Here is a 57671-nt window from a genome sequence, read left to right as displayed (position 1 = left end):
TCTTCGTAGCGTCCTGTCCAATTTTCAGGTACAAAATCCTCGTAGGAAGCTGGTTCTGAATAAAGGGAGTACAACCCTCTTTTATCGAAATTTACGAATAAAGAAGGCATAAAACTATAAAAAGTATCCTCTTTCGTTTCAGTAAGTAAATTTAACTTAAGCCTTTCTCTTAATTCTTTTGCTGAAACAGCATACTTTGCCATCCTTGGCGCAAATTCTGCATATGAATCCTCATCTAATATATCTATGCCTTTCCTTTCATCATCTTCTTCGATAAATGGACCAGTATATGCAATTCCCATTTCTTTAAATTTCTTTTTATATGCCTCTTCTAGTTTTTTTCTATCTAAAAACCAAATATCTTTTTTGGAAACATACCATTTGAAATGATTATTAATTAATACCCCTACAATAATATTCTCAAGTGCTTTAGGTACTAATAACATATGTTTCAACTCCGTGTTATTATTTTTCTTACTCAACGTTTTCGAACTGTAATCATTACTTAGAAATCACTAAAATGCCCTCGATTAATATATTTTCGTCAAACATATACATCCTCATTATCTTCAGAAAATTGGGCAATTAGTTCAACTTCATCTTTTGTCGGGGTATCTTTTATTCCGATTATGTTTCCTTGCTTATCCCATTCAGTATTTTTCAAACAAATACCAAATTTATACTCTCCCAAAAATTTAAGTTCTTCACTTTCATACCAAATTTTTCTTATACCCCTCGTTTGTCCTTTTACCATGTAATCTGAAGATTTCACTTTTCCATTATTGTGAAATTTGATATAATCCCCTTCTTTAAAGCCATTTTTATAATAACAATAATACGCAATATTACCCTTGTCATATAATTCGTAAGCCAAACCTGTAAAAGGTTTTCCGCCCTCATCTTCTGGATTGTCTAGTACTTCGTCGCCGTACGAGGTAAACCATAATTCTTCATCAAAATTTATACCATGATTTAATACATATTCTTTACTTAGTATATCTTTTTTATTTTCCACCTTTTTTCACCTCTGAACTAGATTCAAATCCTTCAGTAATACAATTTCAATGTAGGAAGGTCGGCATTATCATACCAGCTAGTTTTAATTTCTTATCCGACCTTACGATATGCTCAAAATTACAGTAATGTTTTATAAAAATAATTACAAGCCTCACTTTCCATTTTACTGGGCAGACCCACAAAAAAGAAACCTTGAAAGGCAATTGCCAATCAAGGTGCTATATTAATGAATTATATTTATATTATCATTCTTCAAAATGAACCAAATCATAAGGATAGTATGGACCTTCTCTTAATTGCGTATCATCTAATCGAAGGATTTTTGCAACTGCACCACTTTCATAGCTCCAATAGCCACTATAGATATCTTTATTGCCTTTATGCGATTCATACCATCCTGTTTCATTGTGCCCTTTATACCATTCTTTTTCCAGATAAACTTTTAACAACTCCAAAGCTGTATTTTGATTTTCCGCCTCAATAATATTTTGAACATATCCATATGGATTTGAAAACAGGTATTCCGATCCGTTATTTTCCCAGTCTAAATCAATATACTGCACTAAAAAATCGATCAATTTATCATCTAACTGTTCTTTTTTTATTAAATCTAATAAACCTTTTAACTGATCTTTAGAAATGTTAAATAAAATTGCTAAAGACACTATCTTTAATAAATTTGAATAACTGCCTTCTTTATTCCATATATCTGTAAAATACTGAATAACCTTAGGAAATAACTGCTTTATTTCTTTAACGGGGGCCCCTAGAGAATACAAAGCATTCATCTTATCGAGATAAAAATTCACTAGGGATAACTTGCCCGTTCTAACTCCCTTAAATTCTGTTCCCTTTTCATTTATTAATTGTTCTAATAAACCTTCAAATTTATCTATTCGTTGATTTTGATAATCTATATAACCATTAAAATATTCTCGATCTTTTAATTTATCTCTCATAAGTAGCTCCTTTATTTTTTCACTTTTTCAGCAGAGTCAAGGACTGATTCTAAGACATTTCGCTTCTGCAATTATAAATTGTGGCGGAGGATTTGAATCTTCATAAACACCGTCGATGCCTTTATAGCCGTTGCTTTCATAATGAACAACCATCTTCATTTCGCCGTAATTCCCTTTATGTTTGTTGGTTTTTAAAGAGCTCTTTCTGGTTTCTACCTCATCTATAATCTTTAATTGCGTCTGATTTACCTTTCCGGATTTACCGGAACCCTTCCCAACAACCTCATCCAAGTCACTCTTCATAACAACCTCACCCACGTTACTATCAACAATTTTATCAATTGCTTTAGGGATTTTCAAAACTTTTCCTATCGGGATGAAGGATGCTAACGCAATACCTTTAGCAAGGCCCGAAGCATTTTTATCAGCTAGCGTGTTCACGTCGTCCAATATTAAGAAATCCAACAAACCTTTTCCGACTTTTGTAGCGCCACTTCCCACATCTCCTAGGAAATCAAGAAAACCATTCCCCGCTTTATTTACATCATCTACTTTTGGGGCTGTAGCGGAAAGATTTTTTGCGATTTCTTTTTCTTTTTGCTTCATAAATGAAACGAAATTTGTTGAAACCATTGCACCGCTGAGCCCGAAAGTACCTAAAGGCTGTTGACCGGTTAGATAAAGACCCGAAAGTGTGTAAGGATTCGCTCCTCCGATTCCTCCAGGATTAAATAATGGATTCATATTAATCACTTGATCCAGCGATTGCGTTCGATAGGCCAGTGCAATCATTAACGGATTCTGACTAGCAAATGACTGCCATTGTTCTGCCGGGAAGTTAACATCGGTATGAATATTGAAAACATAAAAAAGCACTCGTCGCCTAATATAGACAATCAAGTGCTCATAGTTAACTCTAACCATATTTCCTGTACATTACTGCACTGGACCCATAAATTCAGTAATAATACGAATATGTTCCTTCAATTTGACTTTTTTTAGATTCTCTACTTTTTCTGCTCCACCTAAACCTAGTAAAGGAGTATAGCCAAAGCAGTCATCATACTCTGGTTCATCATATTTTTCTATTGCTTCTGGATAAGGAAGCCAATCTAAAGCCTTCTGTCTAAAAGCCTCTTCCTCTAAAAATCTTAGAAACAAGGAGTATTTTGAAGCTACAACTTTTGTTTTACCTTTTCGGTAGTTTATTGTTACAATATAGGATTCTTGATTTTCATCCTTTTCAAAAAGTATTAGATCACCCATGGATGTACTGAAAATAGGTATTGTCCCTTTACTTCTTAAATAAGACTCATTTACTAAAGAGCTGAATTCATCAGGGTTTATTATTTTTAAGTATCCATTCATAATTGTACCATACCCATATGATTTCCATACTTCAATTAAAGCTTCTGGGACCATATTCTTATATTTATTAATTGTATATTCCTCAACTTCACTTACTTTTTTAAAATCTTTAAATAAGCTCAAATTGTTAACCTCCTCTAATGTGTCAGCTTAACATTTAAATAAGTATTCTTTCGCTGATCAGATGTCAATGATTTAGTTAGTTCACCTATTTGTTCATCGACAATATCAATTCTATACTTCCATTGTGATCCAATTGATGAATTTATTCTTTTATCTCCCATACCACCAATATTTAGCGGTTTACCTCCAGCAATTTGGTCAGGATTATGGAGGGCTGCTTGCGATTTCAACCAACTATTTGCATTTTTCTCCGCTTCTTCCCATGACATACCATTTTCGAACAATTCTTCTATCTTTTTATTTAATGCTTTTTCTCGAGCTGCTTGTTGGGCAGCGTTACCTTCAATTGCACGCCCTTGTTCAATATACTTCTCACGATTTTTCAAATACTCATCAACTGTAAGTTCATTCATACCTTTTTCTTGGTCTTTCAATTGTCTTGCAAATTCTTCGGAGTCATGTTTATCATTTCTTTTAAAATTAACTTCAACTTCTTTTATTCTTGGTAAATGCTTTATATTCCCCTTACCAACAACCTCATCTACATCACTCTTCTTAACAACCGCACCCACATTACTATCTACAATTTTATCAATCGCTTTCGGGATTTTCAAAACTTTTCCTACTGGAATGAAGGATGCTAACGCAATTCCTTTATCTAGTAATGATGCATCTTTGTCAGCGAGCGTGTTCACATCGTCCAATATTAAGAAATCCAACAAACCTTTTCCGACTTTTGTAGCACCACTTCCGACATCTCCTAGGAAATTAAGAAAACCATTCCCCTCATCTTTCACATTATCTACTGTTGTGGCTGTAGTGGAAAGCTCTTTTACGATTTCTTTTTCTTGTTGCTTCATAAATGATACAAAATTCGTTGAAACCATTGCACCGCTGAGACCGAAAGTACCTAAAGGCTGCTGACCATTTTGATAAAGACCAGGGAGGGTATACGGATTCGCTCCTCCGATTCCTCCAGGATTAAATAGTGGGTTCATATTAATCACTTGATCCAGCGATTGCGTTCGATAGGCCAGTGCAATCATTAACGGATTCTGACTAGCGAATGACTGCCATTGTTCTGCCGGGAAGTTAACATCTGTTACCCCTTCTGTCATCATCGTTTCTATGTTGGTAATCCATGTTTTCATATGCATCAGGTCTGTTTGAATTGTCGTTAATGCATCTGTTTGGGATACGTCAAATTCAATGAGTTTTTCAACGGTTTCGTCCCGATGTCGTTTCGCGTCATGTACACCCAGATGGACTTCACTATCATCCAATTTTGGCAAGCTCACGATATCTGACACTTGGTCCATGATATTATTGGCTTCATCTGTCAGCTCTTCTGTCACTTGTTTGGCACGATTAAGGCCTTGCTCGATTTCACCTTCCAATGCTGCTTGGCGAATAAAGCCCGACTAATTCGGTTCGAGAAATGAAAGTGCTATTTCTCCTGTAGTTAATCGATGTACTTTACGAAAATAAGAGCACGATTTTTACAACGAATGTAAACTTCAAGGCTTGGAAAGGGATACAGGGGTTATCTACATTTTAAAAATAATAGCGCTTTATTCGGCGCTAGGTATTCACCTAAAAAAGAAACCTTGAAAGGCATATAGCCAATCAAGGTCTTGTTTTACTAATTATTTCCCTTCACTTCTTCAAACCATAAATCAAAAATATCATCTGGTAATAGTTTGTCATCATTCGAATAAACTAACTCATATCTATATTTTCCTTTTAAGCTATTTTGTTTTACATTATAATAAAGTTTCATTTCTGTCGGCATATCTTTTTTGAACTCTTCACATTTTTTATGAATATGCTTTAAATTTTGATTACCAATTCTTAGTGCAGCCTTTTGTCTTTCTTTAGAAACATCATAAACCTGATTTTGTGGACTATTCGATCCTTTTACAGTCTCGTTGAGTGGATGGTTATGAACAACCTTACCATTAATTTTATAGAAAAAATCAAAAACATACATTTTGGGTTCATATGAACAATAAATAAAGATCTCATCTGCTTTATTATCGACGTACTCTAAACAAATAGCCACCATGTCTGTTTGTAATTCTGAAAAATAATCCTCAAATACCTTCACATAAACACCCCTAATTCTCTATACTTGTAAACCTCATACGACCATGTCCTCCTAACTTTGTTTTACTTTTCTATTATTTTTGACTGCTCTTCCCGTGTTCAGATAACCGTTTATATCAAAGTTGAAGCTTTTAAATCGGATTTTACAATAGAGTATGACTAGCTGCTCCGGCAATACGAAAATGAGTGTATAAAAAATACCGAATGGTAAAAAGACAAGCATGATTGTTTCAAATAAATCGGACGAACCTGTTTTCATGACAAATTGGATAAGAAAAACAAGCGCTGTACTGCCGATGATTGCAATCGGAATATACGATTTCGTTTCAAATTTACCACGTATTTCTTCACTTCTTGATCCTGTCCGGTAATGCCCTTTTTTAAGAAGTAAATAAAAGCGGATCCATGTAGCGATAAACAACAGGCCTGTGATGGAAAGTGTAATCCAAGTTAAGTTTAGTAGCGATTCAACTGTTGCACCGTCCTGTTCCCCTAAAAGAAATAATGGGGACAGGAAGAAAAATACGGAAAAGTTTTGTGTCATGATAATCGACAGGAAGTACTGCAGCTTCTCCATCTTTTTAAAAACGACAGGAATAGCGAATAGAAGGGACAATAAAATAATGATTCCTGTAAGCCACATATGAATTGTTTTAATGCTTTCGAAATTTGGATAGATTGTGTATTTACCTGCAATATTATAAGTTAGATAGAAAAACAGTGCCTGCAGGAAAATCCCTAATACAAGCACAGATGCCAACGAATTCGGACTTTGTCTACCAGACTCCAGTGGTCCTCGTAATACTGCGAAATCTTGTTCGGATAGTTTTTTTAGCATGCGGTGAATACCTCCATTTCATCTCAATACTATATAACCTTAATTAATCAGGTCAATAAGGATCCAATAAAAGAGGGAGTTTATACTAAGTATTAAATTTTAAATAAGTAAACTATCTCATTTTATGTATCTTCATTTTGAAAATATTAATAACCTATGTCCTTTCATTTTCCAATGAAATCAAAGTAAGTTCTTAACCATAAATTATTTAATAGCAAATTCAGAACTCACTTTGACATCTTGATATTAAAAAGCCGACTAATATACTTCAGGTCTTTCTGACAATCTTGCGGCTACTAAGGAGTCTTCGGCATTCAACTCACCTTCCGACCACTCGATTTGAATAATGCTGAAATCATGATAAAAAGAATCAGAACTATTCCTAAATACCCCATGATGACATACAACTTACTGATCAAAGTTGTAAAACCGACTAAGCTAATCGCAAAGCCAACAATACACAGGAGATTGATAACGACCTTAAATGCAAAACGGTCCTGTTTTACTATTCGAACAGCCAGTATATAAAGAGTTCCTACAGCGGTACTGTAAATCATGGCTAACAGCACAAAGGACATGATGATTCCAACTGTAGGATGAATTTGTTTAGCAAGTTCCAGTGTCGGCATTTCGACTCCGGCCACAATATCCATTTTGGCAAATAAAGCTACATTAATTAGTAAAATGAGTAACCCTAGTATGATGCCTCCTAACGCGCCGCCTCTTCTAGCAATATTTCTATTTGTTGCCGTTCCCCCCATTACAATAAGCATTGCCGCACCTGCCGCAATATTATAAGAAACATATATAACGGCGCTGGAAAACCAATGTGGTGATGCAGAAGGCTGGCTTTTCGCGATTACATTCAGCTCGCTCACTGAATATTCCATCGTAAACAATGAATAAATTAATAGAATAAATATGATTCCGAGTAAATATGGCATAAGAGCCGCCAGCATTTTAATGATACTTTCTGCATTAAGCATCAGTGTAATTACAACAAGTATTGCCATAAACAAGCTTCCTATTGAAGCATCCACACTGTACATTTGATTAAAAGTAGAGCCTGCTCCAGCCAGCATAACAACCGCAATGCCGAACAGCACAAAGGAAATCATCTGGTCCAGTACCGGACCAAAAAAGCGTCCACCGATAAAATGAATACCTTCCTTATGGGAAGTCGTCTGCAAATCTGAACCAATCTGTGCAAGCGTCATCCCCAACATCGTAAAAATAATTGTTGCTACAATACAGCCAAAAACACTCATTAACCCAAAACTTGTAAAGTACTGCATTATTTCCTGTCCTGAAGCAAATCCTGCACCGACAACTAAACTGACAAACGCCCCTGCAATTTGAATACTCTTTTTCAATTCGCACCTTCTTTATATTTCTATTTATCATAGATACTTTATGTACAGGCATATAGAAAACATGCTTGAATATAAAAAGAAGAGAATTTGAATGAATATCGCCGCAATAAAAAAATACCTTAACCGCTATTTTTCTAGACGGTTAAAGTATTATAGAATGTAATATAAATTTTCTAATAACTAAACTTTACACGAACTGATGCGCTTACTGTCATTGTGCCAGGTTCTATCGGTGTCACTACCTGTTGGCTGCTTAACTGCATCGCTTTATACGGAATTGGAGCAATCGTTTGCTCTTCGATTATTTCCACCGGCACCATGTGTAATGTAACGCCCATCGTTTTAGCCATAGCTGTTGCTTTCCCCACGGCATCAATCAGGGCAAACTGAAGTGCCTGCCTGTAGTAAACATCTGTATCCGTTATTTTAAACTCGATAGCAGATACATGGTTTGCTCCGTTTCGAATTGCCGTATCAATTACCGAACCTACTTGACCAATATCGGCTATTTTCACTGTTATGGCGTTTTGTACTTCGTAGCCCCTTAACACCTGTCTTCCATCTATGAAATCGTAGGTTGGAAAGATATTATAAGCAGCCGTCTGAATCGATTCTTTTGGAATCTTTAAAGCGATTAGTGAGTCTATTACACGATTCATAATGACCGCATTTTCCCGCTGAATCGTGCTGACATCTTCCCCTTGCGTCCGAACTTCGATTTGCACTTGCGCATAATCAGGCTGAGCAATAATTTCACCATTCCCAGTAACAGTCAATTCCCGTATACTGGCGACTGGTTGAAACATCATTTGTGGGTGATACAAGAGCTTCCACCTTTCTTATAGCCGGTTTCTGTTATACTATGCACTTCATTCCTTGGAGTTGTGTAAAGATGTGTGTGAGTTGCAACAACCAAACAGTCCCTCAACCTACATCAACATTTTATTGTTCAATAGAAAAGTTCAAAGCATAAAGCTCGATTAACTGATAGCGTTTCCTTTGCACTGAATTTAGTCATAAAAAAATACACCTCCAATTGAGATGTTTCTGACAATTGGGGTGCAGTTCATTAAGCTTCAAAAAATTTATAAGTGTTCTTACCCGCATTTTTTGCTTGATATAGAGCTTTGTCCGCATGTTTTAGGATCGTTTCCAGAGCAGATGTATCTTCTGCCGTATAATGGACTATGCCAAGACTTGCTGAAAGTTGATATTCGTTATCCCATGTATTGAGATACTCAAGAAGTATTTCAGCCTGTTTGGCAGTTTCTTCTTTAGAAGAAATATGAGGTAAATTTATAATAAATTCATCTCCTCCCAACCTCACTGCAAATACATTTTCGTGATGTTTTATAAATTTTTTAATTCTTGAAGATACAATTTTTAAAACTTGATCCCCTGCATCATGGCCATACAGATCATTTATCTTTTTAAACCCATCCAAATCAAGAAAGAATAAAGCCCCTCCTAATTCTGAATATTCCTTGAAAAACGCGAAAAGAAACTCTCTATTGTAAAGTCCTGTCAAAGAATCTTTATAGGCCAGTTTTTCCAACATTAAATAATATGAAAACATCTTCGCTACCTTTTGAAGCAAACTGATGCTTTTTGTATCAAAATGAGCAGCATCTTGATGTACCACACATAATGTGCCAAACTTTTCCCCATTTGTAAGGGAAATTGGGATACCCAAATAGGAATTAATATTAATTTTTTCGCTTATTTTTTTCAGCTCTTCAAAATCCGTTTCTTTACTGATATCTTCATATATTAACGGTTGATTATTTTCAAAATCAATTTGATTACAAGCCGTTTGATTAAGCTTAATTGCCATTCCTTCAGATAATAAAATATGTGAATCTGCATTTGAAAGCCGAAGAATAACTTGCTCATTTTCGGTGAATGAACTTAAATAAATCAGTTTGTCAGGCATAATTTCTTTTGCTAGTTCTAATACATCACTGGCGAGTTCATTAAAATTTTGATACATCTGTAATTCCTGCATTGGTATCACCATGAAATTACCTCCATTCCAGAATATCCGTTTGAAGTTATAGATTATGGAAACATTCAAAGTTTTTATAGTAAAGATTTATCATCTTCCATTAATAGTAACATAAATAAATATGTCTTTATCTATAATTAGATTTCTACTGCTTTACCCAGTTTTTCTATAAATACAGAAATAAAAAAGAAGCAGTCAATTGTAACTGCTCCCTAATTTATCTTTTATTTTTTTGGCGGTGATAGTATAAATCTAGAATCTTTTCCATAAAAATTGACCGTTGTATAGAATTGGAATGATAACATTCTTCCAAGCATTCCTTTAACAGAATACGCTTCTGTTCTTTTGTAAATTGACCCTCTTTCACCAGATGCCGGACTTCTTTTAAAAACAATAAATACTCCGGATCCATCCCATCTACAATTGCTGCGAAGTCGTCCCGCAGATTTTTGGCAAGCATTGGGCTTATACCACTCGTCGTCACCGCGATCGTAATTTCATTTTTCTCATATATTGCCGGAAAATGAAACGAACTATTTGCCGGATCATCGACAATATTAATGAGCTGATAGGGGTGGCTGTTTTCTTTAACCAGTTGATTTACCGCTGCATCATTTGTAGCGGCAATGACGAGAAGTGCGCCTTGAACATCACTAATTTGAAAGAATCTTGCAATATACTTGATTACACCACTTTCAACAAAGGCATGCAAACGTTCCTCAAGCACTGGACTTACGACTGTAATATTCGGTTGGAAGCGTAATAACGACTCGATCCGCTTAGCCGCGATTTTTCCACCTCCAATTACAACCACTTTTTTGTCTCTTATGTTGACCATCATCGGAAACATCGTCAGCTTCGCACTTCACTTAACTCATGGAATTGTCGGCCATCCGTTACTGCTTCTACATAACCTTTACGAATCGTGAAATCACCGAAATGTTCACCTTCGATACGTTCTTTCGCATACTCAGAAAAAATTGGTGCAAGGATACTCAATATTTCTTCTTCCCCAATATTTTCTTTGTAGATTTTGTTTAAGCGCTGTCCTTTAAAATCGCCGCCCAAGTATAAATTATATTTGCCAGGTCCTTTTCCAATAAAGCCGATTTCACCCATGGCTGCACGTGAACAGCCGTTCGGGCATCCTGACATACGAATACCGATCTCGGTTTCACGCAGTCCGTTATCCGCCAGTATTTCATCAATTTTTGTAATCAATGAAGGTAAATAACGCTCCGCCTCCGCCATTGCCAAGCCGCATGTCGGTAATGATACACAGGCAATTGAATTGCGGCGCAGTGCTGAGTAATGTGTACCGTCCGTAATGTTGTAGGCTTTTAACAACTTATCAATGACCGCTTTTTTCTGTGGTGTTACATCCGCGATTAAAAGATTCTGGTTTGGTGTTAAACGGAAAACCCCTGTATGCACTTTCGCAATTTCACGCAAGCCTGTTTTTAACTGATAATCCTCAAAATCTTTAATGCGCCCGTTTTGGATAAATAATGTAAAATGCCATTTTCCATTTTTACCTTTTATCCAACCGTACTCATCTCCTGTACGATTGAATGTGTACGGTCTTACTTCTTCTAGCTCCCACCCTAAACGGTGTTGCAGCTCTTGTTTAATAAAATCCAATCCTTTTGTATCTACTGTATATTTAAAGCGGGCTTTTTTACGTTCCGCTCGATTTCCGTAGTCGCGTTGGATTGTTAAAATTTTCTCGGCTGTTTCAAGCAGTCGTTCTTTTGGAATATAACCGATTAAACGTCCTAATTGCGGATATGTTTCTTTATCACCATGTGTCATACCCATCCCGCCGCCTACCGCGACATTAAAGCCTAGCAGCTCGTCATTTTCGACAATGGCAATAAAACCAATATCCTGTGAAAATACATCAATATCATTGCTCGGTGGAACGGCAATACCAATTTTAAATTTACGTGGTAAATACAGGGCACCGTAAATCGGCTCTATTTCTGTATCTTGTGTTCCATCGTAAACTTTTTCCCCATCGAGCCATAGTTCATGATATGCACGTGTACGAGGCAGTAAATGTTCACTTAATCTCGCCGACCAATTATACACTTCTTCATGAAATGCCGATTGATTCGGGTTAACATTACACATCACATTCCGGTTTACGTCACCGCAAGCTGCGATACAGTCAAGAAGTGCTTCATGGATTTCTGACATATACTTTTTGACATTCCATTTTAAAATGCCATGCACCTGGAATGCCTGACGAGTCGTTAGCTTCAGTGACCCATTCCCGTACTTTTCCGCCATTTCATCCATTACAAGCCACTGTTCCGGTGTTGCCGCGCCTCCTGGTGTTCGGACACGTGCCATAAATTGGTAGGCCGGCTCCAGCTTTTGCCGTTCACGTTCTGTACGCAGATCCCGGTCATCCTGCAAATAGCTGCCATGAAATTTCATGAGACGATTATCATCATCCGGAATTCCAGAACTAATTGGATACTGCATTGTTTTTTCTAAAGTCCCCCGCAAATAATTACTTTCGTCTTTAATACGTTCAACATCATTCGGTTTACCCGGCTGTTGGGGAAGTACGATTTTCTGACTCATATGCCTATCTCCTATCTCTGTTAAAATTAACGGTCAATAACTGCTAAATTGTTTAATAAACGTCTCGCTGATAACGTTTTTGACTTTTAAGCTCATAAAAAAATAATGAAACTTCTTCATCTGTTTTGCCGCCTTGTTCCGCAACAATTTGGCGCAATGTTTGATCCACATCATGTGCCATATATTTCTCATCACCACATACATAGATAACCGCACCATTGTTGATCCATCTATATACTTCTGCAGCATTTTCGAGCAGGCGATGCTGTACATATACTTTCTGTTCTGTATCACGTGAAAAGGCTACAGATAAATTCGTTAATGTCCCATCTTTGAGCCAGCGCTGCAGTTCAGTTTGATACAGGAAATCTGTAACAAAATGCTGGTCACCAAAAAACAGCCATGCATTGCTTTCGATTCCTCCCTCAGCACGTTCTTCCAAAAATGAACGGTACGGCGCAATGCCTGTGCCGGCACCAATCATAATAATTGGTGTTGTTGTATCTTCAGGCAGACGGAAATTCGGGTTTTTATGAATATAAACCGGAACCTTATCCCCGATTTCAATTCGCTCTGCCACTTGTCCCGATACAACCCCTATGCGATCACGTTCATCTACTTCATAAAAAACTTTACCGATTGTTAAATGCACTTCTTCTTCATTCGCCTTTTGGCTGCTTGCAATTGAATAGAGACGTACCGGATTTTTACGTAGTTGATCAACAAATTGTTGGGCAGTCCAGTTGAACGGTCCAAATGTTTGCACAACATCCAGCAGGTCGCGTCCATAAATATATTCTTTCAACTTCACATCATCTTCCAACAACTTCTTAAGCTTTTCATCCGTTGAAAAGACAGCAAGCTTTTGTAGTAATGGTTTTGTCAGTACAGTAATTTCGAAATGGGAAATGAGCGCTTCACTTAATGTATTAGACTGGTTTTTCACAGATACTATTTCCGAACCTTCAAACCCAAGTGATAATAGTAATGCTGTTACTAAGTTTGCATCATTTTCCGGTAGAATGCCGACACTGTCACCCGGTTCATAAGTTAAACCGGATCCTTCCAATGAAAGCTCCAAATGCTGCGTTTGCTTATTCGATCCGCGGCCATTTAAATTGATGCTTTCCAGAACTTCCGCATAAAAGGGATTATTTTTGTTGTATACGGATTCTTCAGATGCACTTACCGCAACCGGAGACTTTTGTAATTCCGGCAGTTTGTTCGGTGTATTTTGTGCCAGTGCTTCTACGACGCTCTCGATCCACTCTGATGCAAGATCGTCAAAATCCAAATCACAATCAAAGCGGGGAACTAAACGCTTTCCGCCCAATTTTTCTAATTGTTCATCAAAATCAATTCCTGTTTTACAGAAAAATTCATACGAGCTATCGCCTAACGATAATACAGAGAAAGATACATCCTCCAGTTTCGGCGCACGTTTACCATATAGGAAACTATGGAAAGAGATGGCATTATCTGGTGGATCGCCCTCACCATGTGTACTTGTAATGATGAAAATATTTTTCTGTTTTTTCAGACTATTCACCTTAAAATCGGACATTGCAGACAGAGAGACTTCGACTCCCTGTAATTCTAAAGCCGTTTTCAATTTTTTTGCGACACTTTGTGCATTGCCTGTTTGGGAACCGTATAAAATGGTTGCCTCCTGTTTGACTGCTTCCAGTACTGCAACGGTTTGCCCTTGTTCAGTAACCGTTACTTCAAGCGGCTGACTGGAATCTCCAATTGTTTGTATTGCGCTTAAATAACCGTTCAACCAAACTTTTTGATAGTCCGTTAATGTCGGATAAAGCTCATTGATTAATTTTGTCTGTGCCTCGGAAAATGGGCTATTATGCAGATTTAACGTCAAAACTTCCACCTCGCGAATCTTGTTTTATTTCAATCTTATTTTTTCGTTTTTTTCAATTTGTACAACATGACCGTCCTGAATAACTAAAGTAACTGTTCCATATTTAACGGATGCAACCGTATCTTTAATTTTCTCAATTGTTTGGGTAAGATCATTTGATTTTGTCATTATTAAATGCCTCCTAATTTTCAGATAACCTCTTTCACTCTTTCCAGTAAAACATTCCGTACTTTTTCGTTATAGCCTAAATGGTTGCATAAAATAACGGAAGCTGGATCAAGGTCAAGCGCCAGTATTTTCTTTTCGATTCCTACACTTAAAAGTCCTGAAAACAATAAATAAGGTACAATAAAAACTTGCTTTATCTGCTTGGTTTTCAGTTCAACTAATGTCTGTTCAAAAGAAGGACCTGCACCATACAAAAAACAAGATTTCACTTCCCGGAAGCCATAAGTTGCCTTTAGCTGTTCACTGATTATCGCCATATCTCTTACAACGGCATTGTCGCTGCTTCCTCTGCCTATCAATATAACTTCTGCATCTGCATTAATCGGCACCTGTTGTTCTTCAATTCTTTCAAAAACTGTCTCAATTAAAGATGAATGAATTCCTAAAGGACGTCCGATTGTAAACTTCAAATGCGGAAAACGTTCTTTTGCAATTTTTATTTCAGCAGGTATATCTTTATTAGCATGCTGGGCAGTTAATAATAAAATCGGGACAACCGATATATGTGTTGCACCTTGATTGACACAATTTGCAATGCCTTCAACAATATTCGGCTCGACCAGTTCCAAAAAGGCGGTTTCCTGTATTTCAGCTTCTACAAAAGACTTTGTTATTTCAATAAACCGTATCGCTTCATCAACACCTTTTTTCAAGCGTGTGCCGTGCCCAACATACAAAATTGCCTTCATTAGAATCACCTGCTTCCTGCTTTACACAATTTTTTCCTTCAATCTTTTATCCTGTTGTACGGTTTGCTCATACCATGCTATTTTTTCCCGTAATGCTACGACTTCACCCACGATAATAATGCTTGGGTTTTTTACGTCGTTTGCTCTGGCAATATCAACAATCGTACCAAGTGTGCCAGTTATCGTCTGCTGTTGTTCAAAAGTTCCCATATGTACTAATGCAACGGGTGTTGATGCGTCACGTCCATACGTTAAAAGTTGCCGGCAAATATAAGGTAAATTACCTACCCCCATATAAATAGCAAGAGTATCAATACCCTTCGCCAAACTTTCCCATTGGATGGAATCGTCCTTTCCTTCACGCATATGTCCTGTGACAATCGCAAAACTGGAGCCCAATTCACGATGCGTAACCGGGATACCTGCATAGGCGGGTGCCGCAATGCCAGATGTAATTCCCGGCACGATTTCAAAAGGTATGCCATTTTCCGCTAATACTTCCGCTTCTTCAGCACCACGACCAAAAACAAATGGATCGCCGCCTTTTAATCGGGTCACTGTTTTACCTTGCAAAGCATGATGAACTAATGAAAGATTAATATTTTCCTGAATCATTGCATGACGGTTCGGCAATTTGCCGCAAAAGATTAACTGTGCCCCACGCTTTGCATAAGAAAGCAGCTCATTGTTAATTAATCGGTCATACAAAATTACGTCTGCTTCCTGTATACAACGCAAACCTTTTACGGTGATTAAATCGACATCACCAGGTCCTGCACCAACAATATATACTTTCCCCATTAAGTTACTCTCCTTTATAAAAACAAAAGTCCAAATATTTGTATAATAAACCATATGATACATGGAAATTTTCTACAAATCAATAATACCAAGTAAAAAAATATGAATAATTAGATTAATAGTACAAACTTATTATTTTTGAATTGCACTAATAGTCTCTCATAAAAATAAGCTAAACAAATTCGTTTAGCCCATTTTTATGTTACACAACTTTATAGCGACCAAGCAGCTTGCGTCCGGCATATGCGAAAATCCGGTCCATAATAAAGCCCATTAACCCAAGAACGACAAGCCCTACAAAAATCCAGTCTGTTTTAAAGTACAGTCGTGCATTCCAGATCATAAAACCAATCCCTTCATTTGCAGCGACCATTTCCGCACCGACAATCGCCATGAACGATGAACCCATTGCAAGCTTTGCACCTGTGAAGATGTACGGGATTGTTGCCGGAATAACGACATAAATAAGCGTTTGCAATTTCGAAGCCCCCATACTTTTAGCAGATAATAATTTATCATTCGAAATAGATAGGACCCCTGTTAATGTATTTATCGTAATGACAAAAAATGTTGCATAAACAATTAAAAATACTTTTGACTGTTCGCCAATCCCAAACCACAGCATAAATAGTGTAATGAATGCAAGCGGCGGGATGAAACGTACAAAGTTAATAACCGGTTCAAATAGTGCCCGCACAAACTTGTTCGTTCCTATAAGCAAGCCAAATGGTACAGCAATTAAGAGTCCGAGTGTCCATCCTGCCAGCACCCGTAAAAAACTGTATCCCATATAGAGAAACAACGTCCCATCACTGGCAATTTCAATTGCCCCGATTAAAGTTAAATATGGGCTTGGCAAAAACATCGGTTCAGAAAACATTGAAGCAATTTGCCATACGAGCAGAATAAATAACCAGCCGATCATACCGGACTGTAAAATCAATTTACCGATTCGGCTTTTCTTTTTTACCTTTACGACAGATGCCACTTGCTGTCCTTTTTTTAGTTCAATCGTCGTCATAAGCTGCCTCCCTTAATTCTAAACAAAAATTTTATTAAATCGTGAAGTCCTCAAAATGTGTCTGAACTTGCTTATAATGGTTGTTGAAATCGACACTTGTTATATCTCGAGGATAAGGCAGGTTTACATCATAAGTCGTTTCGATTCGTGAATTCGGACCGACAGACATAATACCAATCTTCTGACCTAAAAGAATCGCTTCCTGAATGTCATGTGTCACAAAGATAACGGTTTTATTTGTTTCTTTCCAAATTCGAATGAGCTCATTTTGCATTGTTCGTCGTGTCATCGCATCAAGTGCCCCAAACGGCTCATCCATTAATAAGATTTCCGGCTCATTTGCCAAAACACGGGCAAGCTGTACACGCTGCTTCATCCCGCCCGACAGATTATCAGGAAACTTTTTCGCATGGCCAAGTAAACCCGTTAGCTTTATGAAAGTATTGGCTACCTTTTTTCGTTCTTCTGTAGGCACCTTCTTCATTTTTAAGCCAAATGAAATATTCTCCTCAACTGTTAACCAAGGGAACAATGCTGAATCCGCTGACTGAAAAACGAAACCACGTCCATCTCGGTTTTCTTCACGAGAAGTCACAATTAGCAATTCGCCAACTGACATATCCAAAAATCCTGCAATAATATTCAGCAATGTCGATTTACCGCAGCCACTTGGTCCGAGAAGTACATAAAACTCGCCCTTCTTTATCAATAAATCTACATTTTTTAATACATATGTCGGATTTTCAATATCTGTTTGAAACGTTTTGGCACCATTTTTAATTACAATTGCTTCTTCTGTTATCGTATTCAGCATTGCCTTTTCCCCCTTAGTTAGTAAGTTACTTTGTCTTTCAATACTTGCTTCGCCGGATCTAGATACAGCTTTTCATCCAAATCAAAATCTTCATCCAAAATACCGCGCTCCAGCAAATACTCTTTCATGTTGGATAAATGTGTATAATCTTCCTTCGTAAAACCGAGCGTATAGTTCACTCGTTTTAAATCCAGCATTATGTCTTCTTTTGCGATTTTCAACTCTTTATAGCCGATGTCAGCAGTACCTTCCGGATTCCCCTTTACATATTCAACTCCTTGTTCAATGCCTTCAAGGAACTTCCCGATTTCTTCTGAATTTGCTTCTGCAAATTTACGGTCCACAATTAAATAGCTCGATACACTTAAATCAGGTACAGTACTCAATCGGTCGATTTCATGCACACCATCAATATTCTTGAATTTCTCTATTAAAGCACCCGTTCCAATAATGACATCGATATCCCCTTTTTTCATTCCGACGATAGCTTCATCAGGTGTACTGTATGGTACATATTTAATGTCGTCCTCGCTAATACTGTAGTGCTCTAAATATTTAGCCCATTGGTATTCAGATACCGTTCCTTTTGCAACGCCGATTTTTTTACCTTTAATATCCGCCGGTACTTCTATGCCCTTTACTGCCAAAATTTCCGACAGACTGACAGAGTTGAAGTGCTCATCGCTCCCTGTCAATGAAGAAACGACTACGAAATCACCTTTACCAAGTGAGTTCAGTAATGCATAATCTGCTGCCAATCCTGTATCTGCCTGCTTTGTCAAAACAGCGTTCACAGTATCGATTCCGTAGGCAAAATTGGAAAGCTCTACATTCAATTCTCTATCCGAAAAATAACTGTTATTCGCAGCTGCCCGAATTTGGAATGAACCCCCTGCTGCTGTATCAATCGCTGCCCGAATTGTTTTGCCGCCAGCATTGGCTGAACTTGCATTATTACCGCATGCCCCCAATATAAGCGCCGTTATTAATAAGAGCAGTAGATGTATTGATCCTTTTAATTTCATATTTTCACTCTTTCCATTAGCAAACTATTTTTATTTTTATACTAGGAATTATTTCAGAGAATTTATGTTGTAATTTTCTTCGCCACTGTCTCATCATAACGCGCAACGCAAAGGGCTCCTTCTCCATAAGAAAAAGCTTCTTTAATTTCAGCAACAGAATGTGCACCGCCTTCTGCCGCATTCGGCACTCGGAAATCTTTCACATCAATCGGCTTAATCTCAACTTCAACCGGTGTTTCCAATTGAGGTACCCAGTTGTATGGAACACGGTATGCGCGGTAAACCATATTTGACCCTCGTTCATTTTTATAGGCAGAAATATATTCCCATACAATTTCATGGTCTGCCGTTACTTCAAAAATACGTCCATTCGAGCCTTCTGTAATTAGCGTATTGCCATTTTCCAAACGCTGTGCCGAACTTATATAAGGACTGTAGAATTTATAGGAATCCGTTGGTACCGAAAACTTCGCTTCAAGCCCAGTATATTGCCATACAATTTCAAGTGTAATCGGATCGATTTCCAAAATGCGGGAATGATCGCGGATGGCTACTTTATTACCGTCAACCGAGTTTGGATTCGGTGCGCCGTATCCTCCCCAGCCTCCGTTGTCAAATACTAAAACATTGCCCTCACCTGGCAAACCTTTTGGGATGATATGTGCATGATGCTGTCCGATAATCCATCCTAAATGTTTTGTCTCCGGTGTGTCATAATCCGGTCCAAGTTGCCATACGATTTTCCCTGTTTCTTTGCTTGTAATCGCGATAATATTTGCCTCACGCGCATCCCATATAATATTGTCCGGATGGAAACGCTCATCACCATTATCATAATGGCGATTCGGACCAACTAATGAAATGGAATTAATGTGAAGCCAGTCGCCTGAATGATTACCGAAGAAACGTCGATTCGGTTCTTCATAAATCGCCTTTTTTGCTTCCTCACTAAAGTTAAGCTCATCGAAATGCTCATGTGCGTTCCATTCCCATACGATATTGCCTTCCCAATCGACCTCAATAAATGCATCATCCAATAATGGGTGTTTGGAGATTTTTTCGTTCGCTACATCACGGTGAACTAAAATCAATGTATTTCCACCTGTTGTTTGCGGCTCCTGACCTGGTGCCGGATAACCTACTGGGCTGCCAGTACGCTGATAGTCGTGGTGTGCACGTGCAACCCATCTTGCCTCATGACCCGGATCTTCAATAAACTGATGCTTATCAAATTTCCATACAACATTACCTTCAAAATCAATTTGTACTAAATCGCCCTCATCTTGGAAACCATACTGTGGATCACGATTAAACGTGTGCCCAAGTACAAAACCACCTGGAAATACTTTGTTCGGGAAGCCGCGTAGCCCTTTCCATAAATGAACTTCTTTACCGTTCATATCAATCAGTAATGCCCCTTCATTTGCTGCCTGAAAAATTGTATAACCACTTGCCGCCTTTTCAGGATTGTAAACTGTTGCCCCTGTCGGATGAATTGTTGGATTTCCCATATATACCGCTCCCTTTTCATTATTTTTTCAAGTTAACCGTGTATTTTATGTTTTAATAAATTACCATTCAATAGTTATCAATTGCTTGCTTTGTTTAAATTCCATTCCTCCTTCCAAGACAACCTTTTAACAAAGGTTAAAAAGAAAAGGCACTAAAAATACAGCCTCCTCCAATGTGTTTGGTGAGAGTAATGTATTTTTAGCGCCTTTAGTTGTCTAATCAGCACTTTATTAAATTATTTTTTTAAAGTAGAAGTTCACTTGCTCAATCCCTAGTAAACTACTTAACTTTAAAAGTATTAACAGTATCGTACCGATTTAATTCTTATTCGTCAAGTAGGTTTTTAAAATAATTTAAAATTTTCGGAAAACTAACAAGAAAACGCTAAACTTATATAATCGAGTTTAGCGATTTTTCTCAGTTTTCATGCTTCTGTTTTCTTGCTACAAAAACAAGCATGATAAGCATGAACATGGTCATTACAAAAAATGCAATAGCATCCCAAAACGCTGCAGGATCACCTGCTCCGAGAAGGTTCATATAAATAGTAGCGTACGTATAATAAAGCTGTGGTACAAAATACATCACTGCCAAAATTAACGTTAAAACAACTCCAACTATGTAGAATACACTATACAGGCGAATCAAATTCCATTCATTTTGAAATATTTCTTTATAATTTTCTCCATCTTTTCGTTGTTTTTTAAATAAGGAATTCAAATAGATTTTGCCGTTTTCCATCAAGTTATAACAGCCTGTTATATTTTCCATAACATAATAAACATCTGTTTTCATATAGAAGCAGCATTGATAAATAAATTTAATGAAAATATCCAACACGATGATTCCAAGAATTCCTATAATACTCACATCCGGAAAAAGAAGCATTATACCGAATGAAAGGAAAAGAATGATCTGCTCAAAAGATATTCCGGCAAGATACAGGATATTTCTCTTTTTTGGATCGAGCTTCCAAGCTTGAGTGAGATCTGTTTCAAAAACTATAAATAGGAGCCGATTTCCAATGCTTAATTTAGCCGGTAAATCATGTGATCGAATAGCAAGAATATGTCCGAATTCATGAAGTAAAATTAATACTAAAGAAACTGATAGATACATAAGAATATTCAGCATCATAGAATCGAATAGGAATATATCTTTGTAATGAGGAAAAAGTTCCGGGTTCAGTATGAGAATGATGATGTTTGCAATGAGCAGCAGCAAGTAGATCTTGTTCATTGCTCCATTAAAAAATAAACGCCCCACCGATTGCGGAATCCATAAGAAACCACCCGAACGTGATGTGGATTTAGACTGCTCTTTTTTAACGAGCACACCATCCACTTCTTGAACAAGTCCTAACTCCAACAGCTGTTCAACAAAATCAACAATATCCACTTCTTCATCTGGATATGAATTTTTTAATGCATGTTCAATAGAAACGAGCTCCTCACCTTGTTCCAAACGTTTGATAGCATCAACACCAATCTCAGGCAATTCAAAGAAATCACCGGAAATCGGCTCTTCTACGATATAATGTTTTTTATCTTTCCGAATGGATAACGGATATAACGTTATTACGGATTGTAAGGATACCTTCAATATATAGCCTCCTCTTTAAATTAAAATAGGATGCTATAATTATAGCATCCTAAGTAAGTACTTACTTATCTTGGAATAAGGAAACACCAAAAGCAAGTAACTTTAATTTTATTAAGTTTACGAATTTTCATACTTCTTACCCCCTCTCAAGTTTGCTCCCTTACAGTAGGTTTTAGAAATGTTTACCCAATCAGGGTAGATCTGTTTAAATAATTTTACCATTTGAGGATCGAATTGGCTACCTTGTCCATCGATAATTCGTTGATATGCTACTTCAAATTCAAGTGCAGGACGATACGATCTGGATGAAGTCATTGCATCAAAAGCATCAGCTACCGCAGTAACTCTAGCTAAAAAAGGAATATTTTCTCCAGCAAGCCCGTCCGGATACCCTTTACCATCCCATCTTTCATGGTGATGAGTAATTACATCAATATTATCTGCAATACCTTCAACGTCCCGGATAGCTTCTGCTCCAACAACTGGGTGTGTCTTAATAATTTCAAATTCTTCATCCGTTAACTTCCCGGGTTTGGTTAAAATAGCATCCGGAATATTTACTTTTCCAATATCATGTAATAGACAGGCATAATAATAATTGTTTAATTCAGAAGGTTTAAATCTCCCTGTAGCCTCAGCCATATTCATTGCATATGCAGCAACCCGTTCACTATGTCCACGAGTATATGGGTCTTTCAGTTCCAGTGTAGCAATAACTCCTTTAACAATACCTTCCAACTGTTCATCATATGAATACTTCAACGCTTTGATATAATTTAATATTCGATGTAAAAGGATAAAGGCAATAAATGAACAAACCATCATAATGATAACCGGAAATAAAACAATAGGGCTCTGTATAAATAATCCTACCAAAGCATATTTAATGATCAAACCGAATGTTACATAATATGTAAATTTCTTATTTACAAAAATCGGTGAAAAGAGGATGAAAATAACTTCCACTAGATTTCCACTAGTGTATGCTAGTGAACTGTCTTTATAATATATAATATCTGAAATTAAATGAGTGGTAAAATACCCCAAAAATATTATATATTTCACGATTTTTATTTTGTTAATTTTAATTAAGTATATGGATAAAGGAATCATCCCAACTATAACTCCATATTTAAAATACATAAAATCATACCAAACAAGCTCATCGTGCCATGGAAATGCAGGAAAAAGATCATAGTATAATATATCATATACAAAAAATACTACAAAAAATAACCATAAAAATAGTTTTGTTGAATTCTTTTCTTCTTGTATAAATGTAGTTTTCTTCATTTTTTACCTCACAATTAAATTACCAATCAATAGACCTTATGTTCCACATATTATTATAACATGAGATTGGTAATTAGTTCTATATATCCATGATTTAAATTTCTCATTTTTTTGTTTTTTTACTCTTTTAACCAAAATATATTCACTTTGTACCTATAAGTTATAAAAATGAAAATTTATTTACTATTTTTTCAATAAGGCTATCTTAACAATATTCCTATATACCCTGCAACACAATTCCTAATTTCAATCATTTCTATTAACTTGGGTTCATTTAAAACTCTAATAATAACTAAACCAAAAGTCTCACTTCAATAAAACGGAATGTATCCCCTTAAAATAAAAAGACCTAATCTTAAATGTCGATTAGGTCTAATCTTATTGATTTAAATATTAAAACGGGTATTCTCGTGGGTCTGTCTGAACAGAAATCCATTTTGTCGTTGTAAATTCATGAATTGCCCATTCGCCGCCATATCGGCCTAAACCTGAAGCTTTCTCTCCTCCGAAGGCAACGATCGGTTCATCATTGACTCCCTGATCATTGACATGAATCATTCCTGTAATAATTTGTTTAGCCACTTCAACACCATGTTCTGTTGTTCCGGCATGAACGGCGCCGCTCAGCCCATAGTCACTGTCATTGGCAACGCGAATCGCCTCCTCCTCACTATCTACAACGATTACACCTACAGCAGGTCCGAATATTTCTTCCTGGGCTATCGGCATATCATTCGTAACATTCGTTAAAATAGTAGGAGCCAGTACATTACCTTTCACTTCCCCTTGAAGGGCGTATTCTGCTCCTTTTTCAATACTCTGGTCAATTAATCGTTGAATTCGGGCGATTTGTTTATTATTAATAAGCGGACCGACAACCACATCATCATTTTTTGGATCCCCGTATTTAATTTTGGATGCTCTATCCACAAATGCTTTTATAAACGTCTCGTATACCGGGCGTTCAACAACAATCCGATTCAGAGACATACAAATTTGTCCGCTGTTTAAAAATTTACCGAAAGCGGCAGAAGCAGCTGCTCTTTGAACATCAGCATCTTTCAAGACGAGCATGACATTGTTTCCGCCAAGTTCTAAAGCTACACGTTTTAAGTTTCTTCCGCATACCTCTCCAATATGGCGCCCTACCTCTGTAGAACCGGTAAAAGAAATGATTTGAGGAATAGGATGCTCAATAAATGCATCTTTAATTTCAGATGAGCTGCAAACTGTAACATTTAACAACCCTTTAGGAATGCCGGCCTCCTCAAAAATTTCAGCTAAAATAAGTCCACCTGAAATCATCGTCTGCAGATCCGGTTTAAGTACAACTCCATTCCCCGTTGCTAAAGCTGGAGCAAGGGAACGCATTGTTAAATGGAACGGGAAGTTAAATGGACTAATAATCCCCACTACCCCAGCCGGATTATGATATACTCGGTTCTCTTTCCCAGGAATAATGGATGGCATGATTTTCCCATGCATCCGGAGTGGGAACGTAGCCGCCTCTTTCATAATGCCGATCGCGCCACTAATTTCAATATTGGCTTTCGTATGGGAAGCACCATTTTCCTCCACTAAAATTTGCACGATTTCATCTCTTTTTCGCTCTACAATTTGAGCAGCTTTTTCTATGATCGCTTGTCTTTGATAGGCATTGACCTGTTCCCATTCTTTTTGTGCTTCTTTGGCCGCTTGATACGCCTCATCTATGTCTTTTTCATTTGCCAACCGAATTTCCGCAATCGTTTCCTCGTTGTAAGGATTCTGGTCTACGTATACTCTTTCACTGTTTCCTTCTTTCCATTCTCCACCAATATACTGCTTATTCCATTTTTTATTCATCGGTATCATCCTTTCCAACGTTAAATGCCATAGAATTTCACTTAAAATGCCATACGTCTTACTTTAATGCATGTACATATATCACTTAGTACCCTTGATTCGCCGTTTTATTACCATAAATATCGTTTTCTTATATTTTTCCTATAAAATCATTCTCTTCTACTTAAGCTTTTTGCCACGTTAGTATAAGTGAAAATCTTCACAATATACGTGAGTTACGGATGCATTTCCAAATTCGCATTGAAATTAACTGAAAAATATACTATTATAGCTAGCAATATATTAGTAATATTATGAAAAAATAGTAAGGAGGTCCATATGAAACTACGTGTATCAACCGTTCAATATCATCTTCATACGATTCGATCATTTGAGGAATTTGCTCAGCAAGTAGACCATTACGTGCGAGCTGCCCTAGAGTTCGAGACGGATTTCATTTTATTCCCTGAGTTTTTTACGACGCAGCTGTTATCTATAGGCAACGATAAAGGGGAGCCACTTTCCATCAATGAGCTTCCTGATTTTACAGTGCAGTACCTTGATTTATTTACAGGTTTAGCCGTTAAAACAAAGACGCATATTATCGGTGGTACCCATGTCATACGGAACAATGACAAACTCTACAATGTCGCTCACTTATTTTATCCGGATGGCACGGTTGCCACACAGGCGAAACTTCATATTACTCCAACCGAGGTAAACGAGTGGAACATGGCGGCAGGTGATGAGTTACACCTTTTTGATACAGAAAAAGGTAGAATTGCAATTTTAACGTGTTACGATATCGAGTTCCCTGAAATCGTACGAATGGCAAAAGCTCGTGGCGCAGATGTTATCTTTTGCCCATCTTGTACCGATGATCGCCACGGCTTCCATCGTGTTCGATATACAAGTCATGCCCGCGCTATTGAAAACCAGGTATATGTCGTGACCGCTTCTACTGTCGGTTCGCTCCCAACCATTGATTTTATGCGCATGAATTTTGGACAGTCCGCGATTATTGCACCAAATGACGTCCCGTTCCCACCGCGTGGAATCGTAGTTGAAGGAGAGCTCAATAACGATATGGTTGTTACGGGGGATTTAGATTTGGCACTGCTTTATCAAGTACGCGAAAAGGGCTCTGTAACAACGTGGCGTGACCGTCGTACCGATTTATACAATGACTGGGAAAGTAGTTTTATCAATGTACAGTAAACAGTTTTATGTGTTTCAAGACAGCAAGCCGATCCTTGCGACAGTCCGGAATTACACGCCTGCAGATTTTGATGCCCTTATCCGTATTCAACAGGATTGCTTCCCTCCCCCATTCCCTTCAGAGCTATGGTGGAGTGAAGAACAACTTATAAGTCATGTCACACATTTCCCGGAAGGTACACTTTGCATTGAAGTGGATGGGCAAATCGTCGGTTCCATGACGTCCTTGCTCGTTGATTTTGACCCAAACAATCCCCTACATACGTGGGAGGACATAACCGATAACGGCTATATTCGTACTCATGATCCAAATGGCGATACACTCTACATTGTTGATCTTTGTGTGCGCCCAGCTTCTCGCAGTTTAGGGCTTGGCAAATGGCTCATGCTTTCGATGTACGAAATCGTCATTGAGCAAAAGCGCGTTCGTCTGCTTGGCGGCAGCCGGATGCCGAATTATCATCACCATGCCGACCAGCTTTCACCAGAAGCGTATATTGAAGCTGTTTTGCTTGGTGAAATACACGACCAGGTCATTTCGTTTCTACTACGCTGCGGTCGCATGCCGATACAAGTTGTACCCCACTATTTAGAGGATGAAGAGTCGCATCATTATGGTGTATTAATGGAATGGCGCAATCCTTTCGTCCAAATCAAGGAGGCTTATTAATGGATTATCATCGCATTACATCGATTACCGATCCACTGTTTGCAGATATGTATGAACTATTAAAAACGGTATTTCCACCGGAGGAAGTATTAGCATTTGATTTATGGAAAGAACCGCTGGAGGATCCAAGCATTCGCGTATTTGTCGCCGTCCATGAAGGTGAAGTCGTTGGGACAACAGAGTACCGCTATTATAAAGATTTAAATGTTGGCATGACCGATTTTACAATTATCGGCCGGGAAGGTATTGGCGTCGGCCGTTTCCTAGCAACAAAACGTGCAGCAGATTTACAAGCATTGGCACAGGAAAACAACAAGCAAATGGCAGGCATGTTTGCAGAAATCTATGATCCGTATCGTGTAGACGATCACGGCTTTGGTGGAGTAAAACCAATGGACCCGTTTGTACGCCGTGAAGTGTTATCACATTTAGGCTACAAACGGCTAAACTTCCCGTACGTCCACCCATCATGGCAGTTGGACGGGACAGCTGTAAGCGGACTTGATTTATGCTTTATGCCCGCTGACTACGAACAAACCGATTTAAATGCATCACTGATTGCGACATTTTTAAAGACGTACTATGCAGTATTGCCCGAGAAGCCAGATACATGGGTAGAGATGATCGAGTATCTTGATGCAAATGAAAGTGTGGAGTTGGTGGCAATTTAACATTTTCTATTATTGTACTAATCGTGCACTACAGGTTTATCTATTTCTTACAAACAAAGCACTTCAGATTCTAAGTACAATAGAAACTGAAGTGCTTTTAAATTGAAGTGCTTTTAAATTGTCAGAAACGCTAAATTACAGATTAAAGTGGAACTTCTTGTGGAGCTTTTTGCTGTATATATGGATTAACCGGACGTTTTAAACCAAGATTTTCACGTAATGTCGTACCAGCATACTCCGTCTTAAATATTCCCCGCCGCTGTAGTTCTGGAATTACTAGTTCTACAATGTCGTTGAAGCCTTGCGGGAAAGTTGGTGCCATTATATTAAAACCATCAGCCGCTTCATTTTCAAACCATTCCTGCAACTGATCGGCAACTTGGGTTGGCGTCCCGATAATTTCTCGATGCCCGCGAGCCCCTGCAATATTGTTGTATAATTCTCTCAAAGTTGTTAACCCTTTTGCCTCTACAATACCTTTCACAATACTCGCTCGAATATTCGGGTTCGTGCCGTCAATTTGCTGGCCATTAAAATCTGGAATTTGCCCTTCAAAGTCGTACTCCGATAAATCTACCCCCGTAAAACCGGATAGATAAGCCAAGCCTACTTCTGGCGTAATATAGTTATTTAATTGCTGATGTTTCGCAATTGCTTCCTCTTCTGTTGCAGCTACAACAATGAAAGCCCCTGGTAATATTTTAAGATCTTCAGGATTACGGCCGTATTTTGCTAAACGGCCTTTAACATCTTTATAAAATGCTTGTGCATCTTCCAGTGTTTGCCATGCAGTGAAAATAACTTCAGCTGTTTTCGCAGCTAGCTCTTTTCCTGCCTCCGAAGAGCCTGCCTGTACGATTACCGGATGGCCTTGTGGTGTGGACGGCGCATCCAGTGTTCCTTTTAGTTTAAAGAATTTCCCCTCATGATCTATTTCAGTCACTTTATTTAAGTTGTAATAATGACTACTTTCCTTATCAATTACCAATGCCTCTTCGTCTATCGAATACCATAGCTTTTTCACCACATCTACAAATTCATCGGCGCGCTCATAACGTTCTGCGTGTTGAAAGTGTGCATCACGGCCAAACAGCAATGCCTCTCGCTCATTGGCTGAAGTCACAACATTCCAGGCTGCACGACCGTTTGATAAATGATCAATTGCTGCAAACTTACGTGCTACATGAAACGGTTCATTATACGATGTTGTTAATGTTGCTGTTAAACCGATATTTTTCGTGACAGCTGCTAATGCAGAAATAATGACGACCGGATCCAGCTTCAATCCTGAGTGTGCATTTTCTAAAATCGGTTGACCAAATACATCTGCAAAAAATAAATTATCAAACTTGCCGCGCTCCGCAACTTGCGCGATTTCTGTTAAATAGGCTAAATCTGTTACTTTACGTACTTCGGTTTCGGGATGTCTCCAGCTCGCAACATGGTGACCCGGCAGATTAATAAACGCACCTAAACTTAATTGTCTTTTTGTCATTTTAATATTCTCCTTTTTCGTTGAATTTAGTTAAAAGCTTTATTTGCCATATGGATTGTATTCATTTGTGAATAGATTCTCTAACTTCACTTGACCTTTATTTAAATCACCATTCTCCACTAACCAGTCGATCCAGATTTGGAATTCCTTTTCTGCAATTTGTCCACCTTCTTCAGCAATCCCTGTGCTCTGCCAGTATTTTAAATTTTCTGTCGTTTCATTACCTTCACGTGCCGAAACAATTTCCTCAAACTTTGCAATGACTTCTTCACGGGGCGTTGTTCTAGCCCATTCAATTGCTTTCGAAACTCCTTCTACAAATGTTTTAACTGTGTCCGGATTTTCTTCAATATACTTTTCAGTAAAAAAGAATTCACCCGCTGTAAATTGACCAAATAAATCGGTATCTTTAAATACCGGATAAATGCCACCATTTTCTAAAGCACGTTCTTTCCCAATACCACTAAGTGCTACAACATCGATTTGACCAGCCCGTAAAATTTGCTCTGCACTCGCGCCCGGTACAACGACTAATTGAACTTCTTGAATTTCATCTTCTGTTAAACCGCCATCACGTAAAAATTGTTTTACTGCAAACTCAGAGTGCGCCCCTAATGTGTTCATTCCGATTTTCTTGCCGATTAAATCTTTCGCTGTTTTAATGCCACTGTCGTCCAATGTGTAATAGCCGATAAATGTATTTTCATCACTACCGTAAGAGCCTACAACCGATTTAATCTTTACACCTTGTGCATAAGATTTAATAATGGCACCGTTAAATGCTGAACCGAAATCTATTTCGCCTGTTGCTGTTAGTTGAATACTTTCTGGACCGCCAACCATATCACTTACTTTTTCCAGCTCTATATCCCCCAGATAACCAAGGGCCTCTGCTAATTCAGGGAATATTACATTTCCTGGAGTGCTTTGATATTGTATAACTCGACCTTGACCATTTGCGCTTGCTGTACTACGTGAATCATTATTTGAGCACGCTGTTAAAGCTCCCAGACTTACACTTAATACGACTAATAACAACCACATCTTTTTCATGCTAAGATTCCCCTTTTCCTGTTTAAACACAATATACATAACTAAACAAATTAAATTAGTAGGTTTTAATCAAAAATAAAATACTTACTGTTTCCATCGCGAGAAGTAGCGCTCTGCACCGGAAAGGCCATAGTTAATCAATAAGCCTAATAATGCAATAGTAATAATGCCCGCATACATTTCAGCAATCAGGAAATTATATTGCGAATACGTTATAAAATAACCTAGCCCCGCTTTTGCACCAATCATCTCAGCAGCAATTAATACTAAAATCGCACCCGTCCCTGCCATACGAATACCAGTAAAAATTGTCGGTACCGATGCAGGTAAAATAACTTTGTAAAACAATTTAAACGAAGAAATATTCATTGAACGTGCTGATTTAATTAATAACGGATCCACACTTTTTACAGCAGATATAGTATTTAATAAAACGGGCCAAGTACATGCATAAAAGACAATTGATATTTTAGAAACTTCACCAATCCCTAACAGTAAAATAAATACAGGTAACAGCGCTAATGCTGCTGTGTTACGGAATAGCTCCAAGATTGGTGTTAGTAACTCTCTTGCTAACGGATACCATCCAATTAGCAGACCTAATGGTATCGCTACGACTAATGCTAAAGCAAAGCCAAAAAGTGAACGTAAAATACTCGCCTCAAAATGTCTCCATATTTCCCCTGTTATAAGTAGGTCCCACCATGCATGAATAACCGCGGAAAATGGCGGCAGAAACGTCCTATCGACAAAACCTAACTGTGGGGCAAGCTCCCAGAATAATACAAACAAAATAAGTACGATTGATTTCTTAAAGACTTTCAACATGATTGAAAGTGATTTACCGGAAGTCCTAGGTCGTTTACTCGTTTCTTCGATTTGCGTCGGTTTATTTAGTGTTACCATCTAAAAACCCCCTTCTTAAATGTGTGCGCCTTGATATTCCGGTTCATGCAGTAAACTCCATACCTCATGCCTCGCTTTTACGAATGCTTGGTTTGATTTAATATCAGCGTCAGCTAAACGATTGTTCAGTGGAATATCTATAATCTTTTTGACAGTACCTGGATTGGCTGAAAGAACAACAACCCGTTCTCCTAAGTACACTGCCTCATCAATTCCATGTGTAATAAAAATAATTGTCTTACCTGTCTTCTTCCAAATGCGCAATAATTCCGTTTGTAATGTTTCACGAGTTTGTGCATCTAATGCGGCAAATGGCTCATCCATTAATAATACATCTGGATTGAATGCTAAACTCCGCGCAATTGCTACGCGCTGCTTCATTCCCCCTGATAATTCATGCGGATAGCGATCAGAATAGTTTTTCAAGCCTACTAAGTCCAAATAATAATCGGTTCTCTCTTGCCACTCCTTTTTCGGAATTCCTTTCGCTTCTAAACCAAATTCAATGTTGCCGCGTGCTGTTTTCCATGGAAATAATGCATATTGTTGAAAGACAATTCCACGATCCAGCCCTGGTCCGCTTATTTCACGACCATCAATAAGAATCCTGCCTTTTGTCGGCTTCGTTAAACCTGTCAGCAAATCGAGTAATGTAGATTTCCCACATCCACTCGGCCCTACTAAAGTAATGAATTCACCCTCCTTTACTGAGAAGTCAATACCTTGAATAGCGGTAAATTCACGTTGAGCCCCTTTTTTGTTTTCATCTCGGACTAAGAAGTTTTTGGAGACTTGTTCAAATTTGATTTTTTCCATTGTTCACACTCCTTATCATACAATTCCAATTAAAATAGTATGTTTATTGTAAAAAATTTTTTATATGAATCGTCCACTCACAATTAGTAAATCCCCCTTTCAGTTAAAACAAAAGGCTCCCTTATCAATTAGATAAGGGAGCCTCTAGTATATCTAGTGAGCTTGCTAAGCCATATATTGAAATTAATAATAAATAAAACTAATTTAAATGTCAACTAGTTTTATTGGAATTATCAGATTTTTTTACGCTATGCTTGGAGTCCATTAATTATAATCCAGTCTGATTTTTTCTATCCATCAACTTAATGTATTCGTCCAAATAGACCTTTTCTGCATTTGAAGCTCTATCCACTGTATTCATAGCGCGGTGCCATAATGGATAAATAGGTTCCAGTGCTGTTAAGTTATTAATTTGTGAGATATCTTCGTTTGTTAATTTTAAATTATAGGATGCAATATTCTCATGCAATTGTTCTTTAGTTCTTGCAGACAAGATAATTGAATCTACATTCGGTCGATCACGTAACCATGCAAGAACAACTTGCGCTACTGTCGCTTTATGTTTAGACGCAACATCTTGCAATAAATCGATTAGATTATAAAACAAATCCGGATTTTTAATATATGTTTCCGGCCAGCCATTCTCTTGTCTTGTACCTGGTTCGAACATTTTGTTTCTTGTAAATTTACCAGTAAGCAGCCCCTCACCAAGTGGCGATCTAATACTATTAGCAATGCCCAATTCTTTACCGGCCGGCAAAATTTCGTACTCTGCTTCACGAGATTCCGGTGTGTAATAGATTTGTTGTGCAATTGGCGGTATCATATTATTTTCTACTGCCCATGTATGTGTCTTCGCAAGTGCCCAGCCGTTGTAATCGGATACTCCCCAATGACGAATTTTCCCTTTTTTAATTAAATCATTCATCTCTTGGACCGTTTCACTAACCGCTACTTGGCCGTCCCAACAATGTACATAATAGAGATCAATATAGTCTGTACCTAGTCTTTTTAATAGCGCATCTATCGATGAATCAACGTTGATTAAAGCTCCCGTATCGGTTGGTTTATCAATCAGCTGAAATCCTTTTTTACTGCTGATGATCATATCCTGGCGTTTATCTCTTATCGCTTTGCCAAAAATAACTTCCGCATCACCTTTTGCGTACATATTTGCTGTATCAAAATGGTTGATGCCTTGATCCAGTGCGTAATCCACCATATAATTTGCGGTTGTCTGATCCATTGCACCCGCTTCCTCAAGACCATTTGTACTGAACATCACGGTACCCAAAGCATATTTAGAAACTTTCAAATCTGAATTGCCAAATAAATTATAATCCATCATGATCCCTCCTATGCATTGTGTTTTCCCATGTTCCCTATTAAATAAAACATTCTACCACCTTTTCACGAGATATTGCACAATCTTGTTATAGAATGGGTGCGTTAAAAAGCGCCTTCAATATCTTTTTGAGTCTATTTAGCAACCTTCGTATTACCGCTAAAATCCTTTACGTTATTTGAATGTGTCAAAAAATAGTTGGTTAATTTAAAAATTCGGGTAAGAAAAAATAGGTAACTTGTTGCACAGGGGTATTGGAGCGAGTGAGCTTCCCTTTTGCTATTAAATCCAATTATTGGAGGGAGTGTTTGGGTTGAGTAAAAAGAAAGAAATCAAAAAGTTAAAAGATCATGCATTTGCTGATCTTTGTTTAATCGAAAAAGAATTTCAGCAAATTGTAAAAAATACTTCGAATAAATCAGGTGCTTTTAAATGGGTGGAGCTATTGAGTGATTATGAGTTGGAAGAATTTTATGGACGCCGTAGGGACCGAAAATATGCAACGCTCACAGTAGAGTTGTATTCATTAACTGAACAACTGCTAAAAGACATTTATAAAGTTTACTTTAATCGTAAATATAAAAATAAGTCCGACATTAATATAATTCTCGATTTAGAGAGGAAATTGGGTGATTACTTAACTTTTAAAAATAATACTAAATTATTGGCGAACCTCAGAAGTTGTATTGTTCATGAAGAATTTTCTTTAAAGTCTGCAAGAAAAAAAATAAATATCAAAAAGAAAAATAGAATCTTATTTAAACAATTGATGAAAGATGTTGATCTGTATATAGAAAATATAGAATTGAAATAAAATGTCATGCCCCTTATTTATAAATACATTTTTTCTCCGGAACTAATTAATATATCCGCTACTAATCACAGTCCGTTAAAATAAAATAGGTCAGCCATGAAATTGGTCGACCTATTTCATGGGAGTATTCATTAAAACAAAAAAACTTTAATTATAACAATTGGAGGCTGATTGCAACGATAAACTCCCACACGATAAAGCAATAGACAATGAAAAAGATGACTCCAGCAACATGCCAAAGTCATCTAATCGCTGCCTTAACAACTTCCACTATTCATCATCACACATGGTCAACTAATAGTCTGTTTGAACTCGACAGGTTATGATAATTTGTATGTTTAAATTATGGGTATGTTATCAATTTCCACGGTTTTTATGTGAAGTTCACATTGTAAGTACATAGTAAATGACATAGAGCCAACCGAACAAACCATGTATTATCGCCCACACTACAGATTTATTAACGCTCCATGAAATAATGATAGCAAGCACCATACCAAAACTTACACCACCAATTTCAATCTTCACAACCGCCCCATCCTCTCTGCTGTCTTGTCAATCAACACATTGCGCTTACATAATACTTTATTTCGCGCATGTATAATTTATCTGCATCATCTTCCCATTCATAGCATCCTTCTTTATCCCCATAGCGAATAGAACAATGTTTTTTAGATCATCGTCTAATTCTTTATATAATCCTTCAATGGCATCAATGGTTTTCTTTAAATGTTGGTACCGTTCATCTTCTGATATAACATTATTGCTTTTCTTTCCGTTGGATTAAAAATGTTATTAATTTTACCTCCGCCAATATTGCCATCTGCTTCATGGTATGGATTTATCAATACCAATTCACGAAAGTGTAGAATACGTTTACTTTTCGTTATGATAAATCCAAATTTCTTCGATGGTTTTATTTTGCCCTGGTGACAGTTTATTCATTTTGCCCTCTACTAATGAGGATTATAGTTGTGCAATTGCATCTCTAATTTTGTCATTAGAATCATACTCCGATTTTAAAAACGATTCCAAGCTCTCGACGCTTTCTTTTTTATTAACATTTCATTCTTCAAGTGCTTTTCCAACTTCCATTCCTTTTGCAATTGTTTCTTTTTTCGGTTTTGTATTTCAGTAGATACTGTAACGTCAAAAACACCTTTTTTCTTAATCAAAACAAAAAACCTCCAATTATTATAATTGAAGGTTTTTTGCAACAATTTTTTGGTGAATTTTTAACGGTTAGAATCCCGCTAGTTATACCCACACTAGTCAAATCGTTTATACTATTGAGTTTTCTCAAAATCACTGTACGTCCCAGGAGGGATTCGAACCCCCGACCGACGGCTTAGAAGGCCGTTGCTCTATCCTGCTGAGCTACTGAGACAATTTCTTTAAACCAATTGGTAATAAAGACAATTTTTATTATATGGTATATTATATTTAAAGTCAACAAACAAATTCAATAAAATTATTATTTAACTAAAATAATTTTTTGTTCTCTCAATTCTGCATCAAAAAAGTGAAGTCCTCATTAACTCAAGGCTTCACTTTGATAATTAACGCTCATAAAATAATTCATCGATCAAATTATTATTATCGTCATAACATTGTAATGTAAAATGTGTGGAAGTTATTGTTAGGGTAACAAATGACTTTTCTTCTATTCGACGGGGCTTTAGTAAGCTGCCCGGATTGATAAATAAAATGTCGTCAATATATTCTGCACCAAGTACATGTGAATGACCAAAACATACGATTTGTGCGCCGACTTCCTTTGCGCGGTAAATCAGTTTCATTGGAGAGTTTTTCACATCGTATAAATGCCCGTGTGTCACATACACACGATCTCCATTTATCTGAAACAGCATCTCCTCTAAATAGTTAAGGTCATGATCACAGTTCCCTTTCACACGCTCTACTCCTTGCAGAGCAGGATGTGCATACGGTAATTCACTATCACCACAATGGATCACTTTATGCGCATCTGGATGGTAGCCCTTTACACGTTCAATGATTTCCTCGTCACCATGTGTATCACTCATAATCAATAGCTTCATTCGTATCCACATCCTTTACATTTCTATACTTAGTGTGACAGCATTGAAACGAAAATTCAATCGTTATTAAACAAATTTTTACAATTTCCAACAATTCCCGCAATTGCTATTTCAGAAATTCTGCTAACTGTAATGCCAGTTTACGAATAGCATTGCCTCGGTGTGAAATGGCACCTTTTTCTTCTGCAGAAAGCTCAGCCATATGTTTTTCCAAAGCAGGCACATAGAAAATCGGATCATAGCCGAATCCGTTAGTCCCTTTCTTTTCATGTGCAATCATACCTTCACATGTGCCGAATACTGTTTTCGTTTCCATATTCGGTCCTGCAATTGCCAATGCACAGCAGAAACGGGCTGTACGCTGTTCTTCCGGTACATCCTTCATGTTTTCCAGCACTTTCACCATATTCGCTTCATCGTCATGATCGCCGGCATAACGTGCTGAATACACTCCAGGTTCACCGTTTAATGCATCGATCGCTAAACCGCTGTCATCCGCAATCACGATTTGGCCAAGCATGTTTGCTAATGTTTCCGCTTTTAAAATTGCATTTTCTTCAAAAGTCTTACCTGTCTCTTCTATTTCCACATCCGGAGCAACGTCAAACATTGTGACAACTTCATAGCCGAATGGTCCGAATAATGCTTCAAAGTCTTTCGCTTTTCCTTTATTCTTTGTGGCGATTACTACTTGTTTCATTATGCTTCCACCTTTCCGATCAAGTTTGCGATTTCACCTAGTGCTGTTTTTTGCATTTCGATTAGCTGGGCAATTCCCGATTCTCCTAAATCAAGTAATTCATTCAGTTCTGAACGGCTGAATGTCGCTTCTTCGCCTGTACCTTGCAATTCCACAAATTCGCCGGCACCTGTCATAATAACATTCATATCGACTTGTGCAGATGAATCTTCCACATAGTTTAAATCCAAAACTGCGCCAATGTTTTCTAGTTTTCCCACACTAGTTGCAGCTAAAAAATCTGTTACGGGGAATTTTACGAATGGCTTGTCTACGCCTAGTTTTGCAATTGCCTGTGTCATCGCTACAAATGCTCCTGTAATCGATGCCGTACGCGTTCCGCCATCTGCCTGGATCACGTCACAGTCAATCCATATCGTTTTTTCACCTAGCGCTTCTAAATCAACGACAGCACGTAATGCTCGGCCGATTAAGCGTTGAATTTCCATCGTGCGGCCACTTACCTTCCCTGCAGAGCTTTCACGGCGTGTGCGTTGCTCTGTAGCGCGTGGTAGCATGGAATATTCAGCCGTAATCCAACCTTTACCTTGTCCACGTAAAAAACCAGGTACTTTTTCTTCAATCGTTGCAGTACAAATCACCTTTGTATTTCCAACTGTTATTAATACCGAGCCTTCCGGATGCATTAAATAATTATTATCAATTTGAACTGGACGTAATTCATTCACAGCTCGTAAGTCATGTCTAGTCATTCGTGACCTCCTCAATTTGTTCGCGCACTTATCTTATCACAATTTAAGGAGGGTCTAAAGCAGAAAAGCAAGACATAGAAGGAAAAAGCTCAAATTAGACAAAATGCCTAATTTGAGCTATCAACTATTTTTCGAATGTAATTTTACGTATATCCAATTCACCTTTTTCCAGCCAACGTTCTGCTATGGAACGGAAAATCGGCACGGAACCAGATGCATGCAGAATATGCTGCGGCGGTTCTTCATCTGTTCGTAATTGTCCTGTATAGCTTAAAATCGCTTCGACATCTTTAGCTGTTTCTTCGGCAGATGACAGGACGTGAACATGTGAGCCTACTGCTGCCTCAATTTGCTTTTGTAAAATAGGATAATGTGTACAGCCTAAAATGACTGTATCAAATCGCTCATCTTCAAGCGGCTTTAATCCTTTTGCAACGAGGTCATACGAAAATTGGCCTTCGTATTCACCACTTTCAACGAGTGGCACAAATGTCGGACAGGCAAGTGGAATTATTTTCGCTTTTGTCGATAATGATTTCACCGCTTCTTCATATGCGCCACTTTTGATCGTGCCTTCTGTCGCTAATACGACAACTTCATTGCGCTTTGTCTTTTTTATGGCCGCTCGTGCCCCTGCATTAATAACTCCTAAAACCGGAAATGGCATATGTTTTTGCAGACTTTCCAATGCAACGGCAGTCGCAGTATTACATGCAATGACAAGCATCTTCACATTCATCTTTTCGAGTGCTTTTGCCATCTCCCATGTAAAATTGCGGACTTCTTTCTTTGTGCGTGGCCCGTAAGGACATCGCGCCGTATCACCTATATAATATATTGTTTCATTCGGCAAAAGCTCCATAATCGCTTTTGCCACTGTTAATCCGCCAACTCCGGAATCGATAACACCAATTGGGGCATTCACTTGTACCGCCTCTATCCTATTTCATTAATAAATGTAGTTTTTGTAATGTTCTTGATAATTGTTCAAACTCTTCTGCGTTAAATTCCTGTGTAATATCCCGCAAATAATTTTGACGCTTAAAAATTACTTCCTGTATAATTCTTTCGCCTTCAGGTAAAAGATGAATCCGTACAACACGTCGATCATTTTCGTCACGTACACGCTGTACCAATTCATTTTTCTCCATCCGGTCCACTAAATCTGTCGTTGTCGAAAACGCTAAATACATTTTCGTCGACAAGTCACCGATCGTCATATCACCCGATTCATGCAACCATTGCAATGCAATAAATTGCGGAGGTGTAATCGTATAATTACTTAAAATTTCTCGACCTTTTTGTTTGATTAAGTGTGAAATATATCTTAGTTCTTTTTCCAGGATTGCTACAGATTCAGAGCTATGTGTGCTGTGATCTTTCATCTACTCCATTCACTCCTCGATGCGTTTCATAGTTCTATTTTGAAGTTTTTTTTATAAAATAGCAAGCATCGAATCAGTATATCGACAATTCCTGAAGTCTTAATAGCTCAAGAATTGCTTGCGTACGACTTGATACACCCAGCTTTTGAATCGTATTGGAAATATGATTACGAACGGTTTTTTCACTAATGCCTAGCTTAGTTGATATTTCCCGTGTTGAATAGTCCTTTATTAATAGCTCAAAAATCTCGCGTTCTCTTTTTGTTAACAGCGAACGATGCTGCGGACGATTCATTTTGCAACACCCTCCTATCCTCTTCTTTGTACATTATGTCGAAAATACAAAGCAGGTGAGGGCATTTAACTATTTCCCAAGCAATAATTTTTTTTGCTCTTCCAGTAACGGGACACCTTTCCCCGTGTCACTGCTCAATTGTACAAGCGTTCCGCGTCCTGTATAGCATGCTTCATCTTTTTCATTTTTCACCAAATAATGCAAATCCATGGAAGAAGTGCCGATCGACGCAGTTTTGACAAATACTGTCAATTCCTCATCAAAGAACACTTCTTTTAAATAATCACACTGAATATCTGCCACAACGAGCATATTTCCCGTATCCGATCCTGCTGTAAAATCAAATCCTAATGCTTTAAAATATTCGATACGTGCATACTCGAAATAGGCAAATACTTTTGTATTATTTACATGCCCATACATATCTGTTTCCGAAAATCGCACCTTTACCTTTGTCGAAAACGAAAATCCTGCCATCCATTCTGTTGCATCCTGAATATATGTAGCTCGCATAAAAATTCCCCCTTTGTTTGATTACATCATCATCCCCTGATAATGAATACTCATTCATTATAGCATAATTTGTAAGAAATCAAAAAGCGATCCTAAACAAAAAGACCCCCACCTAGGTGAGGGTCAATTATATTCATTCGATTAGTCAACCATGTGGTCAGAACCGAAGAAGTTTTTGAACATTTGAACTGTTGTTTCACGGTTAAGTGCAGCGATAGATGTTGTCAAAGGAATACCTTTTGGACAAGCAGCTACACAGTTTTGAGAGTTACCACAGTTTGCAAGACCACCGTCGCCCATGATTGCATTTAAACGCTCGTCTTTATTCATTGCACCAGTTGGGTGTGTGTTGAATAAACGTACTTGTGATAAAGCAAATGGACCGATGAATGATGCTGATTCAGAAACGTTTGGACATGCTTCCATACATACACCACAAGTCATACATTTTGATAATTCATAAGCCCATTGACGTTTGCGCTCCGGCATACGTGGACCTTCACCTAAATCATAAGTACCATCGATTGGTACCCATGCTTTAACTTTCTTAAGTGCGTTAAACATGCGCTCACGGTCTACTTGTAAGTCACGGATAACCGGGAAAGTTTTCATTGGCTCTAAACGAATTGGTTGAGTTAACTTGTCTACTAATGCTGAACAAGATTGTTGCGGACGTCCATTGATTACCATTGAACATGCACCACAAACTTCTTCCAGACAGTTCATATCCCATGCTACTGGAGTCGTTTTTTGACCATCAGCAGTAACAGGATTTTTTTGAATATGCATTAGAGCAGAGATAACGTTCATACCAGGACGGTAAGGAACTTCAAACTTCTCAACGCGTGTAGCACCATTCTCATTGTCTTGACGAACGATTTCTAACTTAACTGTTCTATCAGTATTTACTGTTTCCACTGTTTAGTTCCCCCTTCTACGCTGAGTAGTCGCGTTTACGTGGTGGAATTAACGAAACGTCTACTTCGGCATAAGTAATAATTGGTTCGCCCGTTGCCGGATCGAACTTCGCCATAGTTGTTTTTAAGAAGTTCTCATCATCACGTTCTGGGAATTCTGGCTTAAAGTGAGCGCCACGAGATTCGTCACGTAATAATGCACCCTTCGTCATAACTTTAGCTAAATATAACATGTTCTTTAACTGACGAGTGAAGTGGGCACCTTGATTCGACCATTTTTGCGTATCGTTAATGTTGATGTTTTCCCAACGCTCTTGAAGCTCAGTTAATTTCGCATAAGTTTCTTCTAATTTTGCGTTTACACGTACAACAGTCATGTTGTCAGTCATCCACTCACCAAGCTCTTTGTGTAGCAAGTAAGCGTTTTCCGTACCATCCATTTTCAGGATAGCTTCCCATTTCTCTGTTTCTTCCTGTACGCGACGCGTGTAGATTTCTTCAGGTAGATCTTCCGCATGCTTTTGAAGTCCTTTAATGTACTTAACAGCATTTGGACCTGCAACCATACCACCGTAAATCGCTGATAATAATGAGTTCGCACCTAAACGGTTTGCACCATGTTGTGAGTAGTCACATTCACCTGCAGCGAATAAACCAGGAATTTCAGTCATTTGGTCATAGTCAACCCATAATCCGCCCATTGAATAGTGTACCGCAGGGAAGATTTTCATCGGTAATTTACGTGGGTCATCACCTACGAATTTCTCGTAGATTTCGATAATACCACCTAATTTAATATCTAATTCATGAGGATCTTTATGGGATAAGTCTAAGTATACCATGTTTTCCCCGTTAATACCCAACTTTTGGTTTACGCACACGTCAAAGATTTCACGTGTTGCGATATCACGTGGTACTAAGTTACCGTAAGCAGGATATTTCTCTTCTAGGAAGTACCAAGGCTTACCGTCTTTATACGTCCATACACGTCCACCTTCACCACGAGCAGATTCAGACATTAGACGGTTTTTGTCGTCTCCAGGAATCGCTGTTGGGTGAATTTGAATCATTTCACCGTTTGAATATGTTGCACCTTGTTGGTAAACAATCGATGCTGCAGAACCAGTGTTGATTACTGAGTTTGTTGTTTTACCGAAGATAATCCCAGGACCACCTGTTGCCATAATTACAGCATCAGAACGGAATGAGCGAATTTCTTCTGAACGTAAATCTTGTGCTACGATACCGCGGCAAACGCCTTCGTCATCAAGCACCGCACCAAGGAATTCCCAATGCTCATACTTCGTAACTAAACCAGCTACTTCGTGTGCACGAACTTGCTCATCTAGTGCATATAATAATTGTTGACCCGTTGTCGCACCAGCGAATGCTGTACGGTGCATTAATGTACCACCGAAACGACGGAAGTCAAGTAAACCTTCTGGCGTACGGTTGAACATTACTCCCATACGGTCCATTAAGTGGATGATACCAGGAGCGGCATCAGCCATTGCTTTAACTGGTGGTTGGTTCGCTAAGAAGTCTCCACCATATACTGTATCGTCAAAGTGGATCCATGGAGAATCCCCTTCACCTTTTGTATTAACTGCTCCGTTAATTCCGCCTTGTGCACATACAGAGTGTGAACGTTTAACTGGAACTAACGAGAATAAATCAACTTCAGTACCAACTTCAGCTGCTTTAATCGTAGCCATTAAGCCAGCAAGACCGCCACCAACGACGATAACTTTACTTTTTGCCATGATTATTTCTCACTCCTCATTAATTGCTAAAAACTCTTACTCATATTCCATTCCTTCTAGGATCTTAACTATGTAGTAGTGATCAAGTTAAGGGATTAGACGAATGCTAAGATAGCTGCAACACCAACGATTGCTAATACTACGAAAATTAACAACGTAACATAAGTTGCGATTCGTTGAGATTTGTTAGATTGCGTAATACCCCAGCTTACTAAGAACGACCATAAACCGTTCGCTAAGTGGAATGCTGCTGAAACGATACCTAAGATGTAGAATACTAACATTAATGGATTGTCAACGATTTCAACCATCATATTAAATTCAACTTCAGCACCTAATGCTTTTTGGATACGTGTTTGGAAAATATGCCACGCAATGAAGACTACAAGGAAAATACCTGTGAAACGTTGCAATGCAAACATCCAGTTACGGAATGTGCTGAAACGTCCAGTATTGTATGTTGCAGTGAAAGCAATATACACTCCATAGAATCCGTGGAACATTAATGGAATATAGATAATGATCCATTCCATCGCTAACAATAACGAGTGTGGAAGTAATTCCATAACACCTGTTGCGTTATTGTAAGTTTCTTCACCGCCAACTGCAGTGAAGTTCAGAAATAAGTGGAACACCAAGAACAACCCGACAGGAACTACACCTAATAACGAGTGTAAGCGGCGCCATAAAAATTCACGATCTTTCGACAAAACTGTTACCCCCCTTAGTACTTGAAATACACATGCGCAACGCCTCAAAATTGTAAAAGTTGGGATGTTGACTGCGCATTTCATCATGGTACAATATTATGACATGTCCATTGTACTCTCAACAGATACTAGCGTCAAGGCAACGCAGGATATTTTATAATCATTTTAAAGACGGTTTTACGCTGTTTTAAGAACCGTTTTTTCTGCTTATAACTCATTTCTTCATGAAAGAATGAAAATTATAAGAAAATTTATGAAAGAGGTTTTTTATATGGAAGGGTACAAAATGAAAACGATTCCAACTTTTGGCTACGAAATCATTCGTGACCATCTTCTTCCTTCTATTCTAGGTAAGCATGAAGAAGATGTTTTATATTGGGCAGGTAAAGAAATTGCAAGAAAGTTCCCATTATTTTCAATGGATGAACTCCCTTCCTTTTTTATGGAAGCTGGCTGGGGTCAGTTAGTTCTGGAAAAAGAAACGAAGGACGAACTTCATTACATACTTTTGACAACAGAGGAAGTGCCACTCAATATTGTACAACGTTGCTTCCGTCTTGAAGCTGGCTTTTTAGCAGAGCAGAAACAAAAGCAGCTAGGCTATTTGACGGAATGCTATGAAGAAAAAGATAATGACAAACATGTCGTAAAATTTACGTTAAAATGGGATTTAAAAGAGAAAATTTAGCCTTCAACTTATAATAAACAACTATTGCTGAAGCAGCAAATTTACTCAATAAAAAGCTGGAAATAAGCTACTACAGCTCATTTCCAGCTATTACTTTAAGAAGCGGTTACTTCTTTCATCGCCAAATTGAATTCCTCATGCAGCACATTCGCAGCACGAACCATTTCTTCCTGTGGTACAACGACAGAAACTTTAATTTCCGAAGTGCTGACCATTTTTACAGGAATATGTTCGCGACCTAAGCGTGCAAACATGCGAGCCGCAACCCCCGGATTGGATGCCATCGCAGAACCGATAATAGATACTTTCGCTAAACCTACTTCAAAATCTGCAAAACTAAACCCAAGTGACAATTTACTAGTTTCCAGTACCCGTAAAGCTTCCGCAAACTCATCTTTGGAAATTGTAAAGGAAATGGTCGGCTTCACGCCATCAATGACTGCTTGAACAATAATATCCACATTGATATCATTTTCTGCTAAAACACTAAACACTTCTGCCAATGACGCGGTTTCATAAGAATCATAGCCGATCGTCAAACGAATAATATCCGATTCGTAAGCTACCCCGCGTACAAGTAAGTTTTTCTCCATGTCTACATCCCCTTTAATAAAAGTGCCTTCCACGTCCTGTACGAAAGAGCGTACAATGAGCGATATATTGTATTTTTTGGCAAGTTCAACCGCACGTGGGTGCAAAATTTTAGCCCCTAAATTTGCAAATTCCAACATCTCATCATAAGAAACTTCCGGTAGTTTCCTAGATCCTTTTACAATTTCTGGGTCTGCCGTGAAAATCCCTTCAACTGATGAAAAAATCTCGACACGCTCTGCTTCGAGGGCAACCGCAAGTGCAACTGCTGAAGTTTCAGAACCCCCTTTGCCGAATGTTGAAATATTGTCTGTCCCCGTAACTCCTTGAAAACCTGCTACTACGACGATTTCACCTAATGCCAAATGTTCCTGAATTCGTTTACTATCCACATGATCGATTCGTGCGTTGCCATGTTTTTGATTAGTATGAATACCTGTTTGCCATCCAGCAAGTGACACAGCTTTACCTCCATGCTCCTGAATTGCCATTGCAAGCATTGCACTAGTTATTTGTGTTGCTGAAGAGGCCAGTGCATCCATTTCCCGTTTCGACGGCTCATCGGTAATTTCAGCAGCATATTGTCTCAATTCTCGTCGTATAGCGGGTATTGAAGAAACGACAACGACTAAGTTTATGCCACGTCCTTGCTCTTTTATCACTTTTTTGGCTACCTGTACGATTTTTTCCGGTGTAGTCAATGCCGGACCGCCAAACTTTACTACAACTGTCTCCATTCTTTTCCCTCCTTAAATTGTAAACAAAAAGACGACTTCCCATGTTCATGGAAAGCCGCCGTCAATACAAATAATAATTATAAGTTTTTCAGGATAGCCCTCCAGAACATAAAGCTCTGACAGTTTTACATCTCTTAAATGCAAAACCAGCAAACTGCGCGAACAATACGCACTTCACTTCGGCAGGGTCCCCTTTCGATTGCTGTCAATGGAATTGTTCTTCCTCGAGCAATTTACTGTTGAATACTGCGCCTCTATCTTAGTAAATATTGAATTGTCTTATATATTAGCACACCATTATTCTTTATTCAATGGTGCTTCATGAAAATGCCGATATATGATATCCGCCAGCTTTGCCGGCACACCGGACTCCTGCAGCTGCAATTCGCTTGCCTCGCGGATTTTTTTTACTGATCCAAAATACTTCATGAGTTGCTGTTTCCGCTTCGGACCTACACCTTCAATCCCATCAAGAACTGAAGTGATGGCATTCGTCTGATGTTGCTGACGTAAAAATGTAATCGCAAATCGGTGTACCTCATCTTGAATGCGCTGCAATAAATAGAAACCGTCACTTGTACGCTTTAATGGGACAACTTCCGGAGGCGTACCAAATAATAGCTGGGACGTATTGTGCTTTTCGTCTTTAGCCAATCCTGCTATCGGAATGACTAACCCAAGCTCGTCTTCAATGACTTCACGTGCGACTTCCATTTGTCCTTTTCCTCCGTCGATAAGAATCAGATCAGGCAATGGCAGATTTTCCCGCAGTACACGTGTGTAACGACGTCGAATAACTTCCTGCATCGCACCATAGTCATCATGTTTGGCCGCTTCCCTTGTTTTATATTTCCGGTATTCCTTTTTCGCAGGCTTCCCGTCTATAAAAACAACCATCGCCGAAACCGGATCCGCACCGTGCATATGACTGTTATCAAAAGCCTCTATTCTTAGCGGCAATGGAATTTGCATCGCTTCAGCAAGTGCTTCACAAGCGCCGACTGTCCGCTCTTCTTGACGTTCAATCAATTGGAACTTCTCATGAATGGCGATTTCCGCGTTTTTCATTGCTAGATCAACAAGCTCTTTTTTGGAACCGCGCTTCGGTGTCAGCACCTTCACATCCAGCAGTTTTTGTAAAATTGTTTCGTCAATCGACTTTGGCACAAAAATTTCCTTTGGCAATAAATGATGCGGCTGTTCGTAAAAACGGCCGACGAATGTTAAAAATTCCTCTTCCGGCTCATTATAAATCGGGAAAATCGAGACATCCCGCTCAATGAGTTTGCCTTGACGCACGAAAAACACCTGGACACACATCCAGCCTTTTTCTACTGCATAGCCAAATACATCCCGGTTGCTCAAATCATCCGTGACGATTTTTTGCTTTTCCATAATTTGATCGATATGAGCAATCAAATCCCGGAATTCCTTTGCCCGCTCAAACTCCAGATTTTCGGCAGCATCCATCATTTTTTGCTGAAGGTCTTGTTGTATTTCTTCAACGCCCCCGTTTAAAAACTTCGAAATCTCATCAATCATTTCGTCATACACTTGTTTTTCAATATCTTTTACACACGGTGCCAAACATTGACCTAAGTGATAGTACAGACACACCTGGTTAGGCAGATGTGTACATTTACGAAGCGGATACAATCGGTCCAGTAATTTCCGCGTTTCGTTTGCCGCATAGGCATTCGGATACGGACCGAAATATTTTGCTTTATCCTTCTTCACTTTTCTTGTCGTAATAATACGTGGGTATCGTTCATTCGTTATTTTTATATAAGGATACGTTTTATCATCCGTTAGTTTCACATTATATTTCGGATCATGAAGCTTAATTAGATTCAGCTCCAGTATAAGAGCTTCCAAATCACTTGAAGTCACAATATACTCGAAGTCTTCAATCTCACTAACTAGTCTCGCAGTTTTACCGTCATGACTTCCCGTAAAGTAAGAACGCACTCGATTTTTCAATACTTTAGCCTTACCAACGTAAATAATCGTGCCTTGACGGTCTTTCATAATATAGCAACCTGATTCATTCGGTAGTATTTCTAGTTTTGCTTTAATGATTGCATTCATATTCTCACCTGTCTAATATGTCCTTTCCTATAGTTTAACTGATTAAGGTATAAGAAAAAAGCCGTACACCTTGTATGGCATACGGCTTTCAACATATCAATTATTCCTTGGTCATATGAGTGGCCAGAGGTTTAATTATTTGTTGTCGTTAATGAAATCAATTAACGCTTCTTTTGGCATGAAGCCAGCAGTTTTTGCTTTTACTTCACCATCTACGAATAATAGTAATGAAGGAATTGACATGATTTGGTATTCTGCAGCAGTAACTTGGTTGTTATCAACATCCACTTTCACGATTTTAACATCGTTACCGATTTCTGTATCTAATTCTTCAAGAACTGGAGCGATCATTTTACATGGTCCGCACCAAGTAGCCCAAAAGTCTACTAAAACTGTGCCGTTTGAAATTTCTTGTGGGAAAGTTTGATCTGTCGCGTGTACAATTGCCATATTAAATAGCCTCCTTAAATAACATATGGTTGTAGTATAGCATGTTTTCCCAATTAAACAGTAGTAAAATGCTTGGGAATATAAATACACCTCAAATTTAGCGGTTGTATCTGATGCCGTATAGATACTTATTAGCATTTTTTGAGGTTATAAGAATACTTATACCCTTTATTTAAACATTTTAAAGCTTTATACGAAATCCATCACCATTCGCACCATCCATACCACAGCACTTTGGAAATTAAAAAGGGCTCCCTTCAAAAGAAGGAAGCCCTTAATCGCTTTTTATGCATTTACTTTAAGTGCTTTAAACTCTTCGATTAACATTGGCACTACTTCGAATAAGTCTCCAACAATACCGTAGTCTGCTACTTTAAAGATATTTGCTTCCGGATCTTTGTTGATCGCAACGATCACTTTTGAGTTCGACATACCAGCTAAATGCTGAATCGCACCAGAAATTCCTGCTGCGATATATAGGTCAGGTGTTACAACTTTACCAGTTTGGCCGATTTGTAATGAGTAATCGCAATATTCAGCGTCACAAGCACCACGAGATGCGCCAACTGCTCCACCTAGTAAATTAGCAAGCTCTTTTAATGGCTCAAAACCTTCTTCAGATTTAACACCACGACCACCTGCAACTACTACTTTCGCTTCTGAAAGGTCTACACCTTCAGTAGATTTGCGCACAACTTCTTTGATGATTGTACGTAAATTTGTAATATCAACTGATACTGATGATACTTCACCAGTACGAGAATCGTCTTTTACTAATGGTGGAATATTGTTTGGACGGATTGTCGCAAAAATAATACCATCTTTGATTTTTACTTTTTCAAATGCTTTACCAGAATAGATTGGGCGGACGAATACTGTATCATCGCCAGCACCCTGAATTTCCGTAACATCTGAAATTAAACCGGATTGTAAACGTGAAGCAATTTTTGGTGATAAGTCTTTACCTAATGAAGTATGACCGAAAACGATTGCTTCTGGATTTTCTTGTTCTATTACTGCTAAAATTGCTTGGCTGTATCCGTCAGATGTATAGTTTTTCAAGTGCGGATGTTCTACTGTAATAACACGACTCGCTCCATATGCGATTAATTCCTGCGTTAACCCAGCTACTGCATCCCCTACTAATAAACCTACTACTTCACCGCCGTCAGCGATTTGTAAACCTGCTGCAATTGCTTCGAATGAAACGTTACGTAAGCTCCCTTCTCGAACCTCACCTAACACTAAAACTTTCTTTGACATAGAATATCCCTCCATTACCATCTTCGTAAAAATTTCCGTACTCTAGTTGACTTCTATTAGACTACTTTTGCTTCGTTATGAAGTAAGTTTACTAATTCTTTTACCTGTGCAGAAAGGTCGCCTTCTAATACACGACCAGCCGCTTTTTGTGGCGGTAAGTAAATTTCAACTGTTTCTACTTTTACTTTAACATCGTCTTCATCGATATCTAAATCATCCAATTCCAGTTCTGCAAGCGGTTTTTTCTTCGCTTTCATAATACCTGGTAAAGATGGGTAACGTGGCTCGTTTAAACCTTGTTGAGCTGTTACTAATAATGGTAAAGATGTTTCTAATACTTCAGCGTCCCCTTCGATATCACGCACAATCTTAACGTTCGTGCCGTCGATTTCCAATGAAGTAATTGTTGTTACGTAGTTAATGCCCAGCAGGTCTGCTAAGCGCGGGCCAACTTGTCCTGAACCACCATCGATCGCTACATTTCCTGCTAAAATTAAATCTGCTTCTTTGTCTTTTAAATATTCCGCTAAAATATAAGCTGAAGAATACTGGTCAAGCTCATCTAAATCATCTTCTGTATTAATCAATACCGCTTCATCGGCACCCATTGCTAAAGCTGTACGTAATTGCTTTTCTGCATCTTCGCCACCGATTGTCACAACTGTTACTTTACCGCCTAATGCGTCGCGCTTTTGAATTGCTTCTTCAATTGCGTACTCATCATATGGGTTGATGATGAATTCTGCACCATCTTCTTGAATTTTACCGCCGGATACGACGATTTTTTCTTCTGTGTCAAAAGTACGCTTTACTAATACAAAAATATTCATAATCTAGACCTCCTAAAAGCTTTTTAATTTTAATCCCGAAAAACAGGGAAGAATACATTTTTTATTTGCCAGTAAATACTGGCTCACGTTTTTCAATAAATGCTTGGATTCCTTCTTTAGCATCTTCAGAAACAAATACTTCACCGAAGCTGTTTGCTTCAGCATTTACTCCCTCATAATAAGATGATGGTTTCGAGTAATTCAGCATTTGGATCGCTGCTTTAAGAGCAATTGGTGATTTTTTCGCAATTTTTTGAGCGATTTTCAATGTTTCAGGCATCAGCTCTTCATCGGAAAAAGCACGGTTTGCTAATCCCCATTCAACAGCTTCAGTCCCCGAAATCGGGTCGCTTGTAAACATCATTTCCGCTGCTTTTGCTACACCAACATATCGTGGTAATCGCTGTGTTCCTGCAAATCCTGGTATTAAGCCTAATGAAAGCTCTGGTAAGCCTAATTTTGCCGATGCAGTTACAAAGCGCATATGGCATCCCATTGCAAGTTCCAAGCCGCCGCCTAATGCTGCACCGTGGATCGCGGCAATAACCGGTTTACTGAATGTTTCGATACGTTCGAAAACATCTTGTCCATTTTTTGCCAACCCAGTAAATGCTTCTCCTGACTGTACGCTCGTAAACTCTTTAATATCCGCACCTGCAGAGAAGAAACGTCCTTCGCCATGCAAGACGATGACACGTACATTTTCATCTTCTTCTACAGCGTCTAAAAGTGCATTCACATCTTGGATTAAGCCTTGTGAAAGTGCATTTGCTGGTGGTCTTGAAATCGTTGCAATTGCGACCCCTTCTTCTACTTTCCAACTTAGAAACTCCATCCTCTACATCCCCTTTATGCTTTAAGTGCGTTTAGCAGTAATTGCTTTACTTTCGGAGCTTGCTCTAATAAATCATATCGATTTTCATTCATTACCCAAGTTGTCGTAATTTCGTCAATTGTACCAAACACCATTTGTCTCGCAATACGAACATCCATCGTCTGGTTGAATTCACCATTTAGCATACCTTCGATTAGAATTTGATCCAGTAAAATTAAGTATTCTTTTAGAATAGAATTAATTTTCAGTCTAATTTCTTTATTCGATTGCCGTAGCTCAAGCTGAGTTACAGTTGCCAAGTGGCGATCACTTGATAGAACATGGAAATGATTTTCGATCATTTTACATAACTTATCTGAAGCAGTTTCCCCACTTTTTATTATAGCCTGTAAATTCTCTACGAAAATACCCATTTTTTCCTGAAATACAGAAATTAAAATATCTTCTTTGTTTTTGAAATATAAGTAGATTGTGCCATCAGCAACTCCAGCTTGTTTTGCTATTTTTGATACTTGGGCTTGATGATAGCCGTTTTCTGCGATAGCAATGACTGCTGCGTCTACTATTTGCATATATTTGGGTTTGTTTCGTTTCAAGCAGATCACCACCAAAAAAAATATGAAAACATGAATGACCATTCATTCATGTTTTCATATTATAGTTTGTTCTGCATTCTGTCAATAGTTTGCTAAACAATTAATTATTTTGCTTCTTGTTGTGCCATTTTCTGTTTTTCTTCTTCAATAAGCGTACGACGTAAAATTTTCCCGACTGCTGTTTTCGGCAGCTCTTGACGGAATTCATAGATACGAGGCACTTTATAAGCAGCTAGGTTTTTACGGCAATACTCGTTCAGCTCTTTTTCTGTAACAGTTTTACCCTCTTTAAGAACAATATATGCCTTTACGGTTTCTCCACGATACGGATCCGGTATACCGGCTACGACACATTCCTGAATCGCCTCATGCTCATACAGCACTTCTTCTACTTCACGCGGATAAATATTAAATCCGCCTGCAATAATCATATCCTTTTTGCGGTCAACAACATAGAAATAACCCTTTTCATCCATATAACCTAAATCACCCGTTAAAAACCAGCCATCTGCAAATGTCATTGCTGTTTCTTCAGGACGATTCCAGTAGCCCTTCATAACTTGTGGTCCTTTTACCGCTATTTCACCAATTTCTCCTACAGGCAATACTTCTGCTTCACCTGAACGTAAAATAACCGCTTCTGTATTCGGCCAAGGTAAACCGATCGAACCGTTGATACGATGGTCCCAAATTGGATTGGCATGTGTAACCGGAGAAGTTTCGGTTAAACCGTATCCTTCTACTAAACGACCGCCTGTCAATTCTTCAAACTTTTCCTGAACTTCCAGTGGTAATGCAGCAGACCCGCTTAAACACGCTTTAATTGACGATAGATCATATTTTGCTAAATCCGGGTGATTCAACAAGCCAATATACATTGTTGGGGCACCGGGGAATAAAGTTGGTTTTTGTTTATCAATCGTTTTCAACGCTTGCTCTGCATCAAATTTCGGAAGTAATACCATCTTGCCTTGCTGCATGACAGATAAAATTAATACAGTTGTCATACCATATACATGGAAGAATGGAAGTATGCCTAAAATTGTCTCTTCACCTTTTTTACATTTATACATCCATGCATCACACATTAATGTATTTGCAATCAGGTTTTTATGCGTTAACATAACACCTTTCGGGTAACCTGTTGTCCCGCCAGTGTATTGCAATAATGCTAAGTCATTTTCAAAATCAAATTCTTGCTCGATTTTATCGGTTTTGGCCATTTTCATGATTTCCGTAAACAGGTGATTCGTTCCGCTATGTTCCACCCTTACACTAAAACCGTACTGTTTCTTTTGGATGAACGGATACACTAAATTTTTCGGGAATGGCAAATAATCTTTAATTCCTGTAACGATGACATTTTCAATATTTGTCTCATGTAATATTTTCATTGCTCTTGGATATAAAATATCCATTACTAATATTACTTTTGCTCCGGAATCCGCCATCTGATATTGCAGCTCCCGTTCTGTATAAAGCGGATTCGTCTGTACGACAACCCCACCGGCATACATCGTACCATAATAGGCGATGACTGCTTGCGGACAGTTCGGCAGCATAATTGCAACTCGATCCCCCTTCTCCACCCCTAGAGAATGCAGGTAGTTCGCAAACTTCAACGCCGATTCATAAAGCTCTTTGTACGTAAGCTCGCGCCCCATGAAGTGTATTGCCACTTTATTAGGCATTGACTCAAATGCTTGTGTTAAAAACTGGTGTACAGGAATTTCCGGCAGCTCAATAGAATGTGGTACTTCCTTCGGATAGCTTGCCAACCAAACCTTTTCTGTCATAAAACTCCTCCCCTTCGATAAAGCTTTACTTGTTTACATCATTATAATGAAAATTGGAAATGGTTTCAAACTATTTTCATAGATACACACATTATATTCTCGTTTATGCATATATCTTCTCGTTATTTATTTTGACTTTTATAGTATTATTGTATTTAAAACATATAGGACTATTCGTTTAGTATGGAAATATACTTTTTCAATAAAGTATTAAATAGTTTAAATATTTTTTGTTAACGGTCCTAAAAGTTTATTTTATTCGATTGATATAAATCTGCTCAGCTAATGAAAAAAGCAAATGAACTAACTAAATGCTAGTTCATTTGCTTTTATGTTTAGAGTGTCATCATGTAGTAAATGCCGACTGCAAGAAAAATGAAACAGACGACGAGTAAGATTTTCGATAATGTTTCCATGTGTATGCTCCTATGAAATACTTGCTCCGATAACAAATGACAAACCAAGAGAAATTGTAAATGAGATAAATCCAACTGAACGGTTGTCAGCAGCAATCTCCTCATCCACATTAAATCTCGGTGTTAAAAACTCAAATAAAAAATAGGCAAAAATTAATAACGTAAAACCGAACAAACCCCAACCGAGCATTTCAATAAATGATGTATGCTGATTAATTGAATATCTGAAAATATTACAGACGCCTAAAATTTTTCCTCCAGTAGCTAAAGCGACCGCGACATTTCCCTTTTTTATTTCATCCCAATTTTTATACTTTGTTACGACCTCAAATAAAATCATCGATACGAATAGGCAAAGGACTACCACACTAAAATAGCCTGCAGTTTCTACGAGAGGATGGTGCCAAAAGTTTGATCCTAGCAATCCATTTTACCCCCTTTAATTATTTTCTTTCTATGTTTAATATTAGCGCATAATTTAAAAGGAGCAACAACTATTTTAGTTCTACGACTGTAACACCGAATCCGCCTTCGCCCGCTTCACCATATCGGTATGATTTAACACGCTTATGATTTTTCAGGAAGCTTTGAATCCCTTGGCGTAATGCACCAGTCCCTTTACCGTGAATAATCGATACACGCGGATAGTTCGCTAATAACGCATCATCTAAATATTTTTCTGTGCGAATAAGTGCTTCTTCATATCGTTCCCCACGTAAATCAAGTTCAAGTTTTACAACGCTGTTGCGGTTTTTCACATTCATCATCGGACGAGTAGCCTGCTCTTTTTCTGGTTTCAAATACTCTAAATCAGATTCAGGCAGTTTCATTTTCAAAATACCGATTTGAACAACCCACTCATTTCCTGCTTTTTGCAGGAGTGAACCTTTTTGACCGTAGCTTAATACCTTCACTTCATCGCCTACTTGCAGATTTTGCTTACGCTCACGGGCAGCGACAGCCTTTTGAAGCACTTTATTGTTATCAATCGGTGCTGCATTATCTAAACGCTTTTTCGCATCGATTAACTCATGCTCTTTCACCGATAATGCGGCATTTTCTTTCATTTTTCTCAACTCTGTAATAATCGATTCCGCTTCTTTCTTCGCCTCATCGACAATTTTACGAGCCTTATCTTTCGCTTTTTTCTCCAGGTTTTCCTTTTTCTCATCATAAATACGAAGACGTTCTTCCAGCTCTGCCCGGATTTTTTGTGCGTCCTCCAGTAAAAGGTGAGCTTCGTCCGCTTCACGTTCAGATCGTAATCGGCTTTCTTCAAGTGAAGCAATCATAGACTCTACTTCATGACGGTCAGTACCCGTAAAGGATTTTGCATGGTCGATTACATTTGAACTTAATCCAAGACGTTTGGAAATTTCAAATGCATTCGAGCGACCTGGCACCCCGATCAGTAATCGATAAGTAGGGCTAAGTGTTTCAATATCGAATTCTACACTCGCGTTGACAACAGATGGACGGTTATAGCCATATGCCTTCAACTCCGGATAGTGAGAAGTTGCCATAACACGCGCACCGCGATCAACTGTTTCATCTAATATAGCAATTGCGAGTGCCGCACCTTCCTGCGGATCGGTACCTGCGCCAAGCTCATCAAATAATATTAACGATTTTTCATTAAATTTGCTTAAAATGTCTACTATATTCACCATATGAGAAGAGAAAGTTGATAATGACTGTTCAATGGACTGTTCATCACCAATATCAGCAAAAATTTGCTCAAACACAGCCAATTCAGAACCATCTAGTGCCGGAACAGGCAGTCCGCACTGTGCCATGATTGTACACAGTCCCACTGTTTTCAGTGTTACTGTTTTACCGCCTGTGTTTGGTCCAGTAATAACAATAGCTGTTACATCTCGTCCAAATTCAATCGTGTTTGCAACTGCTTCTTCAATTGGCAATAGCGGGTGTCGTGCACGGACTAGTCGTGTATAACCTTCTTTATTCATTTTCGGCATTGTGCATTTATTTGCTTGTCCGTATTTCCCTTTTGCTAAAATAACATCCAATTCTCCAAGTAACTGCACAAGAACAAATATTTCATGACCGACTTCCTGTACCTTTAATGTTAGCTCGGATAAAATGCGCTCGATTTCAGCCTTTTCTTTCACTTTAAGACGCTGCACTTCATTGTTCGCTTGAATCACTGCATCAGGCTCGATAAACAATGTTTGACCTGAAGCGGACTGATCGTGGACGATTCCGCCATAATGTGAACGATACTCTTGTTTTACAGGTATTACGAAGCGGTCATTACGAATTGTAATAATTGCGTCAGACAACATTTTTGTTGCATTCGAACCACGTGTGAGACTTTCCAGCTTTTGACGCACTTTAGATTCTTCTGAACGCAAGGACTGGCGAATTGAGCGTAATGCAGGACTTGCTGAATCAAGCACCGTGCCATTATCATCGATACAATCATTAATTTCGTGCTGCAATGCCGTCAAGACAGGCATTTGTTCTTTACGTTCGATAAAGTGCGGGATTTCAATTGTCTTTTCTGATTCGATATCTTCAATGAAATTTCGTAAAATTCGGCTTGCTCGTATTGTGCTTGCGATTTCCATTAATTCCATCGGGCTGAGCATACCGCCGATTTGTGAGCGTCGTGCATGTGGACGTACATCGAAAATACCGCCCAAAGGTACATTGCCTTTCACACGCAAAATCGCGAGTCCTTCGTCCATTTCTTCCAAAAGTTCTACAACTGTATCGTAATCCGTTTCCGGTACAAGTTCATCGATCGCTTGTTTACCGATAGAGTTTGTACAAAATGCCGCTACTTGCTCACGTACTTTATGAAATTCTAGTGTTTTCAATGCTCGTTGTTCGATCATGAGAACACCTCCTATTACTTTTCTTTATTTTTTAGTACACCTGTACTATGGAGTTGATTTCCATTCCGGGTTGGACGCTTTCCCATCAACTCGCTTTATCAACAATTAATCATTTATTTTTCGCAATAAATGCTTCGAACTTTTCTTTTGACCATGTGTTGACGATCAGGTCTTTTTTCAGCCATGCTTTTTGTGCGTATTTGACACCGATGTCCATAAAGCGCAATTGGTCAATTGCATGGGCGTCTGTATTGATGGCGATTGGTACATTTTTCTCCATTGCCAGCATCAAATATTCGATGCTTAAGTCCAGGCGATACGGATTAGCATTGAGTTCCAATATTTTACCATATTCTGCTGCCCATTCAATCAATAACGGTACGTCCGGGTCATAGCCTCCGCGCTGCCCGATGATACGTCCTGTCGGGTGAGCAATCATATGGACGTACGGATTTTCTACCGCTGTTTTTAAGCGCGCCATAATTTTGTCCTGCGATTGTGTAAAACTTGAATGAATCGATGCAATAACAAAATCCAGTTCTTTTAAAACATCATCACCAAAGTCTAATGTTCCATCAGGCAGAATATCCATTTCCGTACCTCTGTACAGTCGGAAACTTGGATTTGCTTCGTTAAATGCATAAATATCAAGCTTTTGCTGCTCAAGTCGTTCAGGTGTTAATCCATTTGCCACTTTTAAATATTGAGAGTGATCGGTAATGACTGCATGTGAATATCCGATATCCATTAAAGCTTGCCCCATCTCGCTAACTGAATGCGCGCCATCTGACCAAGTTGTATGCATATGAAGATCCGCTACGATATCTTTCAGCTTCACTAACCCGCTTAGCTCGTTCAGACGATCCAGCTCTTTCCCGCTTTCACGCACAGTCGGCGGAATAAATGGTAAGTTGAAATGCGCAAAAAACGCTTCTTCCGACTCAAATGTTACGACAGTACCGTCTTCTTGCTCGACACCATATTCACTGATTTTCTTCCCCATAGATTTAGCAAGCTGACGCATGCGTACATTATGGTCCTTCGATCCGGTGAAATGATGAAGTGCTGTTGCAAATTCTTCCCGAGTCACTAAACGGAAATCCACACTTACCGGTTCTTCACGGTCCAATATGACAGATACTTTTGTATCCCCTGCTGCAACGGTTTCTAATATTGCGAGTCGCGTTAAAATCGCTTCACGTACAACTTCATATTCCTTTGTTGCTATGATGAAATCAACATCTTTACTCGTTTCTGCAACGCGTCGGAAGCTCCCTGCAACCGAGAACAGCTCCACTTCAGGTAAACTTGCCAAAAGCTCGTTAATCTCCAATACGACAGGCTCGAGCTGCCAAATAGGTAAACGTTCCG

General features: G+C 38.4%; 57 protein-coding genes, 1 tRNA gene and 1 riboswitch (2 of these 59 running past the window's edge). Of the genes, 5 read left to right on the top strand and 53 right to left on the bottom strand.

Translation table 11 applies throughout. The features are described from left to right. From M3166_RS01085 to M3166_RS00970, 24 genes are all read right to left on the bottom strand, one after another. On the bottom strand, positions 1-446 hold the 5' portion of the coding sequence (locus tag M3166_RS01085) for a hypothetical protein (RefSeq protein ID WP_008405106.1). 91 nt of this gene lie to the left of the window's left edge; 446 of the gene's 537 nt are visible here — the first part of the coding sequence; it begins with the start codon at positions 444-446; its stop codon lies off the left edge, out of view. Positions 447-544: 98 nt separating this feature from the next. Further along, positions 545-1015, bottom strand: coding sequence for a toxin-antitoxin system YwqK family antitoxin (locus tag M3166_RS01080; RefSeq protein WP_251686598.1), 471 nt, complete (start codon positions 1013-1015; stop codon positions 545-547). Positions 1016-1262: 247 nt separating this feature from the next. Beyond that, positions 1263-1976 (bottom strand): PoNi-like cognate immunity protein, encoded by a 714-nt coding sequence (locus M3166_RS01075; RefSeq protein ID WP_251686597.1) that lies wholly within the window; start codon positions 1974-1976, stop codon positions 1263-1265. 36 nt (positions 1977-2012) lie between these two features. Further along, positions 2013-2852 carry a hypothetical protein gene (locus tag M3166_RS01070; protein WP_251686596.1) on the bottom strand — a complete coding sequence of 280 codons (840 nt, stop codon included), beginning with the start codon at positions 2850-2852 and terminating at the stop codon, positions 2013-2015. 60 nt (positions 2853-2912) lie between these two features. After that, a complete protein-coding gene (locus tag M3166_RS01065; protein ID WP_251686595.1) occupies positions 2913-3467 on the bottom strand; it encodes a T6SS immunity protein Tdi1 domain-containing protein in 555 nt (184 codons plus the stop codon). Between the two features lie 14 nt (positions 3468-3481). Next, positions 3482-4879, bottom strand: a complete 1398-nt coding sequence (locus tag M3166_RS19460) for a polymorphic toxin type 15 domain-containing protein (protein WP_353056563.1) — start codon at positions 4877-4879, stop codon at positions 3482-3484. A gap of 230 nt (positions 4880-5109) precedes the next feature. Beyond that, on the bottom strand, positions 5110-5574 hold the full coding sequence (locus M3166_RS01055) for a DUF600 domain-containing protein (protein WP_251686593.1): 465 nt from the start codon (positions 5572-5574) through the stop codon (positions 5110-5112). A gap of 51 nt (positions 5575-5625) precedes the next feature. Then, positions 5626-6411 carry an ABC transporter ATPase gene (locus M3166_RS01050; protein WP_251686592.1) on the bottom strand — a complete coding sequence of 262 codons (786 nt, stop codon included), beginning with the start codon at positions 6409-6411 and terminating at the stop codon, positions 5626-5628. A 314-nt stretch (positions 6412-6725) separates the two neighbouring features. Next, the gene (locus M3166_RS01045; RefSeq protein ID WP_251686591.1) at positions 6726-7784 is read right to left on the bottom strand and encodes a YkvI family membrane protein; all 1059 of its coding nucleotides are present in this window, start codon (positions 7782-7784) and stop codon (positions 6726-6728) included. Between the two features lie 173 nt (positions 7785-7957). Beyond that, a complete protein-coding gene (locus M3166_RS01040) occupies positions 7958-8608 on the bottom strand; it encodes an SIMPL domain-containing protein (RefSeq protein WP_251686590.1) in 651 nt (216 codons plus the stop codon). Positions 8609-8853: 245 nt separating this feature from the next. Further along, a complete protein-coding gene (locus M3166_RS01035) occupies positions 8854-9801 on the bottom strand; it encodes a sensor domain-containing diguanylate cyclase (protein ID WP_251686589.1) in 948 nt (315 codons plus the stop codon). Positions 9802-10006: 205 nt separating this feature from the next. Continuing rightward, positions 10007-10627, bottom strand: a complete 621-nt coding sequence (locus M3166_RS01030; protein WP_285848676.1) for a precorrin-2 dehydrogenase/sirohydrochlorin ferrochelatase family protein — start codon at positions 10625-10627, stop codon at positions 10007-10009. A 14-nt stretch (positions 10628-10641) separates the two neighbouring features. Then, positions 10642-12381, bottom strand: coding sequence for an assimilatory sulfite reductase (NADPH) hemoprotein subunit (gene cysI / locus M3166_RS01025; RefSeq protein ID WP_251686587.1), 1740 nt, complete (start codon positions 12379-12381; stop codon positions 10642-10644). 52 nt (positions 12382-12433) lie between these two features. After that, positions 12434-14257 carry an assimilatory sulfite reductase (NADPH) flavoprotein subunit gene (locus M3166_RS01020; RefSeq protein WP_251686586.1) on the bottom strand — a complete coding sequence of 608 codons (1824 nt, stop codon included), beginning with the start codon at positions 14255-14257 and terminating at the stop codon, positions 12434-12436. A gap of 24 nt (positions 14258-14281) precedes the next feature. Beyond that, positions 14282-14425, bottom strand: a complete 144-nt coding sequence (locus tag M3166_RS01015; protein WP_251686585.1) for a YezD family protein — start codon at positions 14423-14425, stop codon at positions 14282-14284. Positions 14426-14445: 20 nt separating this feature from the next. Next, entirely contained in the window at positions 14446-15174 is a 729-nt protein-coding gene (locus tag M3166_RS01010; protein ID WP_251686584.1) for a sirohydrochlorin chelatase, read from the bottom strand. A 21-nt stretch (positions 15175-15195) separates the two neighbouring features. After that, on the bottom strand, positions 15196-15975 hold the full coding sequence (gene cobA, locus M3166_RS01005; protein ID WP_251686583.1) for a uroporphyrinogen-III C-methyltransferase: 780 nt from the start codon (positions 15973-15975) through the stop codon (positions 15196-15198). 202 nt (positions 15976-16177) lie between these two features. Then, positions 16178-16996 carry an ABC transporter permease gene (locus tag M3166_RS01000; RefSeq protein ID WP_251686582.1) on the bottom strand — a complete coding sequence of 273 codons (819 nt, stop codon included), beginning with the start codon at positions 16994-16996 and terminating at the stop codon, positions 16178-16180. Between the two features lie 34 nt (positions 16997-17030). Further along, positions 17031-17810, bottom strand: coding sequence for an ABC transporter ATP-binding protein (locus tag M3166_RS00995; RefSeq protein ID WP_251686581.1), 780 nt, complete (start codon positions 17808-17810; stop codon positions 17031-17033). A 17-nt stretch (positions 17811-17827) separates the two neighbouring features. After that, positions 17828-18835 (bottom strand): ABC transporter substrate-binding protein, encoded by a 1008-nt coding sequence (locus M3166_RS00990; protein WP_251686580.1) that lies wholly within the window; start codon positions 18833-18835, stop codon positions 17828-17830. A gap of 62 nt (positions 18836-18897) precedes the next feature. Continuing rightward, entirely contained in the window at positions 18898-20346 is a 1449-nt protein-coding gene (locus tag M3166_RS00985; protein WP_251686579.1) for an aryl-sulfate sulfotransferase, read from the bottom strand. A 418-nt stretch (positions 20347-20764) separates the two neighbouring features. Continuing rightward, entirely contained in the window at positions 20765-21949 is a 1185-nt protein-coding gene (locus M3166_RS00980; RefSeq protein WP_251686578.1) for a PqqD family protein, read from the bottom strand. A gap of 117 nt (positions 21950-22066) precedes the next feature. Next, positions 22067-23242, bottom strand: coding sequence for an HD-GYP domain-containing protein (locus M3166_RS00975; RefSeq protein WP_251686577.1), 1176 nt, complete (start codon positions 23240-23242; stop codon positions 22067-22069). Positions 23243-23635: 393 nt separating this feature from the next. Continuing rightward, positions 23636-25087, bottom strand: a complete 1452-nt coding sequence (locus M3166_RS00970; RefSeq protein WP_285848674.1) for an aldehyde dehydrogenase family protein — start codon at positions 25085-25087, stop codon at positions 23636-23638. Between the two features lie 318 nt (positions 25088-25405). On the opposite strand from M3166_RS00970, the gene M3166_RS00965 reads away from it, so the two are divergent. Genes M3166_RS00965 through M3166_RS00955 form a run of 3 tightly spaced genes read left to right on the top strand, consistent with a single transcriptional unit; the run spans position 25406 to position 27625 of the window. Further along, positions 25406-26284 carry a carbon-nitrogen hydrolase family protein gene (locus M3166_RS00965; protein WP_251686576.1) on the top strand — a complete coding sequence of 293 codons (879 nt, stop codon included), beginning with the start codon at positions 25406-25408 and terminating at the stop codon, positions 26282-26284. Beyond that, positions 26274-26954, top strand: coding sequence for a GNAT family N-acetyltransferase (locus M3166_RS00960; protein WP_251686575.1), 681 nt, complete (start codon positions 26274-26276; stop codon positions 26952-26954). Before M3166_RS00965 ends, M3166_RS00960 begins: the two co-directional genes overlap by 11 nt. Then, entirely contained in the window at positions 26954-27625 is a 672-nt protein-coding gene (locus M3166_RS00955; protein ID WP_251686574.1) for a GNAT family N-acetyltransferase, read from the top strand. The genes M3166_RS00960 and M3166_RS00955 overlap by 1 nt, the downstream gene beginning before the upstream one ends. A 142-nt stretch (positions 27626-27767) precedes the next feature. Here the strand turns inward: M3166_RS00955 and M3166_RS00950 are convergent, their stop codons facing one another. The 5 genes from M3166_RS00950 to M3166_RS00930 form a co-directional block, all read right to left on the bottom strand. Continuing rightward, positions 27768-29120 carry an LLM class flavin-dependent oxidoreductase gene (locus M3166_RS00950; protein WP_251686573.1) on the bottom strand — a complete coding sequence of 451 codons (1353 nt, stop codon included), beginning with the start codon at positions 29118-29120 and terminating at the stop codon, positions 27768-27770. Positions 29121-29159: 39 nt separating this feature from the next. After that, positions 29160-30173 (bottom strand): ABC transporter substrate-binding protein, encoded by a 1014-nt coding sequence (locus tag M3166_RS00945; protein ID WP_251686572.1) that lies wholly within the window; start codon positions 30171-30173, stop codon positions 29160-29162. Between the two features lie 84 nt (positions 30174-30257). Next, a complete protein-coding gene (locus M3166_RS00940; protein ID WP_435368042.1) occupies positions 30258-31079 on the bottom strand; it encodes an ABC transporter permease in 822 nt (273 codons plus the stop codon). A 15-nt stretch (positions 31080-31094) separates the two neighbouring features. Further along, complete coding sequence (locus M3166_RS00935; protein ID WP_251686571.1) at positions 31095-31895, bottom strand: ABC transporter ATP-binding protein; 801 nt, start codon at positions 31893-31895, stop codon at positions 31095-31097. Positions 31896-32163: 268 nt separating this feature from the next. Continuing rightward, entirely contained in the window at positions 32164-33240 is a 1077-nt protein-coding gene (locus M3166_RS00930) for an aldo/keto reductase (RefSeq protein WP_251686570.1), read from the bottom strand. Positions 33241-33553: 313 nt separating this feature from the next. On the opposite strand from M3166_RS00930, the gene M3166_RS00925 reads away from it, so the two are divergent. Beyond that, positions 33554-34054, top strand: coding sequence for a nucleoside-diphosphate sugar epimerase (locus M3166_RS00925; RefSeq protein WP_251686569.1), 501 nt, complete (start codon positions 33554-33556; stop codon positions 34052-34054). Positions 34055-34438: 384 nt separating this feature from the next. On the opposite strand, the gene M3166_RS00920 is transcribed toward M3166_RS00925, so the two are convergent. From M3166_RS00920 to M3166_RS00860, 13 genes are all read right to left on the bottom strand, one after another. Continuing rightward, a complete protein-coding gene (locus M3166_RS00920) occupies positions 34439-34582 on the bottom strand; it encodes a hypothetical protein (protein WP_251690054.1) in 144 nt (47 codons plus the stop codon). A 491-nt stretch (positions 34583-35073) separates the two neighbouring features. Beyond that, positions 35074-35229 carry a hypothetical protein gene (locus M3166_RS00915; protein ID WP_251686568.1) on the bottom strand — a complete coding sequence of 52 codons (156 nt, stop codon included), beginning with the start codon at positions 35227-35229 and terminating at the stop codon, positions 35074-35076. A gap of 138 nt (positions 35230-35367) precedes the next feature. Next, a tRNA-Arg gene (locus M3166_RS00910) sits at positions 35368-35441 on the bottom strand. Between the two features lie 172 nt (positions 35442-35613). After that, positions 35614-36114 carry a metallophosphoesterase family protein gene (locus M3166_RS00905; RefSeq protein WP_251686567.1) on the bottom strand — a complete coding sequence of 167 codons (501 nt, stop codon included), beginning with the start codon at positions 36112-36114 and terminating at the stop codon, positions 35614-35616. 106 nt (positions 36115-36220) lie between these two features. Continuing rightward, a complete protein-coding gene (locus M3166_RS00900) occupies positions 36221-36814 on the bottom strand; it encodes an XTP/dITP diphosphatase (RefSeq protein WP_251686566.1) in 594 nt (197 codons plus the stop codon). Beyond that, complete coding sequence (gene rph / locus M3166_RS00895) at positions 36814-37566, bottom strand: ribonuclease PH (RefSeq protein WP_251686565.1); 753 nt, start codon at positions 37564-37566, stop codon at positions 36814-36816. The genes M3166_RS00900 and rph overlap by 1 nt, the downstream gene beginning before the upstream one ends. A 124-nt stretch (positions 37567-37690) precedes the next feature. Beyond that, a complete protein-coding gene (gene racE, locus M3166_RS00890) occupies positions 37691-38491 on the bottom strand; it encodes a glutamate racemase (protein ID WP_251686564.1) in 801 nt (266 codons plus the stop codon). Between the two features lie 16 nt (positions 38492-38507). Beyond that, the gene (locus M3166_RS00885; RefSeq protein WP_079528245.1) at positions 38508-38951 is read right to left on the bottom strand and encodes a MarR family winged helix-turn-helix transcriptional regulator; all 444 of its coding nucleotides are present in this window, start codon (positions 38949-38951) and stop codon (positions 38508-38510) included. A 73-nt stretch (positions 38952-39024) separates the two neighbouring features. After that, positions 39025-39246 carry a helix-turn-helix domain-containing protein gene (locus M3166_RS00880; RefSeq protein WP_008405041.1) on the bottom strand — a complete coding sequence of 74 codons (222 nt, stop codon included), beginning with the start codon at positions 39244-39246 and terminating at the stop codon, positions 39025-39027. 69 nt (positions 39247-39315) lie between these two features. Then, positions 39316-39759, bottom strand: a complete 444-nt coding sequence (locus tag M3166_RS00875) for an acyl-CoA thioesterase (protein ID WP_251686563.1) — start codon at positions 39757-39759, stop codon at positions 39316-39318. 141 nt (positions 39760-39900) lie between these two features. Beyond that, complete coding sequence (sdhB, locus tag M3166_RS00870) at positions 39901-40677, bottom strand: succinate dehydrogenase iron-sulfur subunit (protein WP_251686562.1); 777 nt, start codon at positions 40675-40677, stop codon at positions 39901-39903. 16 nt (positions 40678-40693) lie between these two features. Beyond that, positions 40694-42439: a succinate dehydrogenase flavoprotein subunit gene (gene sdhA / locus M3166_RS00865; RefSeq protein ID WP_251686561.1), complete on the bottom strand. Its 1746-nt coding sequence runs from the start codon at positions 42437-42439 to the stop codon at positions 40694-40696. A 95-nt stretch (positions 42440-42534) separates the two neighbouring features. Next, on the bottom strand, positions 42535-43149 hold the full coding sequence (locus M3166_RS00860) for a succinate dehydrogenase cytochrome b558 subunit (protein WP_079528254.1): 615 nt from the start codon (positions 43147-43149) through the stop codon (positions 42535-42537). 271 nt (positions 43150-43420) lie between these two features. Between M3166_RS00860 and M3166_RS00855 the strand changes: the two genes are divergently transcribed. Then, complete coding sequence (locus M3166_RS00855; RefSeq protein ID WP_251686560.1) at positions 43421-43837, top strand: YslB family protein; 417 nt, start codon at positions 43421-43423, stop codon at positions 43835-43837. A 95-nt stretch (positions 43838-43932) separates the two neighbouring features. On the opposite strand, the gene M3166_RS00850 is transcribed toward M3166_RS00855, so the two are convergent. The 11 genes from M3166_RS00850 to polX form a co-directional block, all read right to left on the bottom strand. Then, positions 43933-45165, bottom strand: coding sequence for an aspartate kinase (locus tag M3166_RS00850; RefSeq protein ID WP_251686559.1), 1233 nt, complete (start codon positions 45163-45165; stop codon positions 43933-43935). An 86-nt stretch (positions 45166-45251) separates the two neighbouring features. Continuing rightward, a riboswitch (Lysine riboswitch) is annotated at positions 45252-45430 on the bottom strand. Between the two features lie 32 nt (positions 45431-45462). After that, positions 45463-47253, bottom strand: a complete 1791-nt coding sequence (gene uvrC, locus M3166_RS00845; RefSeq protein WP_251686558.1) for an excinuclease ABC subunit UvrC — start codon at positions 47251-47253, stop codon at positions 45463-45465. 135 nt (positions 47254-47388) lie between these two features. Continuing rightward, positions 47389-47703 (bottom strand): thioredoxin, encoded by a 315-nt coding sequence (gene trxA / locus M3166_RS00840; protein WP_079528262.1) that lies wholly within the window; start codon positions 47701-47703, stop codon positions 47389-47391. A gap of 285 nt (positions 47704-47988) precedes the next feature. Then, a complete protein-coding gene (locus M3166_RS00835; RefSeq protein WP_251686557.1) occupies positions 47989-48966 on the bottom strand; it encodes an electron transfer flavoprotein subunit alpha/FixB family protein in 978 nt (325 codons plus the stop codon). A gap of 56 nt (positions 48967-49022) precedes the next feature. Further along, entirely contained in the window at positions 49023-49796 is a 774-nt protein-coding gene (locus M3166_RS00830) for an electron transfer flavoprotein subunit beta/FixA family protein (RefSeq protein WP_251686556.1), read from the bottom strand. A gap of 61 nt (positions 49797-49857) precedes the next feature. Continuing rightward, a complete protein-coding gene (locus M3166_RS00825; protein ID WP_251686555.1) occupies positions 49858-50631 on the bottom strand; it encodes an enoyl-CoA hydratase in 774 nt (257 codons plus the stop codon). A 14-nt stretch (positions 50632-50645) separates the two neighbouring features. Then, complete coding sequence (locus M3166_RS00820) at positions 50646-51227, bottom strand: TetR/AcrR family transcriptional regulator (RefSeq protein ID WP_079528268.1); 582 nt, start codon at positions 51225-51227, stop codon at positions 50646-50648. A 104-nt stretch (positions 51228-51331) separates the two neighbouring features. After that, entirely contained in the window at positions 51332-53023 is a 1692-nt protein-coding gene (locus M3166_RS00815) for a long-chain-fatty-acid--CoA ligase (protein WP_251686554.1), read from the bottom strand. Between the two features lie 426 nt (positions 53024-53449). Further along, positions 53450-53863 carry a DUF350 domain-containing protein gene (locus M3166_RS00810; protein WP_251686553.1) on the bottom strand — a complete coding sequence of 138 codons (414 nt, stop codon included), beginning with the start codon at positions 53861-53863 and terminating at the stop codon, positions 53450-53452. Positions 53864-53933: 70 nt separating this feature from the next. Continuing rightward, entirely contained in the window at positions 53934-56300 is a 2367-nt protein-coding gene (locus M3166_RS00805) for an endonuclease MutS2 (protein ID WP_251686552.1), read from the bottom strand. A 109-nt stretch (positions 56301-56409) separates the two neighbouring features. Continuing rightward, positions 56410-57671, bottom strand: the 3' portion of a protein-coding gene (polX, locus tag M3166_RS00800; RefSeq protein WP_251686551.1) for a DNA polymerase/3'-5' exonuclease PolX. 448 nt of this gene lie beyond the right edge of the window; the window shows 1262 of its 1710 coding nt (coding positions 449-1710); its start codon lies off the right edge, out of view; its stop codon occupies positions 56410-56412.

It is taken from the genome of Solibacillus isronensis (assembly GCF_023715405.1).
GTDB lineage: Bacteria > Bacillota > Bacilli > Bacillales_A > Planococcaceae > Solibacillus > Solibacillus isronensis_B.
This window is presented reverse-complemented; position numbering and strand designations above follow the sequence as displayed.

Coding starts and splice junctions, on each gene's coding strand:
- M3166_RS01075 (WP_251686597.1), bottom strand. CDS start 1,976: ATGAGAGATAAATTAAAAGATCGAGAATATTTTAATGGTTATATAGAT.
- M3166_RS00970 (WP_285848674.1), bottom strand. CDS start 25,087: ATGAATAAAAAATGGAATAAGCAGTATATTGGTGGAGAATGGAAAGAA.
- M3166_RS01000 (WP_251686582.1), bottom strand. CDS start 16,996: ATGACGACGATTGAACTAAAAAAAGGACAGCAAGTGGCATCTGTCGTA.
- rph (WP_251686565.1), bottom strand. CDS start 37,566: ATGACTAGACATGACTTACGAGCTGTGAATGAATTACGTCCAGTTCAA.
- M3166_RS00875 (WP_251686563.1), bottom strand. CDS start 39,759: ATGCGAGCTACATATATTCAGGATGCAACAGAATGGATGGCAGGATTT.
- M3166_RS01010 (WP_251686584.1), bottom strand. CDS start 15,174: ATGAAGGCAATTTTGTATGTTGGGCACGGCACACGCTTGAAAAAAGGT.
- cysI (WP_251686587.1), bottom strand. CDS start 12,381: ATGAGTCAGAAAATCGTACTTCCCCAACAGCCGGGTAAACCGAATGAT.
- M3166_RS00975 (WP_251686577.1), bottom strand. CDS start 23,242: ATGAAGAAAACTACATTTATACAAGAAGAAAAGAATTCAACAAAACTA.
- M3166_RS00905 (WP_251686567.1), bottom strand. CDS start 36,114: ATGAAGCTATTGATTATGAGTGATACACATGGTGACGAGGAAATCATT.
- M3166_RS00950 (WP_251686573.1), bottom strand. CDS start 29,120: ATGACAAAAAGACAATTAAGTTTAGGTGCGTTTATTAATCTGCCGGGT.
- M3166_RS00935 (WP_251686571.1), bottom strand. CDS start 31,895: ATGGAAAAAATCAAATTTGAACAAGTCTCCAAAAACTTCTTAGTCCGA.
- M3166_RS00815 (WP_251686554.1), bottom strand. CDS start 53,023: ATGACAGAAAAGGTTTGGTTGGCAAGCTATCCGAAGGAAGTACCACAT.
- M3166_RS01050 (WP_251686592.1), bottom strand. CDS start 6,411: ATGCTAAAAAAACTATCCGAACAAGATTTCGCAGTATTACGAGGACCA.
- M3166_RS00825 (WP_251686555.1), bottom strand. CDS start 50,631: ATGGAGTTTCTAAGTTGGAAAGTAGAAGAAGGGGTCGCAATTGCAACG.
- M3166_RS00900 (WP_251686566.1), bottom strand. CDS start 36,814: ATGAAACAAGTAGTAATCGCCACAAAGAATAAAGGAAAAGCGAAAGAC.
- M3166_RS00835 (WP_251686557.1), bottom strand. CDS start 48,966: ATGTCAAAGAAAGTTTTAGTGTTAGGTGAGGTTCGAGAAGGGAGCTTA.
- M3166_RS00955 (WP_251686574.1), top strand. CDS start 26,954: ATGGATTATCATCGCATTACATCGATTACCGATCCACTGTTTGCAGAT.
- M3166_RS00830 (WP_251686556.1), bottom strand. CDS start 49,796: ATGAATATTTTTGTATTAGTAAAGCGTACTTTTGACACAGAAGAAAAA.
- M3166_RS00850 (WP_251686559.1), bottom strand. CDS start 45,165: ATGGAGACAGTTGTAGTAAAGTTTGGCGGTCCGGCATTGACTACACCG.
- M3166_RS01035 (WP_251686589.1), bottom strand. CDS start 9,801: ATGGTGATACCAATGCAGGAATTACAGATGTATCAAAATTTTAATGAA.
- M3166_RS00885 (WP_079528245.1), bottom strand. CDS start 38,951: ATGAAAGATCACAGCACACATAGCTCTGAATCTGTAGCAATCCTGGAA.
- M3166_RS00880 (WP_008405041.1), bottom strand. CDS start 39,246: ATGAATCGTCCGCAGCATCGTTCGCTGTTAACAAAAAGAGAACGCGAG.
- M3166_RS00930 (WP_251686570.1), bottom strand. CDS start 33,240: ATGGATTATAATTTATTTGGCAATTCAGATTTGAAAGTTTCTAAATAT.
- M3166_RS01015 (WP_251686585.1), bottom strand. CDS start 14,425: ATGACAAAATCAAATGATCTTACCCAAACAATTGAGAAAATTAAAGAT.
- M3166_RS00945 (WP_251686572.1), bottom strand. CDS start 30,173: ATGAAAAAGATGTGGTTGTTATTAGTCGTATTAAGTGTAAGTCTGGGA.
- M3166_RS00960 (WP_251686575.1), top strand. CDS start 26,274: ATGTACAGTAAACAGTTTTATGTGTTTCAAGACAGCAAGCCGATCCTT.
- M3166_RS00855 (WP_251686560.1), top strand. CDS start 43,421: ATGGAAGGGTACAAAATGAAAACGATTCCAACTTTTGGCTACGAAATC.
- M3166_RS00965 (WP_251686576.1), top strand. CDS start 25,406: ATGAAACTACGTGTATCAACCGTTCAATATCATCTTCATACGATTCGA.
- M3166_RS00985 (WP_251686579.1), bottom strand. CDS start 20,346: ATGGGAAATCCAACAATTCATCCGACAGGGGCAACAGTTTACAATCCT.
- M3166_RS00805 (WP_251686552.1), bottom strand. CDS start 56,300: ATGATCGAACAACGAGCATTGAAAACACTAGAATTTCATAAAGTACGT.
- M3166_RS00940 (WP_435368042.1), bottom strand. CDS start 31,079: ATGGTAACACTAAATAAACCGACGCAAATCGAAGAAACGAGTAAACGA.
- uvrC (WP_251686558.1), bottom strand. CDS start 47,253: ATGAATGCAATCATTAAAGCAAAACTAGAAATACTACCGAATGAATCA.
- M3166_RS00990 (WP_251686580.1), bottom strand. CDS start 18,835: ATGAAATTAAAAGGATCAATACATCTACTGCTCTTATTAATAACGGCG.
- trxA (WP_079528262.1), bottom strand. CDS start 47,703: ATGGCAATTGTACACGCGACAGATCAAACTTTCCCACAAGAAATTTCA.
- M3166_RS01030 (WP_285848676.1), bottom strand. CDS start 10,627: ATGGTCAACATAAGAGACAAAAAAGTGGTTGTAATTGGAGGTGGAAAA.
- sdhA (WP_251686561.1), bottom strand. CDS start 42,439: ATGGCAAAAAGTAAAGTTATCGTCGTTGGTGGCGGTCTTGCTGGCTTA.
- cobA (WP_251686583.1), bottom strand. CDS start 15,975: ATGGGGAAAGTATATATTGTTGGTGCAGGACCTGGTGATGTCGATTTA.
- M3166_RS00995 (WP_251686581.1), bottom strand. CDS start 17,810: ATGCTGAATACGATAACAGAAGAAGCAATTGTAATTAAAAATGGTGCC.